45 protein-coding genes, 1 tRNA gene and 1 pseudogene (1 of these 47 cut by a window edge) are annotated in these 57671 nt (G+C 66.9%); 18 read left to right on the forward strand and 29 right to left on the reverse strand.

What is annotated here, in order from left to right; genetic code table 11:
* From C1I89_RS17905 to C1I89_RS17930, 6 genes are all read left to right on the forward strand, one after another.
* A partial coding sequence (locus C1I89_RS17905; RefSeq protein ID WP_102773984.1) for an anti-phage-associated DUF499 domain-containing protein occupies positions 1-2717 on the forward strand: 2717 nt, incomplete at its 5' end.
* A gap of 2 nt (positions 2718-2719) precedes the next feature.
* Positions 2720-3346 (forward strand): anti-phage-associated DUF3780 domain-containing protein, encoded by a 627-nt coding sequence (locus tag C1I89_RS17910; RefSeq protein WP_258231470.1) that lies wholly within the window; start codon positions 2720-2722, stop codon positions 3344-3346.
* Positions 3343-3993: a type II toxin-antitoxin system toxin DNA ADP-ribosyl transferase DarT gene (gene darT, locus C1I89_RS17915; RefSeq protein WP_102773986.1), complete on the forward strand. Its 651-nt coding sequence runs from the start codon at positions 3343-3345 to the stop codon at positions 3991-3993. Before C1I89_RS17910 ends, darT begins: the two co-directional genes overlap by 4 nt.
* An 18-nt stretch (positions 3994-4011) precedes the next feature.
* A complete protein-coding gene (gene darG, locus C1I89_RS17920; RefSeq protein WP_102773987.1) occupies positions 4012-5070 on the forward strand; it encodes a type II toxin-antitoxin system antitoxin DNA ADP-ribosyl glycohydrolase DarG in 1059 nt (352 codons plus the stop codon).
* Positions 5071-5084: 14 nt separating this feature from the next.
* The gene (locus C1I89_RS17925; protein ID WP_102773988.1) at positions 5085-8015 is read left to right on the forward strand and encodes an anti-phage-associated DUF1156 domain-containing protein; all 2931 of its coding nucleotides are present in this window, start codon (positions 5085-5087) and stop codon (positions 8013-8015) included.
* A gap of 11 nt (positions 8016-8026) precedes the next feature.
* Positions 8027-10762, forward strand: coding sequence for a phospholipase D-like domain-containing anti-phage protein (locus C1I89_RS17930; protein ID WP_102773989.1), 2736 nt, complete (start codon positions 8027-8029; stop codon positions 10760-10762).
* A gap of 287 nt (positions 10763-11049) precedes the next feature.
* On the opposite strand, the gene C1I89_RS17935 is transcribed toward C1I89_RS17930, so the two are convergent.
* The 10 genes from C1I89_RS17935 to C1I89_RS17980 form a co-directional block, all read right to left on the reverse strand.
* Positions 11050-12261, reverse strand: coding sequence for a tyrosine-type recombinase/integrase (locus tag C1I89_RS17935; protein WP_102773990.1), 1212 nt, complete (start codon positions 12259-12261; stop codon positions 11050-11052).
* 196 nt (positions 12262-12457) lie between these two features.
* The gene (gene ychF, locus C1I89_RS17940; protein ID WP_102773991.1) at positions 12458-13549 is read right to left on the reverse strand and encodes a redox-regulated ATPase YchF; all 1092 of its coding nucleotides are present in this window, start codon (positions 13547-13549) and stop codon (positions 12458-12460) included.
* Positions 13550-13600: 51 nt separating this feature from the next.
* Positions 13601-14377: a CPBP family glutamic-type intramembrane protease gene (locus tag C1I89_RS17945; protein ID WP_102773992.1), complete on the reverse strand. Its 777-nt coding sequence runs from the start codon at positions 14375-14377 to the stop codon at positions 13601-13603.
* Positions 14377-14973: an aminoacyl-tRNA hydrolase gene (gene pth / locus C1I89_RS17950; RefSeq protein WP_102773993.1), complete on the reverse strand. Its 597-nt coding sequence runs from the start codon at positions 14971-14973 to the stop codon at positions 14377-14379. Before pth ends, C1I89_RS17945 begins: the two co-directional genes overlap by 1 nt.
* A 96-nt stretch (positions 14974-15069) precedes the next feature.
* The gene (locus tag C1I89_RS17955) at positions 15070-15690 is read right to left on the reverse strand and encodes a 50S ribosomal protein L25/general stress protein Ctc (RefSeq protein ID WP_102773994.1); all 621 of its coding nucleotides are present in this window, start codon (positions 15688-15690) and stop codon (positions 15070-15072) included.
* A 118-nt stretch (positions 15691-15808) separates the two neighbouring features.
* A complete protein-coding gene (locus C1I89_RS17960; RefSeq protein WP_006227587.1) occupies positions 15809-16759 on the reverse strand; it encodes a ribose-phosphate pyrophosphokinase in 951 nt (316 codons plus the stop codon).
* Positions 16760-16902: 143 nt separating this feature from the next.
* A tRNA-Gln gene (locus tag C1I89_RS17965) sits at positions 16903-16979 on the reverse strand.
* Between the two features lies 1 nt (position 16980).
* Positions 16981-17910: a 4-(cytidine 5'-diphospho)-2-C-methyl-D-erythritol kinase gene (gene ispE, locus C1I89_RS17970; protein ID WP_102773995.1), complete on the reverse strand. Its 930-nt coding sequence runs from the start codon at positions 17908-17910 to the stop codon at positions 16981-16983.
* 22 nt (positions 17911-17932) lie between these two features.
* Positions 17933-18478, reverse strand: a complete 546-nt coding sequence (lolB, locus tag C1I89_RS17975) for a lipoprotein insertase outer membrane protein LolB (RefSeq protein WP_102774177.1) — start codon at positions 18476-18478, stop codon at positions 17933-17935.
* A gap of 53 nt (positions 18479-18531) precedes the next feature.
* Positions 18532-20418, reverse strand: coding sequence for a tetratricopeptide repeat protein (locus C1I89_RS17980; protein ID WP_102773996.1), 1887 nt, complete (start codon positions 20416-20418; stop codon positions 18532-18534).
* Between C1I89_RS17980 and mutM the strand changes: the two genes are divergently transcribed.
* The 4 genes from mutM (at position 20417) to C1I89_RS18000 (ending at position 24342) form a co-directional block, all read left to right on the forward strand.
* On the forward strand, positions 20417-21244 hold the full coding sequence (mutM, locus tag C1I89_RS17985; protein WP_102773997.1) for a bifunctional DNA-formamidopyrimidine glycosylase/DNA-(apurinic or apyrimidinic site) lyase: 828 nt from the start codon (positions 20417-20419) through the stop codon (positions 21242-21244). The two genes, C1I89_RS17980 and mutM, sit on opposite strands and share 2 nt — an antisense overlap.
* Before the next feature lie 138 nt (positions 21245-21382).
* Positions 21383-22336, forward strand: coding sequence for an MBL fold metallo-hydrolase (locus C1I89_RS17990; protein WP_102773998.1), 954 nt, complete (start codon positions 21383-21385; stop codon positions 22334-22336).
* A gap of 112 nt (positions 22337-22448) precedes the next feature.
* On the forward strand, positions 22449-24128 hold the full coding sequence (locus C1I89_RS17995; RefSeq protein WP_102773999.1) for an FAD-dependent oxidoreductase: 1680 nt from the start codon (positions 22449-22451) through the stop codon (positions 24126-24128).
* Positions 24129-24147: 19 nt separating this feature from the next.
* The gene (locus C1I89_RS18000; RefSeq protein ID WP_168202182.1) at positions 24148-24342 is read left to right on the forward strand and encodes a DUF2783 domain-containing protein; all 195 of its coding nucleotides are present in this window, start codon (positions 24148-24150) and stop codon (positions 24340-24342) included.
* Positions 24343-24446: 104 nt separating this feature from the next.
* Here C1I89_RS18000 and C1I89_RS18005 read toward each other — a convergent pair whose 3' ends face one another.
* Entirely contained in the window at positions 24447-25355 is a 909-nt protein-coding gene (locus C1I89_RS18005) for a LysR family transcriptional regulator (RefSeq protein WP_102774000.1), read from the reverse strand.
* 166 nt (positions 25356-25521) lie between these two features.
* On the opposite strand from C1I89_RS18005, the gene hmgA reads away from it, so the two are divergent.
* The gene (gene hmgA, locus C1I89_RS18010) at positions 25522-26820 is read left to right on the forward strand and encodes a homogentisate 1,2-dioxygenase (protein WP_102774179.1); all 1299 of its coding nucleotides are present in this window, start codon (positions 25522-25524) and stop codon (positions 26818-26820) included.
* Between the two features lie 108 nt (positions 26821-26928).
* Positions 26929-28248 (forward strand): fumarylacetoacetase, encoded by a 1320-nt coding sequence (gene fahA, locus C1I89_RS18015; protein ID WP_102774001.1) that lies wholly within the window; start codon positions 26929-26931, stop codon positions 28246-28248.
* 22 nt (positions 28249-28270) lie between these two features.
* Here the strand turns inward: fahA and C1I89_RS18020 are convergent, their stop codons facing one another.
* The 8 genes from C1I89_RS18020 to C1I89_RS18055 all read right to left on the reverse strand — a co-directional run bounded on the left by C1I89_RS18020 (position 28271) and on the right by C1I89_RS18055 (position 37238).
* Positions 28271-29173, reverse strand: coding sequence for an acyltransferase (locus tag C1I89_RS18020; protein ID WP_102774180.1), 903 nt, complete (start codon positions 29171-29173; stop codon positions 28271-28273).
* Between the two features lie 200 nt (positions 29174-29373).
* Positions 29374-31269: an LTA synthase family protein gene (locus C1I89_RS18025; protein WP_102774002.1), complete on the reverse strand. Its 1896-nt coding sequence runs from the start codon at positions 31267-31269 to the stop codon at positions 29374-29376.
* Positions 31270-31396: 127 nt separating this feature from the next.
* Positions 31397-32125, reverse strand: coding sequence for a FadR/GntR family transcriptional regulator (locus C1I89_RS18030; protein ID WP_102774003.1), 729 nt, complete (start codon positions 32123-32125; stop codon positions 31397-31399).
* A 95-nt stretch (positions 32126-32220) separates the two neighbouring features.
* Positions 32221-32949 carry a phosphatase PAP2 family protein gene (locus C1I89_RS18035; protein ID WP_102774004.1) on the reverse strand — a complete coding sequence of 243 codons (729 nt, stop codon included), beginning with the start codon at positions 32947-32949 and terminating at the stop codon, positions 32221-32223.
* 63 nt (positions 32950-33012) lie between these two features.
* Entirely contained in the window at positions 33013-34359 is a 1347-nt protein-coding gene (locus C1I89_RS18040) for a sensor histidine kinase (protein WP_102774005.1), read from the reverse strand.
* Complete coding sequence (locus C1I89_RS18045; RefSeq protein ID WP_102774006.1) at positions 34356-35072, reverse strand: response regulator transcription factor; 717 nt, start codon at positions 35070-35072, stop codon at positions 34356-34358. Before C1I89_RS18045 ends, C1I89_RS18040 begins: the two co-directional genes overlap by 4 nt.
* Positions 35073-35087: 15 nt before the next feature.
* Positions 35088-36503: an FAD-binding oxidoreductase gene (locus C1I89_RS18050; protein WP_102774181.1), complete on the reverse strand. Its 1416-nt coding sequence runs from the start codon at positions 36501-36503 to the stop codon at positions 35088-35090.
* A gap of 105 nt (positions 36504-36608) precedes the next feature.
* A complete protein-coding gene (locus C1I89_RS18055; protein ID WP_102774007.1) occupies positions 36609-37238 on the reverse strand; it encodes a BPTD_3102 family carboxylase-like protein in 630 nt (209 codons plus the stop codon).
* Between the two features lie 212 nt (positions 37239-37450).
* Here C1I89_RS18055 and C1I89_RS18060 point away from each other — a divergent pair, with 212 nt between their 5' ends.
* Both C1I89_RS18060 and pgi read left to right on the forward strand, forming a co-directional pair.
* On the forward strand, positions 37451-38857 hold the full coding sequence (locus C1I89_RS18060; protein WP_102774008.1) for a phosphomannomutase/phosphoglucomutase: 1407 nt from the start codon (positions 37451-37453) through the stop codon (positions 38855-38857).
* Position 38858: 1 nt separating this feature from the next.
* Positions 38859-40518: pseudogene (gene pgi, locus C1I89_RS18065) on the forward strand (glucose-6-phosphate isomerase).
* A gap of 13 nt (positions 40519-40531) precedes the next feature.
* Here pgi and C1I89_RS18070 read toward each other — a convergent pair.
* The 10 genes from C1I89_RS18070 to coq7 form a co-directional block, all read right to left on the reverse strand.
* Positions 40532-41665 (reverse strand): glycosyltransferase family 4 protein, encoded by a 1134-nt coding sequence (locus C1I89_RS18070; protein ID WP_102774009.1) that lies wholly within the window; start codon positions 41663-41665, stop codon positions 40532-40534.
* Positions 41662-42819: a glycosyltransferase family 4 protein gene (locus C1I89_RS18075; protein ID WP_181390982.1), complete on the reverse strand. Its 1158-nt coding sequence runs from the start codon at positions 42817-42819 to the stop codon at positions 41662-41664. Before C1I89_RS18075 ends, C1I89_RS18070 begins: the two co-directional genes overlap by 4 nt.
* Positions 42816-43928: a glycosyltransferase family 4 protein gene (locus C1I89_RS18080; protein WP_102774010.1), complete on the reverse strand. Its 1113-nt coding sequence runs from the start codon at positions 43926-43928 to the stop codon at positions 42816-42818. Before C1I89_RS18080 ends, C1I89_RS18075 begins: the two co-directional genes overlap by 4 nt.
* Before the next feature lie 3 nt (positions 43929-43931).
* Positions 43932-45863: an asparagine synthase (glutamine-hydrolyzing) gene (gene asnB / locus C1I89_RS18085; protein WP_102774011.1), complete on the reverse strand. Its 1932-nt coding sequence runs from the start codon at positions 45861-45863 to the stop codon at positions 43932-43934.
* Between the two features lie 48 nt (positions 45864-45911).
* Positions 45912-47054 (reverse strand): glycosyltransferase family 4 protein, encoded by a 1143-nt coding sequence (locus C1I89_RS18090; protein ID WP_102774012.1) that lies wholly within the window; start codon positions 47052-47054, stop codon positions 45912-45914.
* A complete protein-coding gene (murJ, locus tag C1I89_RS18095) occupies positions 47055-48404 on the reverse strand; it encodes a murein biosynthesis integral membrane protein MurJ (protein WP_102774013.1) in 1350 nt (449 codons plus the stop codon). It lies immediately after the preceding gene.
* 1 nt (position 48405) lies between these two features.
* A complete protein-coding gene (locus tag C1I89_RS18100) occupies positions 48406-49431 on the reverse strand; it encodes an SDR family oxidoreductase (protein ID WP_102774014.1) in 1026 nt (341 codons plus the stop codon).
* A gap of 9 nt (positions 49432-49440) precedes the next feature.
* A complete protein-coding gene (gene tviB, locus C1I89_RS18105; protein ID WP_102774015.1) occupies positions 49441-50718 on the reverse strand; it encodes a Vi polysaccharide biosynthesis UDP-N-acetylglucosamine C-6 dehydrogenase TviB in 1278 nt (425 codons plus the stop codon).
* 97 nt (positions 50719-50815) lie between these two features.
* Positions 50816-51922, reverse strand: a complete 1107-nt coding sequence (locus tag C1I89_RS18110) for an MraY family glycosyltransferase (RefSeq protein ID WP_043546295.1) — start codon at positions 51920-51922, stop codon at positions 50816-50818.
* A 700-nt stretch (positions 51923-52622) separates the two neighbouring features.
* A complete protein-coding gene (gene coq7 / locus C1I89_RS18115) occupies positions 52623-53297 on the reverse strand; it encodes a 2-polyprenyl-3-methyl-6-methoxy-1,4-benzoquinone monooxygenase (protein WP_102774016.1) in 675 nt (224 codons plus the stop codon).
* 123 nt (positions 53298-53420) lie between these two features.
* On the opposite strand from coq7, the gene C1I89_RS18120 reads away from it, so the two are divergent.
* The 4 genes from C1I89_RS18120 to C1I89_RS18135 form a co-directional block, all read left to right on the forward strand.
* Entirely contained in the window at positions 53421-53864 is a 444-nt protein-coding gene (locus C1I89_RS18120) for an OsmC family protein (protein ID WP_102774017.1), read from the forward strand.
* An 87-nt stretch (positions 53865-53951) separates the two neighbouring features.
* Positions 53952-54923 carry a thymidylate synthase gene (locus tag C1I89_RS18125; protein ID WP_102774018.1) on the forward strand — a complete coding sequence of 324 codons (972 nt, stop codon included), beginning with the start codon at positions 53952-53954 and terminating at the stop codon, positions 54921-54923.
* A 310-nt stretch (positions 54924-55233) separates the two neighbouring features.
* Positions 55234-57297: a putative bifunctional diguanylate cyclase/phosphodiesterase gene (locus C1I89_RS18130; protein WP_102774019.1), complete on the forward strand. Its 2064-nt coding sequence runs from the start codon at positions 55234-55236 to the stop codon at positions 57295-57297.
* Positions 57298-57340: 43 nt separating this feature from the next.
* Positions 57341-57671, forward strand: partial view of a dihydrofolate reductase gene (locus C1I89_RS18135; RefSeq protein WP_102774020.1) — the 5' portion only. The gene runs 158 nt beyond the window's last position; only the first 331 of its 489 coding nucleotides appear in the window; it begins with the start codon at positions 57341-57343; the stop codon falls past the right edge of the window.

Genomic DNA, 57671 nt, shown 5'->3' on the forward strand with positions numbered 1-57671 from the left:
TCGGGGCGGCGGAAGCCATCAAGCCGTATTGGGCGAACGGCCCCAAAGCCGTCGATCAGCGCCAATGGAAGGAGATCATTGGCGACGAGCCAACCCTGATCCTGCTCGACGAACTGCCGCCTTATCTCGACAACGCCAGCACGCAGGTGTTCGGCCAAGGCACGTTAGCGAATATGGCGGTCTACAGCCTTTCCAGCCTGATGAGCGCTGCGTTGGAACTGCCCAACTGCGCCATCGTGGTCGCCAACCTCTCGGGCAGCTACAAAGCCCAGACCAAGGCACTGGCCGACGCTATCTCCAATCTACAGCAGGAAACCCGCCGTCAAGCGATGACCATCACGCCAGTGCAACTGGCGGGCAACGAAATCTACGAAATTCTCAAGAAGCGCCTCATCGACGAACTGCCGGACGAGCGTGTCATCGCTGACATTGCCGAGGAGTACGCACAGCAGATCAAGAAGGCCGAGGACGGCGGCTATATCGTAGCCAGCAGCATCGAGCAGATTTCCGAGCAAGTGCGGGAAACCTATCCCTTCCATCCCTCCTTCAAGCACCTTGTCGCGCTATTCAAAGAGAACGAAGGCTTCCGACAAACCCGTGGTTTGATGCAGTTCACCGCACGCTTGCTCAAAAGTGTGGACGAGCGCGAAGCCGACGACGTCTTCCTCATCGGCACGCAGCATCTGAACTTGAACGACGAACAAGTCAAGGATGAGATCGAGCGCATTGCACCCAAGCTGATGCCCGCCGTGACGCGCGACATAGCCGACGCGGGCAACGCCATCGCCGAGCACATCGACGTTGAACTGGCAGGCGATGCCGCGCAACAGCTCATGACCTTGCTGCTGTCATCCAGCCTGTCGCGCGCTGTGGGTGGGCGGATCGGCCTGTCCGAAAGCGAGCTGATCGAGTTCCTGGCCGCGCCACAACGCAAACCCGATGAGTTCCTTCAGGCCTTGCAGCGTCTGCGTGAATCGGCGTGGTATCTGCACCGTGAAGAGCAGCGTTTCTTCATCAAGGAAACCGAGAACCTGTCGCGCCAAATCGAGCGCAATGCCAAGGAAGTTCCGCAACCCAAGGTCGATCAGGCACTCATCAATCGACTCGCAGGCATCCTTGCGCCGATCAGCAAGATCGCCTATCAGGACGTGCAGGTACTGCCCCGGCTGGATGAACTCAAGCTCGGTGGCCCGCGCACGTTGATCGTCATCAAGCCGGATGGCAAGGTGCCGCCCAGCGAGTTGCAGAATTTCTTCGACTACCAGCAGGAAAAGAACAACCTTCTCGTGCTGAGCGGTCAGGACAGCCTGCTGGCCGACGCGGTCGAAGAGCGCTTGCGCGAGCTGTACGCCATCGAGCAGATCCACAAGCGTCTCAAATCGGGCGACACCTTGTTCGAGGAAGCCCGCGACCGCTTCGAAGAATCGGAAGATCGCTTCAGTAAGGCGCTGTCGGCCGCCTACAACCGCCTGTACTTCCCGGCCAACGACCCGGTGGACGGGCGCGATGTGCTGGCTGGGGTCACCATCGACCAAGGGCTGAAGCTCGGCCAGGGCGATCAGTCGGCCGAGACGCAGATCGAAAGACTACTGGCCAGCCCGCGCGCTGATTACAAGCTCGTGGCTGAGCTGAACAAAGACAACTTCGACGAATGCTTCGCGCAAGCCGAGGAATACCTGTGGCCTTCTGGCAAGGACAACCGTCGCACCCCTTGGAAAGACGTCGCCACCCGAGCCAAGTGCTCGCCAATCTGGCCGTGGATGCCAGGAGCCAGTGGTTTGGATGCGCTCAAGACAGAGGCCTTGAAACAAGGTCGTTGGCGCTTGGGCGAAGACGGCTACATCGAGAAGGGGCCATTCCCCAAGGACAAGACCACCGTCAACGTCTCGGTCATCAACGTCAAGCCAGACACCGGCGAAACGATTCTGAGCCTCACGCCACGGCACGCGGGTGATAGCCCCATCGTCTATTGGTCGAACAAACCCGACGTGTCCGACAAGGACAACAAGGTCGACGACTTGGAGAACTTTGCCACCGGCGAGGGCACGGTCTACTTCGTGGTGAGGGAGCCCACCGGGCGCTATGAAACCGGCCCTGCCACCCGCTGGCTCGCCGACCTCAAGATCCGCCATCAAGTCGAGCCCGCCGCTGACAAGCGCCGTGTCACCCTCGCTGCTACGCCGAACGCCGACATCTTCTACACCCTAGACGGCTCCAACCCCAAAGACGGTACCCGCTACGACGCACCGTTCGAGATCGGTTCCGCAAGCTGCCGCCTGCTGGTGTTCGCCCGCGCGGGCGAGGCAAACAAGACAGCGGACTTCCAGATCCCGGCCAGCGGCGACAAGACCGTGCAGATCATCGACAGCAAGCCCGCGCGCCTGCAAAGCAAGCGTGTTGCCCTCGACACGACCGACCGCGTCTTCAGCGTCATCAACCGTTTCCGCGATCAGCCGGGCACGCGCTTCAAGGGTGTGCGCGTCGAAATCGGTGAGGGTGAGAACACCGTAACCGTGCGTTTCCAGGAGCGCGAAGTCACCGCTGCCATCATCGAAGGCGTCGTCAACAGCCTACGCGATGTGCTCAAGGAGCCCGACGCCCCACTCAACATTGCAATTGCCGACGGCATCTCCTTCGATACCGGCTTTGCACTCAAAGAGTTCGCCAAGCTTGCCGGGATAGAGCTGAAGCCGGGCGACATCAATCAGGAGGAATGAGGATGGCCAAAGTTGCAGGTAACACACCACCGTCCAAGGCGCGTGCGCAAGTGCTGCACACGCTGGGGTTTGGCATGCCTGCGACTTCTGATCCTCATCACTTCAATGTCGTCATTCCCAAGGCCAGCACGGGCAAAGTTCAGATCAGTGAACACCTCGGCTTGCAGTCTGCAAGCAACGACAACGCGGTGATTGACCGCGTTCTGCTGGACCGCCCGCGCTGGACCGCCATCCGCGCCGAGGTTCAACGAGCCTTCAACGCTCGTCTGGCTGCGCATGGCATCAAGCCGGGTGCGTGGAAGGTCGGCGACAACCCAGTGGATCGCTTGCTCGGCAAGGAATTGTGCATACTGGCCTGGGCCGTCGAGCAGATGGAGATGGAGAAAACTCCGGTGGCTGTGCGCAACTGGCTGGCGTTGCGCCCGGAAGAGCGCTGGTGGCTGTTCGGCATGACTGCCATGAGCACCGGCGGCGTGATGGACGGGGGCAAGGGCTGGCGCGCAGCGCTCAAGCATGCCTTGGGCGATGTCGCGCAGAGCGAACTGCTTGCTCCTCGTGCTCGACGTGGCAAGTCTGAGCAGGAAGCCACACAGGCCTCATTGGGCCTGTTTGGAGACGAAGCACTATGAACGCCGTGCTCGTGCCGCCGCAGCCCAAGATTTACCACATTGCCCATGTGGATCGTCTGCCCTCCATCGTCGCGGCAGGCGGGCTGTTGTCGGACGCCTTGGTTCAAGCACAGGCACTGGGCGGAACGATGGTTGGCATGAACCACATCAAACAGCGCCGTTTGACCGAGCTTCAGCTCGCAAGCCACCCAGGCTTGTTCGTCGGTGCCTGCGTGCCGTTTTATTTTTGCCCACGGTCGGTGATGCTTTATTTGATCCATCGGCGCAATGCAGAGCTGACCTATCAAGGCGGGCAAACGCCCATCATCCACTTACAGGCGGATTTGGGCGCAGTTGTGGCCTGGGCCAACGCACAACCTGCGCGTTGGGCGTTCACGCTATCCAACGCCGGATCGTATTTTTTTGAAGACCGCAATGATCTGGCGCGTCTTGGTGAAATCAACTGGACGGCGGTGCAGGCAAGCAACTGGGGTGGCGGTCTGAAAGAAGGCAAGCAAGCCGAGTTCCTGCTGGAGCAGCGCTTTCCGTGGCACTTGGTCGAACGCATCGGCGTTCAATCCGCCAACGTCTATCGGCAAGTCGTCAACGCCCTTCCGGCACACGGACACCGGCCCACGGTCGAAGTCTTGCCGAATTGGTATTACTGAAATGAGAGGAGCACAGCCATGATCGAGTACACCTCAGGCGACATCCTCAAGTGCGAGGCAGATGCGCTGGTCAACACCGTCAACTGCGTCGGCGTGATGGGGCGCGGCATCGCCTTGCAGTTCAAGAACGTCTTTCCGGAGAACTTCAAAGCCTACGAGGCCGCCTGCAAGCGTGAAGCTGTGCAGCCTGGTCGTATGTTCGTTTTTGAGACGGGGCAGCTCACCTTGCCGCGCTTCATCATCAACTTCCCGACCAAGCGCCACTGGCGCGGCAAAAGCCGTATTGAGGACATCGATGCGGGCCTGGTCGATCTGGTCAATGTCATCCGCGACAAGGGCATCCGCTCCATCGCCATCCCGCCGCTGGGCGCAGGCCTGGGCGGGCTGGACTGGAACGAGGTGCGCCCACGCATCGAGCGCACCCTGGCAGAGCTTGCCGACGTACGCGTGCTGGTGTTTGAGCCCAAGGGCGCACCGACCAACGACAAGATGGCGCATGTGCGCGAGGTGCCCAAAATGACGGCGGGTCGCGCCGCCTTGGTGGAACTGATGCAGCGCTATCTTGGCGGCCTGCTTGACCCCTTTGTCACCCTGTTGGAAGTCCACAAGCTGATGTACTTCATGCAGGAAGCAGGCGAGCCGCTGCGTCTCCAATACGTCAAGCATCACTACGGCCCTTACGCCGAGAACCTGCGCCATGTGCTGAAGGCGGTGGAAGGCCATTTGATCGCGGGCTATGCCGATGGCGGCGATGCGCCGGACAAGCCGCTCACGCTGGTGCCCGGTGCAGTGGAAGACGCCAAGGATTATCTGGATCAACACGACATCAGCCGAGCCCGTTTCGAGCGCGTCACCAAGCTGGTCGAGGGCTTTGAGTCACCTTACGGGCTAGAACTCCTGGCCACAGTGCATTGGGTGATGAGCCGCGAGGGTGCCACACAGCACGAGAGCGTAGAGCGTCAGGTCTATGGCTGGAACGCACGCAAGCAGCAGTTCACCGCGCGCCAGCTGGCTATTGCCGAAGAGCGGCTGCGCTCCCACGGCTGGCTGTCACCGGACGCGGCTTTGGCCCATTGAGGATTCATCAGGGAATGCAAAAAACAACAATCACTCTCACGCCCTTGGCCCTGAAAGATGCGCCCGCGCTGATAGAAACAGTTTTCCCCGCCCAGAAGGTGTCGTTCGAGGCACAAAAGGAGCGCAAGGCAAATCTTGGCCAAACCCTGACCGGGCTCGGCTCCTACTGGAAGGGGCGCAAGCCACTGATCTTGGTGCGCGCCATCGTGCTTGGCAGCCTGTTGCCACCCACTGACGACGCGGAAGCGGATCTCGCCATCTTCGAAAAGCTTATGGCCTTCGACGATGAAGGATTGGCCCGACGGGCACTGGCTGCCAATGCGTTCTCAGTGTCCAAGCTCCAGGAGATGATCCCTATCACCGACCCGGAACGCTACTTTGGAGGACGCGGTTGGCGACGCGACGTCACCGATGACGACAAACTGGTTCTGTACCGCCAGGCACTGGCCACCCTGTCCGGTTACGAAGAAAAAGCCACCATAAGCAAACGCCCGGAAGAACTGGATCAAGACTGGCTCTTTGCCCCGGTGTGGGCGGAGGTCAACCGTCACTATGCTCATCTGGGTGTAAGCGTGCAGTCGTTCCCAGATTTGGTGGAGCAGCTAGGCGTCTTGCGTTACGGCCACCGCGCCCGCGTGGGTGACACCTTTAGTGGCGGCGGCTCCATCCCTTTTGAGGCTGCGCGCATCGGCTGCGACGTGTATGCCTCCGACCTCAACCCCATCGCCTGCATGTTGACTTGGGGCGCATTGAACATCATTGGCTCAAGCCCGGAGCGACGCGTAGAAATCGAGAAGTCGCAGGAACGTGTTGCCAAGTCGGTGGATGCGGAGATCACGAAGCTGGGCATTGAGCACGACAAGCAGGGCAATCGCGCCAAGTCTTATCTTTATTGCGTAGAAGCCCGTTGCCCGGAAACGGGATGGATGGTTCCTCTGTCCCCCTCGTGGGTGATCTCCAAGGGCCGGAACATCATCGCTCGCCTGAAGCCGGATCACGGCAAGAAGCGATTCGACATCGAGATTGTCAGTGGCGTTTCGGATAAGGAAGCAGCGGCTGCTGATCAGGGTACGGTACAAGACGGCGACATGGTCTACACGCTGGACGGAAAGACCTATCGCACGCCCATAAAGACGCTACGCGGCGACTATCGAAACGCCGATGGCAGCACGGGCAATCGCCTGCGTCGTTGGGAGAAGAACGATTTCAAGCCGCGCCCTGATGATATTTTTCAGGAGCGGCTCTACGCCATTCACTGGATCGCCAAGGACTCGCTCACCAAGTCCCGGCAGGAAACCTGGTTTGCTGCCCCGACCGAGGCCGATTGGGAATGTGAGCGCCGCGTGGAAACGCTCGTCGCCGAGAACCTGAGCCGCTGGCAGGACGAAGGACTGGTTCCGGATATGACCATCGAGCACGGGGACGAAACGACCCGTCTATTCCGTGAACGCGGCTGGACACACTGGCACCACTTGTTCAATGCCCGCCAGCTTCTCTTGATCTCACGCTACTTCCAGCACCGCACGCCGGAAGACTACGTTTTCAACGCCAAATCGCTGGACTGGAACTCCCGGATCGCCAACTGGATGAATCATTGGGAGAAGACCAATAACGTCTTCTACAACCAAGCGCTGAACACGTTTTACAACTACGGCATCCGTTGCTTTTTCAGCCACGAAGCAGGCCGCTCGTTCGGCTTTGCCAACAGTCCGCTTCCAGAGACTCGCCGGTCGATCAAGTGCCGTGATGCGACCAAGCTTGAAGACGACGCCGATATTTGGATCACCGATCCACCGTACGCCGACGCGGTGAACTACCACGAGATCACCGAATACTTCATCGCATGGCTACGTAAGAACCCACCCAAACCTTTCGATGACTGGGTGTGGGATTCGCGCCGCGCGTTGGCGATCAAGGGGTCAGACGACGAGTTTCGGCGTGGCATGGCTGCCGCCTACAAAGCAATGGCCGATCACATGCCTGACAACGGTATGCAGTGCGTGATGTTTACCCATCAGGACACCGCCGTCTGGGGCGACCTGATCGGCATCTTCTGGGCTGCGGGCCTACAAGTTGTGGCGGCGTGGTACATCGCAACGGAAACCAATGCAGCCATCAAGAAGGGAAGCTTTGTCCAAGGCACCGTCATCCTGATGCTCAAGAAGCGCGCGGCTGGCGAGCGCACTGGCTTCAAACAGCGCCTGCTACCCGCTGTGCGGCAGGAAGTGGCGCGGCAGATCGAAACCATGATGCATCTGAACGACACTGTGGCCGCCCACCACGGTGAGCCGGTGTGGGGCGACTCCGATTTGCAGATGGCCGGTTATGCGGCAGCGCTCAAGGTGCTGACCGCCTACACACGCATCGGCGACGAGGACGTCACCACCTTCGCCCTGCGCCCGCGCGCACGGGGTGAAATCACGGTGGTGGATGAAATCGTCCAGCAGGCAGCGGAAACCGCATCCAGCCTGCTCGTTCCCGAGGGCCTCACCGCTGACGCGTGGGGGCGCCTCACTGGCATCGAACGCTTTGTACTGCGGATGATGGACATGGAAACCGCAGGCACGTCCAAGCTGGACAACTATCAGAACTTCGCCAAGGCGTTCCGCGTGACGGACTACAGCCGTGTGATGGGCGACATGCGCCCCAACAACGCACGCCTCAAGCGCGTCAGCGAATACGCTTCGCGCGATCTGACAGATGCCACCGAGATCGGCGTGACGCGGCTGGGACAGCTCATCATTGCCTTGCAACAACTGCTCAAGGACACCGAGGCGCAAATCATCGTCGAACAACTGCGAGCCGAGATGGCGGACTTCCTGGAAGTCCGCTCCCTGCTGGTGGACATGCTGGCCTTCATCGAGCGCAAAGCGCCCGAATCTGAGGTGCGCTCTGCCGCCGAGGTACTGGGTGCGCGTCTCAAGAATCTGCGCTTCGGCGACTGAGGTCTTGGGCCATGAGCATCCGGCGCTTCTCTTCGCGTACCCATCGGCTGGATGCCAGTTTCCTGATGCAGCATCTGGCCGGTGCGCGGAGCTACAAGCGCATTGCGGGCTACTTCACCAGCTCGCTGTTCGAAGTGGCTGGCGAGGCGCTGGAGCACATCCCCGAGGTCAAGATCGTCTGCAATGTGGACATTCACCCGGACGACCTGAAAGTGGCGCAACTGCGCGAGAGCAAGATGCTCGGCCGCTGGAACGAGCGCGCCCTGGAGGCCGAGGCTCTGCTGAACCGCGAACGCTATCGGCGGCTGGACGCGTTCCTCGCCAAGCATGGGCAGGCGGTGCGCATCGCGCCTGACGACATCTGCGGTTTCGTGCATGGCAAGGCAGGTGTGATTACCCTCGCTGATGGCCGTAAGCTAGGGTTCATCGGGTCGATGAACGAGACGCGAAACGGCTGGCAGCGCCACTACGAAATCCTGTGGGAGGACGAATCGCCAGAAGGCGTGGCGTGGATCGAGGAAGAATTCGACTTCCTCTGGAACGCCGCCAAGCCCCTTCCGCAGGCCGTGATCCGCGAGGTACATCGGCGCGGCTATCGGCGAGAGATCGAGTTCGTCGAAATCGACGATGACGAAAATCTTGCCCCTGCGGCGCTGATTGAGTCGCCTCTCTACCGAGAGGGCCAGCAGTTACAGCCGTGGCAGCAAGGGTTTCTGACCGAATGTCTGCGTCATCAGCGGCTACACGGTACGGTGCGCCTGCTGTTAGCCGACGAAGTAGGGCTGGGCAAAACGCTGTCGCTGGCGACAGCTGCACTGACGCTCTGCCTGTTATCTGACAAAGACAATGGGCCACGCCGCCCAGTCGTTATCTTTGCCCCGGCCACATTGACCGAACAATGGCAGACCGAGATGCTGGACAAGCTGGGCATCCCGACCGCCCGTTGGGATACCGTTGGCAAAGTCTGGCTGGATGCTGACGAGCGAGTACTGTCGCCCGCCGGGCGCGAGCAAATAGCGCATTGCCCGTTGCGCATCGGCATTGTCTCCACCGGCTTGATGATGCGCGACTCGCTGGAGAAGCAGCACCTGCTTGGAATGCGCTTCGGTGTCGTGATCTTGGACGAAGCGCACAAAGCCAGAACCCGCCAGGGCTTTGGCAAGGAAGCCGGAACGCCGAACGAACTGCTGGCTTTTATGCGTGAGATAGCCGCGCGTGCCGATCATGTGCTGCTGGGCACGGCCACGCCGATCCAGACCAACCCGGCCGATCTATGGGACTTGCTGGGCATCTTGCACCAAGGCCCAGGCCGTTTCGTGCTCGGCCACGACTTAGCGCCGTGGCACCGACCCGACGAAGTGCTCGACATTCTTGCGGGCCGCATGGAGGTGGAATCGCTCACCCATGCGTGGGAACTGTTGCGCTCGCCACTTCCGCGCATGGAATCAACCAGTGAGCCTCGTGCCCGACGTTTGTTCTCCGCTATCCGGCAAGACTTGGGATTGCAGAACGGGGAGTGGCAAACCAACCGTTCGCTGGCCGATCTGACGGAAGAAACGCGGGAGATTCTGGAGGAGGAACTGGAACGCCGTATCACCGGGGCAACACTGTTCCAGCGCGAGAACCCGCTGGTACGTCATGTCGTGCTACGCAAACGCCAGCAGCTTGAAGATGCGGGGCTGCTGGCGCGTGTGGCCGTGGACGTTCACCCCGAACGCGAGCAAGTCTCGGAACAACGCGCCTTCGACGCCTTGTTTGAAGGCAAGGCGCTGCGCACGTCGGAAGACTTCCGGCAGGCTTATGGCGAAGCCCGTGCCTTTGGCAAAGCGCTGGCCAAGCGCGGCAAGGGCAGCGGCTTCATGAAGAACTTGATGGAGCAACGCATTTGCTCCAGCATCCACGCGGGCTTGGCGACAGCGCGGCGCTTACTGCAAGGCGGTGCCGAGCACGAGGAAGACGAAGAGCAGGAAGCCGACATCAAGGTCGAGACAAGCGAGGAAATCGAAGTCCTGCAACGGCTGATTGTCCGGCTGGAGCGGCTGCAAGTCGATCCGAAGATGGAGGCTGTCGTACACTTTCTCGACAAGGAGAAGTGGCTGGAATTGGGTGTCATCATCTTCAGCCAGTACTACGACACGGCGAAGTGGCTGGCAGATTCGCTGGCGGCGCGCTACCCGGAAGAAGCGGTCGGCCTGTACGCAGGCGCGGGCCGTAGCCGCCTGTACCAGCGTGGCGACAGCGTGAGCGTCGAGCGCGAAACCTTGAAGCGCATGGTGGCCGAGCACCAGATTCGTGTGATGGTGGCCACCGATGCCGCGTGCGAGGGTTTGAATTTGCAGACCTTGGGCACGCTGATCAACGTCGATCTGCCGTGGAACCCCACGCGGCTCGAACAGCGCATTGGGCGCATCAAACGCTTCGGCCAGCGACGCGAAACCGTGGACATGCTGAACCTGGTGTTCGAGCAGACCGTGGACGAAAAAATCTACGAGCGCCTGTCCGAGCGCATGAAGAACCGCTACGACCTCTTTGGTTCGCTGCCGGACACCATCAAGGACGAGTGGATCGACGACATCGAAACACTCGGCGAGCGCTTGGATGAGTACATCAACGCCCAGAAAACCGCGACTGGCTTCGACTTGCGCTATACCGGCACGATGATGCCGCCGGAAAAGGATTGGCGCGAATTCACCGAAGTGCTATCGCGGCGTGATCTGGTAACGCTCATGAGTGCCGCATGGGGATAGCTCTCATCGTCAAGCATTGAGCTTCAAACGCTTACAGAGATTCGCCTCAGAGGCCCCGGCTGTCTACCGTACTGGGGGAAGTCCACACTGGGAGTCTGTTAGGTACGGGAAAACAGGGTAACCAGCGAACAATTACCCTATTTATCCCATCATTTACCCCATTTCCAGGTCCAGCCTTCGGCAAAAGGCAAACGGCAAGGGAACGGCACTCAAGGGACAACGGCCCTATCCAGAAAAGGAAAAGGCCGCCCTGTCCATTGGTTCTGCAACACCCAGCCAACTCTTCCCTATGCCGTGCCGCTGCCCTCCGCAGCACTCAGGTAGTCCGCCCAGTCCTGCAACAGCGTCCTTCTCTGATCCAGCAGCAACGCCTTGTTGTACGTCGCCCGCACCTTGTTGCTTTCCACGTGGGCAAGTTGCCGTTCAATCGCATCGGGCCTGTACCCGTTCTCATTGGCCCAAGTCGAAAAGGTCGTCCGCCAGCAATGCGGCGTCGTGCCCCGGCCCAGGTTCATGTCGCGCATCGCGTAGGTCAGCCGGTTGGGCGTAGTGAAGCCCTTGCCACTACGGTGTGGGAACAGATAGCGGCCACCGCCCGTGATGCACTGCAAATCCTTCAGCACTGCTACGGCCTGCGTGGACAACGGGCTGACATGGTCACGCCGCGCTTTCATCTTCGCCGCAGGCCGACGCCACAGAGCATCCTCAAAGTCGAACTCGTCCCACTCGGCATCCGCCGCTTCCCCTGGACGGCAAGCCGTCAGAGCAATCAACCGCAGACACAGCGAGGTTTCCGGATAGCCCCGGTAGCCGCGCAACTCCTGATAGAACTTCTGGATTTGCTCTCGCGTCATCGCCGCCTTGCTCTCGCTGAACGGCACGCGTAGCAGCCCGCGCAGGCTGGGAATTGGATTTGCCTCGACCAGACCCCGCACCACCGCGAATTCGAAGATGGCTGAAAGATCGCCTTTGACATGGATGGCCGCCCACGCGCCGTGGGCCTTGCACTCCTCCAGCAGCGGGCGGATTTGCTTCACGCCTATGTCGCTCATCGGCATCCCATCGAACTTGGGCGACAGGTACTTCCTGATGCGGGATTCTTTCGTGCGGTAGGAGCTGAGCGCGAAGACCGGTCTGATCTCCGCCAAGTAAGCCTTCGCCACCTTGGCGAACGAGCTTTCACGAGCGCGCTTGCGCTCCTCCAGCGCCTCCAGGTTGCGCTGCTTGGCCTGCCGCCGCTCATGGGCAGGATGGATGCCTTGCTTGACCAAGGCGCGCGCCTTCTCGCGGGCTGCACGCGCCTCCGCAAGGCTTACTTGAGGAAAGCCGCCAATGGCAAAGAGGTTCTCCTTGCCTTGCAGGCGGTACTTCCACCGCCAGAGCTTGCCGCCGGTAGGTTTGACCAGCAGGAACAAGCCCCCGCCGTCTGATAGTTTCCAATCTCGATCAGTCGATTTGGCCGACCTGACCTTGAGGTCGGTGAGTAGGTTTTCGGGCATCGTTGGACTCCACTGCGGGGAGATGTACCCCCACGGTTGAACACGAGTACCCCCAACGCTACCCCCGAATTTCCTGGACTTCGATGAACAATAGGAACGCTCAATAGACCGTATTGTTTACGCAACCCATTGATTTCAAATGGAGCAACCTGTCCACCAAGCGCTACTGAGCGCCATCGAGATCCAGCGAAATTCGTCAGACGTTAAACAAGAAATTCATCACATCCCCATCCTGGACGATGTATTCCTTGCCTTCCGCGCGCATCTTGCCCGCTTCCTTGGCGCCCTGCTCGCCCTTGTAGGCGATGTAGTCTTCATACGAAATCGTCTGGGCGCGGATGAAGCCGCGTTCGAAGTCCGTGTGGATGACGCCGGCGGCCTGGGGCGCGGTGGCGCCGATCGGCACGGTCCAGGCGCGCACTTCCTTCACGCCGGCGGTGAAGTAGGTTTGCAGGCCCAGCAGCTTGAAGGCGGCGCGGATGAGGCGGTTCAGGCCCGGTTCTTCCATGCCCATGTCGGACAGGAAGGCCTGGCGATCGGCGTCGTCGAGGTCGACGATTTCGGACTCGATGGCGGCGCAGATGGCGACCACGGGCGCGTTGCGCGCGGCGGCGAATTCGGTCAGGCGGTCGAGCAGCGGGTTGTTCTCGAAGCCGTCGTCGGCGACGTTGCCCACGTACATGGCGCGCTTGGCGGTGATGAAGCAGAGCTGGGCGATGTCGGCCTTTTCTTCGGTGGACAGGTCGAGCGCGCGGATGGGCTTGGCTTCGTTCAGCTGGGCCACGCACTTTTCCAGCACGGCGACGATGCGCTGCGATTCCTTGTCGCCGGAGCGGGCGGTCTTCTGGTGGCGCTGCAGGGCCTTTTCGGCGGTCTGCAGGTCGGCCAGGGCCAGTTCGGTTTCGATGACTTCGATGTCGGCGATGGGGTCGACCTTGCCGGCGACGTGGATCACGTTGGGATCTTCGAAGCAGCGCACGACGTTGACGATGGCGTCGGTTTCGCGGATGTGCGAGAGGAACTGGTTGCCCAGGCCTTCGCCCTTGCTGGCGCCGGCGACCAGGCCGGCGATGTCGACGAATTCGACGGTGGCCGACAGGATGCGCTCGGGCTTGACGATTTCAGCCAGCTTCTGCAGGCGCGGATCCGGCACTTCCACCACGCCGACGTTGGGCTCGATGGTGCAGAACGGGTAGTTCTCGGCGGCGATGCCGGCGCGGGTCAGAGCGTTGAAGAGTGTCGATTTGCCGACGTTGGGCAGGCCGACGATGCCGCATTGCAGAGCCATGGGAATCCTGTGTGAGTACGGTATTGATCGTTAACGTTCTAGTTTACCCCGTCAGCTTGCCGCCGCCGGGAGCCAGCGCATGATGAGCCAGATCATCAAAATGGGGCCGGCATTGAAGACCGAGTGCAGCAGGATGGCCGCGCCGATGCCGCGGCGCACGCGCATCCAGCCCAGCACCAGGCCGGTCAGCCATTGCGGCAGCACCAGCAGGGGCAGCAGCCAGTACGGCGTCTTGGCGTAGACGAAGTTGGTCAGGTGCACGGCCGCGAAGCTCAGCGCGACCAGGTGGAACACCAGGCCGAAGTGCTTCAGGTAGTAGCGCCGCCAGGTGGTGTCCCAGCCCGCGATCAGCCCGGGCCGGCGCCGCAGGCTCCAGGCCGCCAGGATCAGGAAGGCGGCGCACAAGAGGCCGGTCCAGACCTTGGGGCCCCACAGCACGACGGGCAGCATGGCGGGAACCAGCCACAAGGCCTGTTTCGGGCGGCGCAGGCCGTAGCGGAACAGCATTTCCTCGACCAGCGGCGCCCACAGGATGGCGGTGAGCCAGGGGATGTTGGCCGGGTCGAGGCGATGGGTCACGCCGCCCAGGCCGGCCGCCGTGACGGCCAGCGGCCCCAGCGCGAAGAGGTTCACGGCCCACAGCAGCGCGGCCCAGGCCAGCAGCCTGCCGGGCGTGATGCCAGGCAGCCAGTCCGCCGCCAGCCCGCTGGCCGCCGCGCGCCCGGGCAGGCGCGACACCGGCTGCGGATGGCGCAGGAAGCGCCAGAAGTCCGCGACTTCGCTGCGAAAGCGCATGCTTTTTGCGCGCGGCGCGCCAGAGCGGGCCATCAGGCGTCGTTGCCGCTGTGAAGCTGGCGCGTGGCCAGCGGGAAGTCGCCGGCCAGCATGGCCGGCACCACGGCGCGGCAGCGGTCGATGACGGCTTCGATCTGTGTCTGTTCTTCGCGGCGCGGAGGATGCAGGACGAAGTCCGCGACCTGCTGCGCCAGGCCGAGCGTGCGCGGATGGCCGATGCCGATGCGCAGGCGCCAGAAATTGGGGCTGCCCAGCGCGGCCTGGATGTCTTTCAGGCCGTTGTGGCCGGCGTGGCCGCCTCCCTGCTTCAGTTTCACCTGGCCGGGCATGAGGTCGAGTTCGTCGTGCAGCACCAGCACCTGTTCCGGCGTCAGCTTGTAGAAGCGGGCCAGCGCGCCCACGGCCTGGCCGGAGCGGTTCATGTAGGTGTTGGGCTTGAGCAGCAGCACGTTGTCGGCGCCCAGCCTGGCCTTGGCCACCATGCCGAAGAAGGACTTCTCCAGCGCGAAGCTCGCGCGCAGATCGTCCGCCAGATGGTCGGCGAGCCAGAAGCCGGCGTTGTGCCGGGTGGTTTCGTATTCGGGACCGGGATTACCCAATCCCACGATGAGGCGTATGGGAGTAGACATGATGGGGGTGTTTAAACCAAAAAACCCTGCGCATGCAAATGCACACGCAGGGTTTCGCACGCAAACCGGCTGCGGGCCTGTGGGCCCGCGGCGGGCTTAGGCGGCCGGGGCTTCGGCTTCGCCGCCTTCTTCGGCAGCGGCAGCGCCGCCGGCCTTGACCACGGCCGAGGCGATCAGCGGGTTGGCGTCGCCGCCGTGGGCGACGTAGGTCACGCCCTTGGGCAGCTTGATGTCGGCCAGGTGGACCGACGCGCCGGGCAGCAGGTCCTTCAGGTCGACTTCGATGAACTGGGGCAGCGCGGCCGGCAGGCAGGTCACTTCCAGTTCGGTCAGGACGTGGCTGACGATGGCGCCGCCCAGCTTCACGGCCGGCGAGACTTCAGCGTTGATGAAGTGGAACGGGACCTTGGTGTGCAGGGCCTGGTTGGCGTCCACGCGCTGGAAGTCCACGTGCAGGACTTGCGGCTTGTAGGCGTGCCATTGAACCGAACGCAGCAGGACTTGTTCTTCCTTGGCCGCGCCTTCCAGCGCCATTTGCAGGATCGACGCGTGGAATTCTTCCTTGCGCAGGGCGTGGTAGATCTCGTTGTGGTCGAGTTCGATGTTCAGCGGGGCAGCCGTACCGCCATAAACGATGGCGGGAACGCGGCCCGCGCGGCGCAGGCGGCGGCTCGCACTCGAACCCTGGACGCTACGCGCAGTGGCATTGAATTTCATGGAAAACTCCAAAAACAATAAATGGCGAAGAGGCTTCGCCGTTAAATTCACGGCGCGCAAAACGCGCGCCGTGTCGATTGCGTCTTGCCGCGACCAGCAAGACGCAAAAAAGGGGTGCTTAGTCGACGAACAGCGAGCTGACCGATTCCGCGTTGGAAATGCGCAGGATGGTCTCGCCCAGCAGCGCGGCGCACGACAGCTGGCGGATCTTGCCGCTGGCCTGGCCTTGTTCGGACAGCGGGATGGTGTCGGTGACGACCAGTTCGTCCAGTTCCGACGCTTCGATGCGGTCGATGGCGCCGCCCGACAGCACGGGGTGCGTGCAATAGGCGTAGACGGCGCCGGCGCCGCGGTCCTTCAGGGCCTGGGCCGCCTTGCACAGCGTGCCGGCGGTGTCGACCATGTCGTCCATGATGATGCAGGTGCGGCCGTCGACTTCACCGATGATGTTCATCACTTCGGACACGTTGGCGCGCGGACGGCGCTTGTCGATGATGGCCAGGTCGGCTTCGAGCTGCTTGGCCAGCGCGCGGGCCCGCACCACGCCGCCGATGTCCGGGGACACGACGACCAGGTTCGAGAAGTTGCGGCGCCAGATGTCGCCCAGCAGGATCGGGCCCGCGTAGATGTTGTCCACGGGGATGTCGAAGAAGCCCTGGATCTGGTCGGCGTGCAGGTCCATGGTCAGCACGCGGTCGACGCCGGCCACTTGCAGCATGTTGGCCACGACCTTGGCCGAGATGGCCACGCGCGCCGAGCGCGGGCGGCGGTCCTGGCGGGCATAGCCGAAATAGGGAATCGCGGCGGTGATGCGGCCGGCGGAAGCGCGGCGCAGCGCATCGACCATCACCATGATTTCCATCAGGTTGTCATTGGTAGGGGCACAGGTGGGCTGCAGGACGAAGACGTCCTTGCCGCGCACGTTCTCGTTGATCTCGACCATCACCTCGCCGTCCGAGAAGCGACCGACGGTCATCTTGCCCAGGGACATATCGAGATGGTTGACTACGTCCACGGCCAGCCGCGTATTGGCGGTGCCCGTGAAAATCATGAAGCTATCGTTTGCCATGATGGATGATGCGATGGTCGTTTAAGACACTGACGAGTGATGCGGGGTGATATGGAACACCAGCCGATCCGGAAAATAAAAAAGCTGCTGAACCAGGGCCAGTGTCTTACGGGCTTGTTCAACAGCTTTGTTATGTATTCGGTTGGCTGGGGAGGAAGGATTCGAACCTTCGCATGCCGGAATCAAAATCCGGTGCCTTAACCAGCTTGGCGACTCCCCAACTATCTTGCAATCCAATTCCGCAACGGATGTTCAGCCAATCCAGTACATGCCTGCACTAACCGAAACCGTGGATGCGTTTGACTGATTTTTTTATCAGCGCCGCGCATTATAGCGGTGATTTCTGTTTTCGCCAAAACGGCCTGCGGTAGTTCGGAAAACTCGGCGTATAAACACGCGCCAGATCCCGACATGCGAACCGTTGAACCCTTCAACTGTTCGCTTAGCCACCGCGATGCCCCAAGCACTTCAGGGTAAAGGCGGAAGACCACCGGCTCCAAGTCGTTTCTGCCAAAAGCCTTGCCGAAGCTGTTGCCAGGGCAGAAAGTTGGCGAAGCAAGAAAGTCCGCTATTGTGATGTAAGAAGAATCTCTTGTCAAATCCGGCGCGGAAAAAATTTCAGCGGTCGGCACGCTGGCGTCCGGCTGCGCCACCAGATAGGCGCGTTCCGGCAGTTCGACGGCGCTGAGTTCGTCGCCCACGCCCTGCGCGAACGCGGACTGGCCGAACACGAAGACCGGCACGTCGGCGCCCAGCGGCAAGGCCAGCTTCATCAGTTCCTCGCGCGACAGGCCCGTATTCCACAGGCGGTTCAGCGCGATCAGCACGCTGGCGGCGTCGCTCGAACCGCCGCCCAGGCCGCCGCCTTGCGGTATGCGCTTCTCCAGCGCGATCTGCGCGCCCATGCGGGTGCCGGTCGCCCGTTGCAGCGCATGCGCGGCGCGCAGGGTCAGGTCCTGTTCCGGCGGCACGCCGGGCAGGTCCGCGGCGCGGCTGATGACGCCGTCTGCGCGCACGTCGAAATGCAGCGTGTCGCACAGGTCGATGAAGCGGAAGACGGTCTGCAGCAGGTGATAGCCGTCGGCCCGCCGGCCCACGACATGCAGGAACAGATTGAGCTTGGCGGGTGCGGGTACGTCGTAAAGCGTCACGGCGAAACGGGGCCGTCGGCCCCTACGAGGATTGGTTGACGACCAGCCGCAGCATGATGCGGCGGCCCGGCTCCTGGCGTTCCAGGACCAGCAGTTGCGGGCCGAGCGCGTCGTAGCGCGACAGGCGCGCGCGCCAGCCGCCCTGTTCGAAGGCCACGGGGCGGCCCAGCTCGTCGCTGGAGACGTCGGAGGCCTGCGGTTGCGCGGCCAGCTTGCCGCGCAGCCAGTCGCGCAGGCCCGATACCGGCACGCTGCTGCCCAGGACTTCCGCGGCCAGGCCGTCGGGATTGTCGGCCACGTAGCGCGTGCCGTCGGCCTTGGTGAGCGTGGCCGCGCCGGGGCGGCCTTCGACGCGGGCTTCGGTGGAGCCCAGCGGATTGGTCAGGTCGAGCACGTAGCGGCGGCCGTCGTCGGACCACGAGAAACCGCCCTGCACCGCGTTCTGCTGGCCGCCGGCCTCGTTGACCGTGAGCGCGAAACGGCCGACGCGGGAAAACGCGTCGGCGCCGGCGCCTTCGATGGGCTTGGGCGTGGTGCAGGCGGCAAGCAGGGCCGCCAGCAGCGCCATCAAGGCCCAGCGCAACAGCGCCGCGGCCCGGCGCGCATGCAGGATCGCCGGCGTCACAGTCCGACCCCCAGGCGCTTGATCACGTCCTGGACGGTCTTGTTCTTCGGGTCCTTCTGCTTGGCGGCGCGCAGCAGTTCCACGGCCTGGTCGCGCTTGCCCTGGCTCCAGAGCACTTCGGCCAGGTGGGCCGCGATATCGGCCTCGGGACGCACGCTGTAGGCGCGGCGCAGGTAGTCGGCGGCGGCGGTGGAGTCGCCCATCCGGTACTTGACCCAGCCCATGCTGTCCAGGATGAAAGGATCGTTGGGCGCCAGCTCCAGCGCCTGGGTGATCAGGTCCAGGGCCTCGGACAGGCGCTGGTTGTGGTCGGCCAGCGTGTAGCCCAGCGCGTTGTAGGCGTGCGCGTGGTCGGGGTCCAGCGCGATGACCTGGCGCAGCATGCGCTCCAGGTCGGCGAGGCGGTTCTGGCGCTCGTAGAGCATGGCCAGTTCGTATTTGATCTCGACCGTGTCCGGCATGGCCTGGTCGGCCTCTTCGAGCACCGAGACGGCCTGCGATACGCGATCGGCGTCGCGCAGGATCTGGGCCTTGGTCAGCACGCCCAGCGTGCGTTCCTCGTCGTCCTGGGGGCCGGCGGCGTCGATCATGGAGAGCGCGCCGTCGACGTTGCCGCTCTTGGCGCGCAGCACCGCCTGGCGCATGCGCACGGAATAGCGCAGGGTCGGATCGTCGATGCGGCCGAGTTCGGCGATGGCGTCGTCGTACTGGCCCTGGTCCTCGGCGATGCGGGCCAGCAGCACGTGGGCGTCGGCGGCGGCCGCGCCGGCGTCGGTGGCGCCCGGCACGGTAGCGCGCTGGCGCTGGTTCTGCACGTCCAGGTACTGCTGCAGCAGCGATTTGGCCTGCGGCAGCTGGCCGGCCTTGTAGGCGAGCTGGGCCTGCATGAAGAGCAGGTCGAAATCTTCCGGGGCGCGGCGCGACATGGCCTGCAGTTCGGCCAGCGCGCCGTTGTAGTCGCCGCCGTCGGCCAGTTGGCCGGCCAGCATCAGGCGCACCTTGCGGGCGTTGGGATTGCGGGCGATGTAGGCGCGGGCCTCGGCCTGCGCGCGCTGCGGATCGATCTTGGCGCCGTATTCCAGCACGCGCAGCGCGGCCGCCTCGGAGCGGGGCTCGCCGGCCAGCGCGGCGCGCGCCTCCTGGGCGGCGCGCGGGTAGTCGCCGGCGGCGGAGGCCACGTCGGCCAGCGCCAGGTGCGCGGCGGGCAGCTTGCGCACGCTGTCGCTGAAGGATTCGTCGAGAATGCGCAGGGCCAGGCGGCGGTCGTTGAGGCGGCTGAGCACGGCCAGGGCCTGGCCGATGGCGGCGGTCTTGTCGCGCGAGGCGTCGATGCGGTTGCGCAGCGCCTGCGACAGGCCTTTGGTCTGGCCATTGGCCGCGGCCAGCGCCAGCTCGGTCGAACTGGCCTCCACGTCGTTGGGCGACAGGCGCGCCCAGACCCGCGCGGCTTCAAGCGCGCCGGGCAGGTTGCCGCCGGCGAGCTGGAACTCCAGGGCGCGGCGCGCCAGGCGTGGATCGCTGGTGTCTCGGGCCAGGGACAGCATGGTGGCGGCCGCCGAACCGTACATGCCGCGCTGCGCGGCGATCTCGGAGGCCAGCACGCGATAAAAGATGTCGGCGGTCAGCGATACATAGGGTAACTGGCCTGGACGCAGGCGGATCACCTCGGTTTCAGGCTGACGGCTCTGGGGCGCCATGCGGGGGCCGGTCGCATCGCGGGTCCGGCTGTCGGCGGCCTGCGCCGGCGGGGTCAGTATTGCTGCCAGCGCAACGGCCAGCGCGGCAATCCCGAGGTTCATTGGTTTGAAAGACGACTTCACGCGGCCCGTCCGGTTGATGGCACAATCTTCGTACACGCAATTGATGATCTTACACTGGCTCATGCCGGAACTGCCTGAAGTCGAAACCACGCGTCGGGGAATCGACGCCGTCATCACCGGCCGCACCCTGCAGCGGCTGGTCATCCATGAATCCCGCATGCGCTGGCCGATACCGCCCGATTTGCCGGCGCTGGTCGGCGGGCGCGCGGTGCTGGAATGCGCGCGCCGCGGCAAGTATCTGCTGCTGCGCTTCGAGCATGGCACCCAGATAGTGCATCTGGGCATGTCGGGGTCGCTGCGCAGCGTGCCCCCGGGGGAATTCCTGCGCAAGCACGACCACGTCGAGTGGGTTTTCGACCAGGCGGTGCTGCGGCTGCACGATCCGCGGCGCTTCGGCGCGGTGCTGTGGCATCCGCAGGCCGACGGCCCCATCGAAGCCCATCCGCTGCTGGCCAAGCTGGGCATCGAACCCTTCGATCCGCGTTTCGACGGCGCCTGGCTGCACCGCCACTTCAAGAACCACGGCGCGGCCGTCAAGCAGGTGCTGCTGGCCGGCATGGCGGTGGTGGGCGTGGGCAATATCTATGCGTCGGAAAGCCTGTTCCGCGCCCGCATCAACCCCAAGACGCCGGCCAACAAGCTGTCGGCGGCCCGCTGCGAGCGGCTGGCCGACATGGTGCGCGCCACCCTGGCCGACGCCCTGACCTCGGGCGGCAGCACGCTGCGCGACTATGTCGGGGCCACCGGCGAGCCGGGCGCCTACTTCCAGATCCACGCCGCGGTCTACGAACGCGAGGGCCAGCCGTGCCGGGTCTGCGCCACGCCGATCCGGCGCTTCGTGCAGGGCCAGCGCGCCACGTACTACTGTCCGAAATGCCAGAGAAACTGAGCCGGCGCCGCCACGCAATCCACGGGAAATCCCTGTAAAAACAGGGGTATTTGTTTATAGCAAACGTATTGCACAAACACTAACGCCGGGCTATATTCCTTCCACACCCCTATTCCTATAAAAGCGGAAGGAGCCTCCATGAGCAAGCAATTCGCCTCGCACGCCGACCTGGCAGACAAGGTCGTCTCGTTCGAAAAACTGTCCGACAACGCCTATGCCTACACCGCCGAAGGCGACCCCAACACGGGCGTGATCATCGGCGACGAGGCCGTCATGGTGGTCGACACCCAGGCCACGCCGGTCATGGCCCAGGACGTGATCCGCCGCATCCGCGAAGTCACCGACAAGCCCATCAAGTACATCCTGCTGTCGCACTACCACGCGGTGCGCGTGTTCGGCGCGTCGGCCTACAACGCCCAGGAAATCCTGGCCAGCCGCGACACCTACGACCTGATCGCCGAGCGCGGCGAGCAGGACAAGGCCAGCGAGATCGGCCGCTTCCCGCGCCTGTTCCGCAACGCCGAATCGATTCCGCCCGGCCTGGTCTGGCCGACCATGACGTTCAAGGGCGAAATGACCGTCAACCTGGGCAATCTGGAAGTCAAGCTGCTGCAGGTGGGCCGCGGCCACACCAAGGGCGACACCATTGCCTGGCTGCCCGAGCAGAAGATCCTGTTCGCCGGCGACCTGGTCGAATACCAGTCCACGCCCTACTGCGGCGACGCCTATTTCCGCGACTGGCCGACCACGCTGGACACGCTGGCCGGCTTCGAGGCCGAAAAGATGGTGCCCGGCCGCGGCCCGGCGCTGAAGAACGCCACCGAGGTCCGCCAGGGCCTGGCCGGCACGCGCGCCTTCCTGACCGACCTGTACGGCGCGGTCAATCGCGGCGTGGCCGAGGGCAAGGACCTGAAGACGATCTACCGCGAGGTCTACGACTTCATGAAGCCGCGCTACAGCGACTGGGTGATCTTCGACCACTGCATGCCGTTCGACGTGTCGCGCGCCTACGACGAGGCCACCGGCTACAACGATCCGCGCATCTGGACCGACAAGCGCGACCTGGAGATGTGGGCGCAGCTGGAGGGCTGAGCCCGCGGGCCGCGAGCCGCGGCCCCGCCATCGCAGGAACCGGTACAGCGCGCCGCAGCGCGGCGCGCCGATGCCGCGCATAAAAGCAAAACGACCCACACAGGAGACAACCGTGGGAGACATCGATTTCCAGGCGATGGAGTTCGCCTATGAAAAGCACGCCGACCAGGAAGCCAGCGAATTGGCGCGGCACCGGGTCGTCATCGTGGGCGCCGGCCCGGTCGGGCTGACCACGGCGCTGGACCTGGCCCGCCAGGGCGTGCGCGTGGTGCTGCTGGACGACGACTACCGCCTGTCCACCGGCTCGCGCGCCATCTGTTTTTCCAAGCGCACACTGGAGATCTGGGACCGCCTGGGCGTGGGCCAGCGCATGATGGACAAAGGCGTGTCGTGGAACGTGGGCAAGGTCTTCTTCCGCGAGCAGGAAGTCTGGCGCTTCGACCTGCTGCCCGAACCCGGCCACCGCCGCCCGGCCTTCATCAACCTGCAGCAGTATTACGCCGAAGGCTATCTGTACGAGCAGGCGAGCCAGGAACCGAACATCGAGCTGCGCTGGAAAAACAAGGTCGTGGCCGTGGAACACGGCGAGGACGGCGTGACGCTGAGCGTGGAGACGCCCGACGGCGCCTACCGGCTGCACGCGGACTGGCTGGTGGCCTGCGACGGCGCGCGTTCGCCGGTGCGCAAGCTGATCGGCCAGGAAAGCCACGGCCGCATCTTCCGCGACCGCTTCCTGATCGCCGACGTCAAGATGCAGGCCGACTTCCCGACCGAACGCTGGTTCTGGTTCGACCCGCCCTTCCATCCCAACCAGTCCGTGCTGCTGCACCGCCAGCCCGACAACGTCTGGCGCATCGACTTCCAGCTGGGCTGGAACGCCGACCCGGTCGAGGCCGTCAAGCCGGAGAACGTGCTGCCGCGCATCCGCGCCCTGCTCGGCCCGGACACGGGTTTCGAGCTGGAATGGGTCAGCGTCTACACCTTCGCCTGTGAGCGCATGGACAAGTTCCGCCACGGCCGCATCGTGTTCGCCGGCGACTCGGCGCACCGCGTTTCGCCGTTCGGCGCGCGCGGCGCCAACAGCGGCGTGCAGGACGCGGAAAACCTGGCGTGGAAGCTGAAGCTGGTGCTGGCCGGCCGGGCGCCCGAAACGCTGATCGACAGCTACGCCGTCGAACGCGAATACGCCGCCGACGAGAACATCCTGAACTCCTCGCGCGCCACCGATTTCATCACGCCCAAGAGCGACGTCAGCCGCAGCTTCCGCAACGCCGTGCTGAACCTGGCCAAGACCCATCCCTTCGCGCGCTCGCTGGTCAACAGCGGCCGCCTGTCGCTGCCGGCCACGTACGCCGGCTCGCCGCTGAACACGCCGGACGCCGACGCCTTCTCCGGCCGCATGGTGCCGGGCGCGGTGGCGCTGGACGCGCCGGTCGAGTCGCGCGGCGCGCCGGACTGGTGGCTGGGACAACTGGACGGCGAGTTCGTGCTGGCGCTCTTCTGCGGCGAGGCCCTGCCCGGCCGCGACACGCTGCAGGCCCTGCAGGCGCTGCGCCTGGCGCCGGTGCCGGTCAAGGCCGTGCTGGTGGCCGGCCCGCAATGCGACCTGTCGGCGCTGCCCGGCGAGCTGCCGGCGGTGATCGACCGCGAGGGTTGCCTGGGCCAGCGCTACGACGCGCAGCCCGGCACCGCCTACCTGATCCGACCCGACCAGCACATCGCGGCGCGCTGGCGCGCCTTCGATGCCGCCGCCGTCGCCGCGGCCGTCAACCGCGCCACCGGCCGCGCCTGAACTCCTGGGGCCACACATCATGCTGATTACCGAAACCAACCTGCCCGCGCCGGACGACTTCTACGAAGCGCTGATCGACACGCACCGCGACCTCAGCAACGAGCAAAGCCAGGAACTGAACGCCGCGCTGATCCTGCTGCTGGCCAACCACCTGGGCGACATGGCCGTGCTGCGCGAAGCGCTACAACACGCCCGCGCATCCGTCGCCCCGTAGGATGGGTGCAGCGCGAGAATCCATAGCCAAGAACCCAATCATCGAACGCGCGAAACCCATCAGGCGGCGCCAGCCGCCGCCTTTCGTGGCAAGAGACACCCCCCTCACCGCCCCACCGCGAACGTATCCACGATCACCCCCCTCAGCCACTGGTTCCCGCTGTCCCGGTCCACCCTGCGCTGCCAGTACATATTGGTCTGCAGCGCGGGCACTTTTATCGGCGGCGTCATGAAGCGCAACCCGAAAGGCGGCGCGGCGCTGGCGGCGAGTTTTTCGGGCACGGTGGCCAGCAGGTCGGTGGCGCTGACGATGTACGGCACCGCGGAAAAGTGCGGGACGCTGAAATGCTCGGCCAGGTCCACGCCCGCGCGCTCCATGGACTGGTTGACCTGCCCATAGGGCGCGGCGCGCGAGACGATCAGGTGGCGCTCGGCGCGGAACGCCTTGATGCCCATGCCGGCGTGCGCGGTCGGGTGCGCCTGGCGGAACAGCGTGGCGTAGCCCTGGCGAAACAGCATGCGCTGCAGCGTGCCGGCGCCCATTTCGTCGAAGGCGCCGATTGCCAGGTCGACGCGGCCGGATTCCATTTCGCGCGGCAGGTCCGGACCCTGCACGCGCACCGAGTCGATGCGCACGTGCGGCGCGACCTGCACGCAGACCTCCATCAGCCTGGGCATGAAATGGATCTCGCCCACGTCCGTCATCGCGACCCGGAAGCGGCGCGTGCTGGTGGCGGCGTCGAACACTTCCTGGTCGCGCAGCGCCTGCGACAGCACGGTCAGCGCCTCGCTGACCGGCCCGGCCAGGCGCTGCGCGCGCGGCGTGGGCAGCATGCCCTGTCCGGTACGCACGAACAGGTCGTCGCCAAAGGCTTCGCGCAGGCGCCGCAGGCCGTTGCTGACCGCCGGCTGCGACAGGTCCATGCGGCGCGCCACGGCCGACAGGTTGCGGTCCTCCAGCAGGTGCTGGAACAGCAGCAGCAGGTTCAGATCGACGTCGCGCAGCTCGGCCATGAGGGTTCCTGTTATTCACAAAATTTATAGTCTCTATTTTTACATTCCCGTAGCCGCAAGAGGGTTTTTTTCCGACAATAAGGTATCGCCCCTCGGCCGCGCCGCGGGGCTTGTCTCTGAAACAGGCCGCGCGGCCATGCACCGCGCCGCCGCCCAGGAGGATTCAATGGAACTGCAATACCAGACCGGCTTCGGCAACGATTGCGCCACCGAGGCCCTGCCCGGCGCGCTGCCGCTGGGCCGCAATTCGCCCCAGCAATGCCCTTACGGCCTGTACGCCGAGCAGCTGTCGGGCACCGCCTTCACCGCGCCGCGCAGCGAGAACCGCCGCTCCTGGCTCTACCGCATCCGTCCTGGCGCGCAGCACAAACCCTTCGAGCCCTACGCCGGCGCCGCGGGCTGGCTCAGCGCCTTCGGCCACGGTCCGGTGACGCCGAACCAGCTGCGCTGGAGCCCGATGCCCATTCCCGAAGCCCCCACCGACTTCCTGGAAGGCATCAAGACCTGGGGCGGCAACGGCGGCCCCGACGAACAGGGCGGCGTGGGCATTCACCTATACGCGGCCAACCGCTCTATGCAGGGCCGCTATTTCTACGACGCCGACGGCGAGCTGCTGCTGGTGCCGCAGCAGGGCCGCCTGCGCCTGGCCACGGAACTCGGCCTGATCGACCTGGAGCCGCTGGAAATCGCGGTCATCCCGCGCGGCGTGCGCTTCCGCGTCGAACTGCTGGACGGCTCGGCGCGCGGCTACATGCTGGAGAACTTCGGCGCGGCGCTGCGCCTGCCCGAACTGGGCCCCATCGGTTCGAACTGCCTGGCCAACTCGCGCGACTTCAAGACGCCGGTGGCCTGGTACGAGGACGTGGAAGGCGATTTCGAGCTGATCGCCAAGTTCACCGGCGGCTTCTGGCGCGCCGCCATCGACCATTCGCCCCTGAACGTGGTGGCCTGGCACGGCACGCATGCGCCGTACAAGTACGACCTGCGCAACTTCAACACCATCGGCTCGATCAGCTACGACCATCCGGACCCGTCGATCTTCACGGTGCTGACCGCGCCCTCGGACACCCCGGGCACGGCCAACATGGACTTCGCGATCTTCCCGCCGCGCATCCTGGCCATGGAGAACACCTTCCGGCCGCCCTGGTTCCACCGCAACGTCGCCAGCGAATTCATGGGCCTGATCCAGGGCGTCTACGACGCCAAGGCCGACGGCTTCGCCCCCGGCGGCGCCAGCCTGCACAATTGCATGAGCGGCCACGGGCCGGACGCGGAAACCTTCGAGAAGGCCTCGCACGCCGACACCGGCAAGGCGCACTACATCCGCGACACGATGGCGTTCATGTTCGAGACGCGCCGCGTGATCCGCCCGACGGAACAGGCGCTGGCCTCGGTAGAATTGCAGGGCGACTATTACCGCTGCTGGCAGGGCCTGGCCAAGCACTTCGACCCCAGCAAGGCGTGACGGGAAAGCTCCGGTTTTCCCCGTATGCGGCGATGCGCGCAAGCGCATCGCCGTTTGGCATTTGTCCGGCCACGGCCACCCCATCACTACACAGAGAGACACGCAGCCATGACTACCCCCATCAATGAAACCCACGACCCGTCCTTGAAGAGCTGGGTCGCCAGCGCCAACACGGGCGTCTCGGATTTCCCGGTGCAGAACCTGCCCTACGCGTCGTTCCGCCGCAAGGGCTCGGCCGAGCCGTTCCGCGTGGGCGTCGCCATCGGCGACCAGATCCTGGACCTGTCGGCGCTGGCCGCCAAGCAGCCCTTCGAAGGCCAGGCCGCGCAAGCGCTGGCCGCCTGCGCCTGCGACAGCCTGAACGGGCTGATGGCGCTGGGCCAGGCCCACTGGAGCGCGCTGCGCCTGGCGCTGTCGCGCGCGCTGCGCGAAGGCGCGGCGCTGCGCGCCACCGTCGAGCCGCTGCTGGTGGCCCAGGCCGACGCGGAATACGCCACGCCGGCGCGCATCGGCGACTACACCGACTTCTACATCTCGGTGCACCACGCCACCGCGGTGGGCAAGCAGTTCCGCCCCGACAATCCCCTGCTGCCGAACTACAAGTGGGTGCCCATCGGCTACCACGGCCGCGCCTCCAGCATCGGCGTGGACCAGAAGTTCCCGCGCCCGGTCGGCCAGACCCGCCCGGCCAACGAAGGCGAAACGCCGCAGTTCGGCCCCTGCGCCCGCCTGGACTACGAGCTGGAGCTGGGCATCTTCGTGGGCACCGGCAATCCCCAGGGCGAGCGTATCGGCCTGGCCGACGCCGAATCGCACGTGTTCGGCCTGTGCATCCTGAACGACTGGTCGGCGCGCGACATCCAGGCCTGGGAATACCAGCCGCTGGGGCCCTTCCTGTCCAAGAACTTCGCCTCCACGATTTCGCCCTGGGTCGTCACCATGGAAGCGCTGGAGCCGTTCCGCACCCAATGGGTGCGCGGCCCGTCCGAACCGCAGCCGCTGCCCTACCTGTCGTCCGACGCCAACCGCGCCAAGGGCGCTTTCGACGTGCAGATGCACGTGCTGATGGCCACCGACAAGTCGCGCGCCGAACAACTGCCGCCCGCCGAACTGTCGAGCAGCAACTTCCGCGACGCCTACTGGAACGTGGCGCAGCTGGTCACGCACCACACGGTCAACGGCTGCAACCTGCAGCCGGGCGACCTGCTGGGCACGGGCACCCTGTCGGGTCCGCAGCCGTCCGAGGCCGGTTCGCTGCTGGAGCTGAGCAACGGCGGCAAGACGCCGATCGAGCTGCCCTGGGGCGAAAAGCGCACCTTCCTGCAGGACGGCGACCAGATCATCATCCGCGCCGAATGCGTGAAGGCGGGCTATCCGCGCATCGGCTTCGGCGAAAGCTCGGGCACCGTGCTGCCGGCGCGCATGTAATCGAAGGCGGCGGCGCGCGCGCTCAGTCGGGGCGGCGCGCCATCAGCCGCTCGATCTCGTCGTCCTTGGCCTGCCACTGCTCCCCCAGCCAATGGTGGAAGGTGGCGCGAAAGGCCTTGTCGCGGGAATAGTCGGCCTCGCAGAAGGCCGGCGGCACCGGCAGCTGCCTCATGCGCACGGCCACGGGGCCCGCGCGGCCGCAGGCAAAATCCCAGAAGCTGGGTATGCCCTCGGGATAAACGATGGTGGCGTCTATCATCGAGCGGAAGCGCGCGCCCATGGCGTTCAGCGCCACCGCCAGCCCGCCCGCCTTGGGCTTGAGCAGATGGCGGTACGGCGAGGACTGCGCGACGCGCTTGGCTTCGCTGAAGCGCGTGCCTTCGGCAAATACCATCACGCTGGTCGGCACCAGCGAAAACTTGGCGCAGGCGCGCCTCGCGGCTTCCTGGTCCTCGCGCCCCAGCGCCGGATTGCGGCGTAGTTCGGCCTTGCCGTGGCGCTTCATGAACGGAAAATCCAGCGCCCACCACGCCAGCCCGATCACCGGCACGTAGATCAGCTGCTGCTTGAGAAAGAACTTCAGAAGCGGAATGCGCCGGTTCAGCGTGCGCTGCAGGACGAAGATGTCGACCCAGGACTGGTGGTTGCAATTGACCAAGTACCAGTCGGCATAGCGCAGCCCGGCGTTGCCGCGCACGTCCCAGGGCGCGTGCTGTATCCAGGCCAGCCAGCCCGCGTTGCACGACACCCAGGCGGTGGCGATGGCGTTGAGCACCGGATCGACCAGCCGCCTGACCGCGGCGAACGGCAGCAGCAGCTTGAGCAGCGCCACCGGAAACAGCAGCAGGCACCAGAACAGCGTGCTGGCGGCCAGCAGCGCCACGCTGACCACGCCGGTCAGCCAGGCCAGCCGGCCGCGCGGCACGGGCAAGGGACGGCGCCGGGACGTGCGCCGCGGCAGCGCGTCGGCGAGATCGGCCGCGCGGGCCGGGTCCGCGGAGCGGTCCGCTGAGGAATGGTCTGGAATATGCATGGACGCCAGTGTGCGGCCGGCGCGCGAAAAACGGCTTGCGCGCGATCAAGCCGGCCGGCATGGGGCAGCGCCCCGTCCCGGCCGACCCGGCCTCAGGGCAGGCGGTATTTCTCTTCGCGATAGGCCCAGCTGGCCCACAGCGCGTGCGCCAGGGCTTCCCGCGTGAGCTGCGGGTCCGCCGGCAGCACCGGCTCGTAGACCTCGTCGCGGCCCACCGGCGCGGCCTCGTAGCGGAATTCCTTGGGCGATTTGGACGGCTCCAGCACCAGCAGCTTGTCGCCCTGGAGGTAACCGAAGTTGTCCGCGTACTGCATGATGGCCCGGTTCGGATCGCGCTGCGTCAGGTCCGCCCCCAGCATCGGGTTGACGTTGTCCAGCCCGATCAGCGAGAGCAGCGTGGGCGCCATGTCGATCTGGCTGACCAGGCGCTGGTCCTGGCGCGGCGCGATGCCCGCCCCCAGGATCAGCGCCGGGATCTGGAAATGCCGCACCGGCACCGGAATCGAGCCATAGACGCGCGAATCGTGGTCGGCGATCACCAGGAACACGGTGTTGTTCCAGTACGGCGCCTGCCTGGCCTTGTCGAAGAACTGCCCCAGCGCCCAGTCCGCGTAGCGCACCGTGTTGTCCACCGTGGCGGGATCGCCCACCGGCGTGATGCGCCCGGGGGGGTATTCCCAGGGCGAGTGGTTGGTGACCGAGAACGCCAGCGTGAACACCGGCTTGTCGCCGTCGGCGCGCAGCAGGCGGTCGACCTGGTTGAACATGTCTTCGTCGGACGCGCCCCACGAGCCTTCGAACACCGGATCCACGAACTTGGAGCGGTCCACGATTTCATCGAAGCCGTTGCCCAGGAAGAAGGCGCGCATGTTGTCGAAGTGCGATTCGCCGCCGTACACGAAGCGCGAGCGGTAGCCGTGCTTGCCCAGCAGCTGCGCCAGCGTGAAGAAGCCGGTCTGCGAACGCGGCAGCTTCACCACCGCGTCGGCCACGCTGGGCGGAAAGCCCGTGGTCACCGCCTCGATCCCGCGCACCGAGCGCGTGCCGGTGGCGTAGGCGCGGTGGAACATCCAGCCCTCCTTGCCCAGCCGGTCGAGGTTCGGCGTCAGGTCGCGCCCGCCCAGGCTGCCCACGTACTGCGCGCCCAGGCTTTCCTGCAGGATGATGACCACGTTCAGAGGTTTGTCGCGGCGCACCGTGGCCTTTTGTTCGTGCAGGCTGGGATAGCGCGGGTCCAGCGGCGCGCCGGCCATGCCGGCCTTCTCGCGCACGATGGCGTTCATTTCGTCGACCGCCATCCTGGGATACATGGCGGCCGACGAGCGTTCGTCGCGCATGCGGTAGGCGGCGTCGAACACGCTGTAAAGCGAATTCAGCGCCAGCGCGTTGACCATCGCGTCGGAGCTGAACGCGACCTTGGCGGGGTTGATCGGCCGGTGCTCCAGCGTGCCGCGCGCGCCCAGGAACACCAGCGCCAGGATCACGAACGAAGCCAGCGGCCGCTTCCACCACGCCATGAAAGGATCGCGGGCGCGGGTCGGGAACAGCCTGACCGCGATCCACGCGGCCAGCACCAGCACCACCAGCGCGGTGAACAGCACGCCCTTGTAGCCCTGCCAAAGCATGGACCCGACTTCCTTCGGGTTGAGCAGGTAGATGAAGTACAGCCGGTTCGGCCGCGTGTCGTATTCGGCGATGAACTGTGGCGTGGAGACTTCCAGCAGCACGTACAGCATCCACCAGACGCGGAACCACCAGGCCGTGATGCGCGCGGCCAGCGGCCGGTGCCCGAACCAGGGCGACAGCACCGCGGGCAGCGCGATCACCATCGACATCAGGCACACGTCGATGCGCAGGCCGCCCAGCAGCAGGGGGCCGAGTCCGCCGGCGGCCTGCACCCGGTCCCACATCCAGAAGGCCAGGCCCAGGCGCGACAGCGTCAGCAGCGCCAGGATGGCAATGATGAAACGTAGCGTCAGGCGGCGCATGCAACCGCCTCCCGGCCCTGGAGAGCCTGCCCGATGAAAACGAACTTGATTGATATGCCGAGCAGCACCATGCGGCCTCGTGGTCGAAAAAAGAAGACGGGCAAGATTAACGCGGTTTGGCGCCGCCCTACTGCGCGCGCCGCAGCCGTTCGCGGCTGTTGCTCAGGTGCGTGCGCATCGCCGCGCGCGCGCCTTCGGCGTCCTGGCGCAGGACGGCGTTGTAGATGTCCTCGTGCTCGAGGTTCACCCGCGCCAGGTAGGCGGCCCGGTCCTCGTGCGCGAATTTCGCCGAATTGATGCGGGTGCGCGGGATGATGGCCGCCCCCAGGTGGGACATGAGGTCGGCGAAATAGCGGTTGTCGGTGGCCTGCGCGATCAGCAGGTGGAACTGGAAATCCGGCGTGACCGTGTCGCCGCCGCCGTCGAGCGCGCCCTTGAACGCATCGAGCGCGCGCCGCATCTCCTGCAGCTGGGCGTCGCTGCGTCGCAGCGCGGCCAGGCTGGCGGCCTCGCTTTCCAGGCAGATGCGCAATTCCAGCAGCACCAGCACGTCGCGCACGGTGGCGATGTCGGCCGGGTCCACCCGGAAATCGCCGCCGCCGCTGGGCTCCAGCGCGTAGGTGCCCACGCCATGATGGGTCTCGACCAGGCCCGAGGCCTGGAGCCGCGACAGAGCTTCGCGCACCACGGTGCGGCTGACGCCGAATTCGCGCATGATTTCGGCTTCGGTCGGCAGCTTGTCGCCCGGCCGGATCTGGCCGCCGCGGATGCGCTGCCCAATGCTTTCGACCAGGCCCTGGGCCAGGTTGCGCGGGCGGCGCCGCGGCAGGACGGGAGGTTCGACGGGAGCGTTCATCAGAGGAATCCGGAAGCGGTTGCACAACGCGAGGCGCTGAAAAAACCGCGCCTGTCGATTATACGGTCGGGGAAATAGTTGTACGACAACCGGGGTCAGGCCTGGCCGCCACCGCGCCGGCCCACGATCAGCGGATAGAAGAACAGCGCCGCCAGCAGCCACAGCAGCGCCGCCGACCAGAGCGTCTGGCTCAGGAAATGGGCGCCCTGCAGGATGCGCACCGCGGAAAACCCCAGCCCGGCGGCGATGCCGACGGCCAGCCCCCACCAGCGCAGGGCCGGCCGGCCCAGCGACCAGCCGGCGAAATACAGCACCAGCATCGAATAGCCCGCGCCCGCATGGCCGCTGGGCAGCGCGCCGCCGGCCTTGGCGCGGGCCCAGGTCCACCAGTGCTGCGGATAGGGGGTGTAGCCGCCCAGCGTGTCCAGGTCGTAGGGACGCGGCAGCGTGGTGTGGTGCTTCAGCGCCTGCACCAACATCTGCCCCGCCAGGCAGGTGGCGGCCACGGCCAGCGCCGGCGCGCGCCAGCGCCGCCATGCCGGGATGCGGTAGCTGGCCGCCGCGACCGCCACCGCGGCCAGCGCCACGCCGATCGGCAGGGCCAGCACCATGCGGTGCCCGATCAGTTCCAGCCAGCGGTTGGCGCGCAGCGGGAAGTCGTCCAGCGCCGGATCGAACAGCGCGGCGGCGATGCGCAGGTCCAGCCCCGAGGCGTTGGCCCACCAGGCCAGGCCGGCCAGCGCCAGCGTCACGGCGATGACGTGGGTAAACAGGTATGAGGAGGCCGTCGGCGCGCGCAGCGCGGGCAACGTCAGGGGCGGCATGGTCGAGGACGGAAGGAGCTTCGGGCAAACGAAAAGCGTAAGCCGCCGAAAGTCGAAATTTCGTCAAATTCGGGGCTGCGCGGCCCCCTGGCCCTCGCCGGTGTCCTCGAAGCGCAACATGAAGCGGGTGCCGCGCGCCTGGCCCTCGCGGGCGGACTCGACGCCGAGCGACCAGCCCTGCATGTCACAGACGCGCTTGGCGATCGCCAGGCCCAGCCCGCGCGCCGTCTCCTCGGCCGCGCCCCCGCCCGCATCCCGCATGCGGCCGCTGTAGTAGCGGCGGAACAGGAACGGCAGGTCGTCGGCGGCGATGCCCTTGCCGTCGTCGGCCAATTCCAGCCCGCCGTCGTCGGCCAGGCGCGCGGTCAGCGTGGCCGGCGCGGCATGCTCCATCGCGTTGCGCACCAGGTTGCGCAGCACCGTCAGCAGCGCGTAGCGGTCCAGCGTGCGGACGTGCCCGGCCGCGATCCGGTTGTCGAACCGCAGCCCAGCCTGCGCCGCCTGGGCCTCGTAGCCGCGCCAGGCGTCCTCCATGCAGGCGGCCAGGTCCACGGGCTCCGGCTCGCGCAGCTGGTCGCGCGCCATCGCGCGGGCGCTTTCCAGGCTGACGATGACGTCGTCCACGTTGTTCACCACGCGCGCCAGGCGCTCGCGCTGGTCCGGGGTCAGTGTCTGGGTCAGCAGCATCAGCTCGCTGTCCGAGCGGATCGCGGCCAGCGGCGTGCGCACTTCGTGGCTCAGGTTGCCGGCGAATTCGCGCTCGCGGGCGATGGAGCGGTCGACCTGGTTCTGCACCCGGTTGAAGGCTTCGATCAGGCGGCCGGCCTCGTCGTCGCGCGTGACGGCCATGTCGGGCGCGCCCGGCGCCCAGGTCGCCAGCCGGTCGGTCAGGTCCAGCAGCGGGCTGACCGCGACCGCGGCCACGCGCCGCGACAGCGCATAGGCGCCCACCACGCAGATGGCGCCCACACCCAGCACGATCAGGCCGAAGTCGTGGACCCGCTCTTCGTTGTCGGTGGCGTCGTACAGCAGGTAGACCTTGCCGCGGCCGGTGTCGGCCACCATGACGTGCCAGGTGTAGGGGCCGGGCTCGATCAGGTGCAGGCCGCTGTCCAGCGCCAGGATTTCCTCGGGAATGCCTTCGGGGCGGTTGCCGTCCACGCTCATCCAGGCGCGCATGGCGCCGCCCAGCTCGCGCACGCCCGTGCGCGGCAGAAAGCCGTCGCTGACCCGCGCATGCTGGACCAGCCGGTCCATTTCGGTGTTGAGGATGTCGTTGACCAGATCGTCTTCCATCTGGTCGAAGGTCAGGTAGGCCAGCAGCGCCAGCGCGGTCACGAACAGCGCCACCGTGCCGGTCAGCGCCCATACCACCCGCTGGGTCAGGGTGCCGCCGGCGGCCGGCGTCATGGCGCCGCCCCGTTGTCCAGCGACAGGCGCCAGCCGGTGCCGTGTATGGTCTCGATGCCGTCGAAGCCCGCGTCGGCCAGCGCCCGGCGCAGCAGGTGCACCTGGCTGCGCAGCGCGTCGGAGGACGGCGGCTCGTTGCCCCACAGCACCGATTCCAGTTCCTCGCGCGAGACCACCCTGCCCGGATCGCGCAGCAATGCTTCGATGATGAGGCCGGCCTTGCGCGTCAGGTGCACCGGCTGGCCATGGACCGACACCTCGCGGCTGCGGGTGTCGTATTGCAGCGGGCCGAAGGTGCGCACCGAATCCACGGTCGAGCCCTGGGCGCGCTGGATCAGCGCAAGCAGGCGCGCCTCGACCTCCAGCAGCGCGAAGGGCTTGGTGAGGTAGTCGTCGGCGCCGTGCGAGAAGCCGGCCAGCTTGTCTTCCAGGCTGTCGCGCGCGGTCAGCATCAGCACCGGCAGGGCCAGGCGCCGCTCGTTACGCAGCGTGTGCAGCACGGCGTTGCCGTCCATGCCGGGCAGGCCGATGTCCAGGATCAGCGCGTCGAAACGCTGTTCCGCCAGCCGCTGCAGCGCCGCCGGCCCGGAATAGGCCGTGTCCGGCAGAAAGCCTCGGGCTTCCAGGAAGGTGTACAGATTGCCGGCGATGACGGGGTCGTCCTCGACGATCAGGACTCTGCAATTCGCGCCCGCTGCGGGACTGGCTGCCATGGTCGGGGTTCTCTTCTAGGCCTGCAGGACCTTGCCTGGATTCATGAGGCCCTGCGGGTCCAGCGCCTGCTTGATCCTGCGCATCAGGGCCAGCTCCACCGGGCTCTTGTAGCGGGGCAGTTCGTCGCGCTTGAGCTGGCCCACGCCGTGCTCGGCGCTGATCGAACCGTGGTGGGCGTGCACGCTGTCGTGCACCACCTCGTAGATCTCTCCCTGCAGGGCCAGCAGTTCGGCTTCGGTCTGGCCCGGCGCATGAGCCACGTTGTAGTGCAGGTTGCCGTCGCCCAGGTGGCCGAAGACCACGTGGCGCACGCCGGGAAAGCGCGCCTGCAGCAGGCCGTTGGTCTTGTGCACGAAGCCGGCGATGGCGGAGATGGGGATGGACACGTCGTGCTTGACCGACTTGCCCAGTTCGGCCTCGGCCAGCGGAATGCTTTCGCGCAGGTGCCACAGCGCCCTGCTCTGCGCCACGTTGGCGGCGATGGCCGCGTCCTTGACCAGCCCGTCCTCGATGGCCGCGCCCAGCACCGCCTCGAAGCGTTCGCGCGCATGCGCCTCGCTTTCGCTGTCGGACAGTTCGAGCAGGGCGAACCACGGCGAGGCCGCGGAATCGCCCTCGAACGGCAGGCGCTGCTGCGGGAACAGGCGCACCACCGCCTGCAGGCAGGCGCCGCTCATGAGCTCGAAGCCGGTCAGCGCGGCGCCGAAGCCGGCGCGGGCGCGCGACAGCAGCTCCACGGCGCCGTCTAGGGTGTCCAGCGTCAGCAGCGCGGTGCACGAGGCCACCGGCCGGGGATACAGCTTGAGCGTGGCCGCGGTGATGATGCCCAGCGTGCCCTCGCTGCCGATGTACAGGTCGCGCAGGTCGTAGCCGGTGTTGTCCTTGCGCAGGCCGCGCAGGCCGTTCCAGATCTCGCCGTCCGGCGTCACGACTTCCAGGCCCAGCGTGAGCTCGCGCGTGTTGCCGTAACGCAGCACCTGCGTGCCGCCGGCGTTGGTGGCGAGATTGCCCCCGATGGTGCAGCTGCCTTCGGCGGCCAGGCTCAGCGGAAACAGCCGGTCGGCCGCGGCCGCGGCCTCTTGCACGGCCTGCAGCACGCAGCCGGCCTCCACGGTGATGGTGTCGTTGTCGGTGTCCAGCGCGCGCACGGCGGTCAGGCGGGCGGTGGAAAGGACGATGGCCGTGCCGGAGGCGTCGGGCGTGGCGCCGCCGCACAGCCCGGTATTGCCGCCCTGCGGCACCAGCGGCACGCCATGCCTGGCGCACAGCTTCACCGCCGCCGCCACTTCCCCGGTGGAACCCGGGCGGATCACCGCCAGCGCCGCGCCCTTGTAGCGGCGGCGCCAGTCCAGCACGTAGGAATCGGCGTCGGCGCCGGTCAGGACGTGGGCAGGGCCCAGCAGGGACTGTAGATCGCTCAGCAAAGTCATACGCGCCGCATGAATGGAATGCGCCATGGAATGCGCCGGCACGGTCCGCCGGTCGCGGGATACGGAAATCTGCGGACTATTGTAGGGGCTGACGCGCCGCGCGACCTAGCCTACCGCCTGGTCCAGCCGCGTGCCCGTGAGGCCGGAGCAGAAGGCGCGCGAGGCGATGCGGTTCATCAGAAAGGCGCGGTCCACGCCCGCGGGGCCGGGCATCTCGGACAGGGCGCGGTAGGCGCGGCGCAGGGCCTCGCCGCGGGTCGCCCCGCAGACCAGCAGCCGCGTGCACGGAAGGCGCCGGTCGACGCAGCCGTCGATGCGCACTTCCAGCGCGTGGGCGGCGACCGGCTCGCAGTCCGCGACCGCCGCGCCGGCATGCGCCCGGGCTTCGGCGTCGATCACGCGGAACACGCCGCTGCGGTCGTCCAGCGCGAAAGCCACCGTGCCCATGCCCTGCCAGCCGCGGTCGCGCGCCACGTCGGCGGCGACCGCGCGCAAGGCGTTCTCGACCGATACGGGCAGGTGCGGCGCGGGGCACTCGGCGATCAGGACGCGGGCCTCGCGCCAGACGCAGCGCTCCCAGGCGCGGCCCGTGGCCAGGGCGCCCGAATCGGCGATGTAGACGTGGACGTCGAGGCGACGCTCGCGGCCGGGGGCCGGTCCGGCCTGATCCGTGGGAGGGCCCCGCCGGCTGCTGGCGCCTCCCGATGACATGACAGTAGAAACTTTGGCAGCCATGGCCCCTCCCGGTCTTTCTGCTTGCATAGCAAGCGTATCACCTTCGGGCGTCCGGCAATTTCCGCCCCGGACGAACCGGGGGCAAACGCCCTACGGCATTCGTCCGATGAAGGCCGACCTCCAATGGGGGATAATTCGCCCTGGCCAGTCGCCAAGCGCATCTTGCTATACGGGTTTACCATTAACCCATTGAGACTTTGCGCTGTAACCCTATGAAAGGAATCGCCGTGGGCAACAACACGCAATTTCCCGCCGCCGTCTTCAAAGCCTATGACATCCGCGGCACCGTGCCGGACCTGATCGACGCCGGCTTCGCCCGCGCGCTGGGCGCGGCGCTGGCCGCGCGCGCCCGCGAGCAAGGCGTGCAGACCCTGGTTGTCGGCCGCGACGGCCGCCTGAGCAGCGAAATGCTGTCGGTGGCGCTGCAGGAAGGCATGCTGGAAGGCGGCGTGGATACGCTGGATATCGGCATGGTGCCCACGCCGCTGGTGTATTTCGCCGCCAACGTCATGCAGACCGGCTCGGGCGTGGCCATCACCGGCAGCCACAATCCGCCCAAGTACAACGGCTTCAAGATGATGATGGGCGGACGCGCCCTGTACGGCGAAGACGTGCAGGCGCTGGCGGCCAGCATGAACGCCGGCGCGGCCGCGCCCGCCGCGCGCCCCGGCACGCGCCGCCAGCTCGACCTGGTGGCCGCCTACGTCGCGCGCGTGGCCTCGGGCGTCAAGCTCGCCCGCCCCATGAAGATCGCCATCGACTGCGGCAACGGCGTGGCCGGCGCGGTCGCGCCGGCGCTGTTCCGCGCGCTGGGCTGCGAGGTCACCGAGCTGTTCTGCGAGGTCGATGGCAACTTCCCCAACCACCACCCCGACCCGGCCGAACCCAAGAACCTGCAGGACCTGATCAAGTGCGTGGCCGAGACCGACTGCGAACTGGGCCTGGCCTTCGACGGCGACGGCGACCGCCTGGGCGTGGTCACCAAGTCCGGCCAGATCGTCTGGCCCGACCGCCAGCTGGTGCTGTTCGCGCGCGACGTGCTGGAACGCAATCCCGGCGCCACCATCATCTACGACGTGAAGTGCAGCCGCCACGTCGGCCTGTCGGTCGAGGCGGCCGGCGGCGTGCCGCTCATGTGGAAGACCGGCCATTCGCTGGTCAAGGCCAAGCTGGCCGAAACCGGCGCGCCGCTGGCCGGCGAAATGAGCGGCCACATCTTCTTCAAGGAACGCTGGTACGGCTTCGACGACGGGCTCTACACCGGCGCGCGCCTGCTGGAGATCGTGTCGCGCGCCGCCGATCCCTGCGCCATGCTGGAAGCCCTGCCCCAGGACGTCTCCACGCCCGAGCTCAAGCTCGAAATGGAAGAAGGACAGCCTTTCGCGCTGGTCCAGGCGCTGCAGGACCAGGGCCAGTTCCCGGGCGCCAAGCGCGTCATCACCATCGACGGCGTGCGCGCCGAGTATCCGGACGGTTTCGGCCTGGCGCGTCCGTCGAACACCACGCCGGTCGTCGTGCTGCGGTTCGAAGCGCAGACGGCCGAGGCGCTGCAACGCATCCAAGCCGACTTCCGCCGCGAATTGAGCAAGCTCGCGCCGCAAGCCCATCTGCCTTTCTAGACTGCTTATGCCGTTATCCCACAGCCCTGCGTGGCAACAGTTCATCGCCGCAACCCGTGCCGCCCCGAAAAGGGGGGAACAGCTGCGGGTGATCAGCGCCCCGGGGCTGCGCCTGGACCTCAGCGCGCAGGCCTATTCGCCGGCGCTGCAGCAGGCCGAGGCCGCGCTGCTGGCGCAGCAGGGCTTCGAGGCCGCGCGCGCGCGCCTGTTCGACGGCGGCAACGCCAACTGGACCGAAGAGCGCGCCGCCTGGCATACCGCGCTGCGCGNTGGCGCAGCAGGGCTTCGAGGCCGCGCGCGCGCGCCTGTTCGACGGCGGCAACGCCAACTGGACCGAAGAGCGCGCCGCCTGGCATACCGCGCTGCGCGCCGCCGAGCCGCCGGCCATGGTGGCCAAGGCCGTGCTGGCCGAGCGCGAACGCATGCGCGAATTCGTGCGCAAGGCCGACGCCGCCGACCGCTACGGCTGTGTGCTGCACCTGGGCATAGGCGGCAGCGACTGGGGCCCGCGCATGGTGACGCGGGCCTTGCGCCACGGCGGGGTGCGCCGCGAGGTGCGCTTCGCCTCCAACGTGGACTCGCATTCGGTCGCCGAAGCCATGAGCCACCTGGACCCGCATGACACCCTGGTCATCGTCGCGTCCAAGTCGTTCACCACCACCGAACCGCTGGCCAACGCCGAAGTGGCGATGAACTGGCTGCGCGACGCCGGCGTGGCCGATCCCATCCGGCAGGTCGTGGCCATCACGGCCAACGTCGAGGCCGCGCTCAACCTCGGCATCCTGCCCGACCACATCTTCCAGATCTGGGACTGGGTGGGCGGACGCTATTCGCTGTGGTCGGCCATCGGCCTGCCGATAGCGCTGGCGCTGGGCAACGAGGTGTTCGAACAGTTGTTGGCCGGCGCGGCCGCCATGGACGAGCATTTCCGCAACGCGCCCATCGAGGAAAACGCGCCGGTGCAGCTGGCGTTGGCCGGCGTGGTCAATCGCAGCGTGCTGGGGTACGACTCGCTGGTGATCGCGCCGTACGACTCGCGCCTCTACCACCTGGTGCCCTGGGCCCAGCAGCTGGAAATGGAATCGCTGGGCAAGGTCGCCACCGCCGACGGCAGCCCCGCCGGCGTGCCCACCGGCCCGGCCGTGTGGGGCATGCCGGGCACCGACTGCCAGCACACGTTCTTCCAATGGCTGCACCAGGACACCGCCGGCGCGCCGGTCGATTTCATCCTGTGCGAGCAGCCCGCCCACGCCTATGCGCGACACCACGAACTGCTGATCGCCAACTGCCTGGCGCAGCGCTCGGCGCTGCTGCGCGGCAAGACCTACGAGGAAGCGCTGGCCGAAACCTCGGCGACCGAGCGCGACCCGGCGCGCGCGCGGCGCCTGGCGCGCCATCGCGTGCATCCGGGCGGGCGCCCGTCGTCGCTCATCGTGCTGCCGCGCCTGGAGGCCTACACGCTGGGCGCGCTGCTGGCCCTGTACGAGCACAAGGTGTTCACGCAGGGCGTGATCTGGGGCATCAATCCCTTCGATCAGTGGGGGGTCGAGTTCGGCAAGGTCCTGGCCAAGGGCATCATGCACGAGCTGGACGCGCCGCAGGCGATCGAGCAGGACCCTTCCACCCGCTACTGGATCGACGCCATCGCGCGCCGCCACTGAGGCGGCAAAGGCCTCAGCCGCCCAGCGCGTCGTAGATGCCGACGTGGATGCGGGCGACCCGCTCGATATCGAATTCGCGTTCGGCCAGCGCCCTGCCCGCCGCGCCCATGGACTGGCGCAGCGCCGCGTCGCCGGCCAGGCGGGCAATGGCGTCGGCCAGCCCCCGGGCGTCGCGCACCGGCACCAGCACGCCGGTCTCGCCCGGCTCGATGGCGTCGCGGCAGCCCGGCACGTCGGTGGTCACCACCGCGCGCCCGCAGGCCGCGGCTTCCAGCAGGGACTTGGGCAGCCCCTCGCGGTACGAGGGCAGCACGGCGATGTGCGAGGCCGCGTACAGCCCGGCCACGTCGCTGCGTTCGCCCAGCGCGCGCACGCAGCCTTCGCGCTCCCAGGCCTGCACCTCTTCGGGGGTGGCGGAAGTCGGGTTGCCGGCGTCCACGCCGCCCACCAGCTGCATCGTCACCGGCACGCCGCGCTCGCGCAGCAGCCGCGCCGCCTGCACGAATTCCTGCACGCCCTTGTCGCGCAGCAGGCGCGCCACCATCGTCACAACCACGGGCGGGGCCGGCGGCTCGGGCACGGCGCGGTAGGCCTGCAGGTCCACGCCCGCGCCGCGGATCAGCACCACCTGGCCGTCGCGCACCGCGCCCAGCGACTTGAGCAGGTCGCGGTCGCTGGCGTTCTGGAAGATCACGCGGCTGTTCGGATGGCCCAGCGCCAGCCGGTACAGGCGCTCCACCACGGCGCGCACCAGCCGCATCTTGAGCGAATTGGACAGGAACACGAAACCCAGCCCCGAGATCGCCGCGACCATGCCCGGCACGCGGGTCAGGCGCGCGGCGATGCCGCCGTAGAGCACCGGCTTGATGGTGACCAGGTGCACGATGTCCGGACGCAGGCGCCGGAACAGGCGCACCAGCGCCAGCAGCGTGCCCAGCTCCTGCAAGGGGTGCTTGCCGCTGCGCGTCATGGGGATGGCGTGGTGCGTCATGCCCAGCGCCTCGATCTCGGCCACGGCCGGGCCGTCCATGGTGGCGACATGGATCTCGTAGCCGGCGCGCTGCGCCGCCAGCGCCACCGGCACGCGATGCGACATGAAGAAGGCCGGATTGTTGACGACGAACAGCAGGCGGCGCGGCGCGCTCATTCTTGCACTCCAGAAATGCGGCGCCATACGGCGATGTAGCTTTGCACCATGCGGGCGAGATCGAACCGTTCCAGCACCCGGGCGCGGGCCGGCTGGCCGGCGCGCTCGCGGCCGCGCGCGGCCACCTCGCGCAGCGCGGTCTCGATGCCGCGCGCCAGCGCCTCGGGCTGCTCGGGCGGCACCACCACGCCGGTGTCGCCGACGATATAGGCCGCGTCGCCGACGTCGGTCACCACGCAATAGACGCCGCAGGCCATGGCCTCGGCGACCACGTTGGGAAATCCTTCGGCGCAGCTCGACAGCACGTGCAGATCCAGACCGTTCATGGCCGCGGGCACGTCGTCGCTGGGGCCGGCCAGCACCAGCCGCTCGCGCAGCCCGAGCCGGTCTATCAAAGCGCCCAGCTCGGGGTTGTCGGCCGCCATGCCACGGCCGATCAGCACGCAGCGCAGGCCGCCGTCGCGGCCGTCGCGCACCAGCGCGGCGATGGCGCGCAGCAGGTTGGCGTGATCCTTGAGCGGGTCCCAGCGCGCCACGCAGCCGATCACCGGCGCGTCGTCGGCCAGCCCCCATTGCGCGCGCACGCGGGCGCGCGCGGCCTCGTCGGGCGTATAACGCGACAGGTCGTAGCCGTTGGAGACGACCACCAGCCGGTCGCGCCGGTAGCCTTTGTCGGCGTGGCGCTCGGCCGCTTTCTGGGCGGCGCACACGATGGCCCGGGGCACCCAGCCCGACAGCAGCGCGCAGGCGCGCAGCACCAGCCGCGCCGAGCGGCTGCTGCGCTCCAGGTGCTCGCCCGAGTTGCGGATGCCCCAGGCGATGGCGCGCACGCCGGCCAGGCGCGCGGCCAGACCGCCGATCAGGTCGGCGTGGTACATCCAGGTCTGCACCGCGTCCGGACGCGTGCGCGCGATCAGCGCGCGCAGGGCGAGAAAACCGCCCAGGCTGACCCGCCCGCGCTTCATGCCCAGCGCATGCACGGCCACGCCGGCGGCGCGCAGGCGCTCGCCGTATATGCCCTCATCGGTGAGCGAGACCACGGTGTGCTCCACCGCCGCCTCCGGATAGGTGGCCAGGCGCAGCAGCACGGACTCCGCGCCGCCCTGCCCCAGGCCGGTGATCACGTGCATGACACGCAGCTTGCGGGCGCTCATCGCCCCTCCCTGACCGCGTCGAACAGCTCGTCCCAATGCGCCAGCACGTTGGCGAGCGCGTAGCGCTGGCGCACCGCGGCCGAGGCGCGCAGGCCCAGCTGCTCGCGCAGCCCGGCATCGCTCATGATCCGGCGCAGCGCTTCACGCAGCGCATCGCGGTCGCCGGCCGGCACCAGCAGCGCGTCCTGGCCGTCGCGCGTCATTTCGCGCGGACCGCTGGAGCAGTCGAACGCCACGCAGGGCAGGCCCAGCGACATGGCTTCCAGCAGCACGTTGGGAAAGCCCTCGACCAGCGAACTCAGCACGAAGGCCTGTCCGCGCGCCAGCTCCTCCCATGGCGCCTCGGTACGGCCGGGCAGGCTGACGCGCGACTGCAGGCCCAGGCGGGCGACGCGTTCTTCCAGGGCGCCGCGCTCCGGCCCCTCGCCCCAGATGCGCAGGTTCCAGTCCGGGAAATCGGGCGCCAGCTGCGCATAGACGTCGATCAGCAGGTCGAACTGCTTGTCGCTCACCAGCCGTCCCATCGCCAGCAGTTCGCGCGGGCCGGCGTCGCGCTGGCGCACCAGCGGCGCGTCCAGCAGCGGCGCGGGCAAGGGATTGGGAATGACCGCCAGGCGCTTGATGCCGGGCACCTGGCGCGCGAACGGACCCGCGGTGTCTTCGGCCTGCACCGTCACCATGTCGGCGCGCGGATACAGCAGGCGGCGCAGCCTGCGCCACACCTTGCCGGTGGTGGTTTCGGCCACGGGATTGGTGCGCTCGCAGACGATGAGCGGCACACCCAGGCCTCGCGTGGCCAGGATGGCGGCCACGTTGACGTTGGTCAGGAATGAAACCACGACGTCCGGCCGGGTGTCGCGGATATGCCGGCGCAGCGCCAGCAGGCGCGCGAACGCGGCCTTGGCGCCCCCGGCGCGGGTGCCCGCCAGGTCCGCCAGCCAGGCCAGTTTCACCTTGTCCGACAGCGGATAGAAGCAGCTGCCCTTGGAGGAGAAGGTCGGCGTCAGCGTGACGCTGTCGCCCCGCTCGGCCCAGGCGTTGACCAGCGTCGCGGCGACGCGCTCGGCGCCGCCGGCGTGCATGGAACTGACCAGCATCAGTATTTTCATGCGTCAAAGACTCCCAACCGATCCTCCCTGGTTCCTGCCGTTGCGATAGCGGTCCAGCCAGGCCTGCATCATCAGCACGCCCCACAGATGGCTGTCCCAGTTGCGATGGCCCGAGGTGTGTTCGCGCCACTTGCGCAGAATGGGCTCGGGCTCGAACCAGCCTTCCTGGCGCAGGCGCGCCGGGTCCAGCAGCGTGTCGGCCCATTCGCGCAAGGGGCCGCGCAGCCACGCGGCCAGCGGCACGGCGAAGCCGCGCTTGGGCCGGTCGACCAGTGCCTGCGGAACGTGGCGGTACAGGACCTGGCGCAGCAGCCATTTGCCGGTGGCGCCGCGCACCTTGTAGCGGTGCGGCAGGCTCCAGGCGAATTCGTAGACGCGATGGTCGATCAGCGGCACGCGCGTCTCCAGGCTGACGGCCATCGCGGCGCGGTCCACCTTGACCAGGATGTCGTCGGGCAGGTAGGTGACCGTGTCCAGCTTCATCATGGATTCGAAGGTCGAGCCCTGCATGGCGCGCGCGAATTCCGACACCGGCTCCACGCCGCCCTTGACCACGCTGGACGGGTCGGCCCAGTACGAAACGAAATGGCGGTAGAACTCGCCGCGCGTGTCGGCGCGCAGCAGCTCGCCCAGCTTGCCGACCTTGCCGCGCCAGGCGCCGCGCCCGGGCAGCAGCGCCGAGGCGCTCAGCAGCGCGCCGGCGGGCTTGCGCAGCACCGCGGGCACGCGCTCGCACTTCTGCCACCAGTTGTTCACGCGGAAATAACGCGAATAGCCGCCGAACAGCTCGTCGCCGCCATCGCCCGACAGCGCCACCGTGACGTGCTGGCGCGCCATGCGCGTGACCAGCGACGTCGGGATCTGCGAGGAATCCGCGAACGGTTCGTCGTACATGTCGGCCAGCGTGGGCACCACGGCCAGCGCGTCTTCCGCCGTCACGTACAGCTCGGTGTGGTCGGTGCCGAGGTGCGCGGCCACGGCCTTGGCGTGCTGCGCCTCGTCGTAGCCTTTCTCATGAAAGCCGATGGCGAAGGTGCGCACCGGCTGCGAGCTCTGCGCCTGCATCAGCGCGACGATGGTGGACGAATCGATGCCGCCCGACAGGAACGCGCCCAGGCTCACGTCAGCCAACATCTGGCCGCCCACCGCCTTGGACAGCACGCCTTCGAGCGCCTGCGCGGCCTGCGCGTCGTTGTCGAACGACAGTGGCGACTGCGCGGCGACGTCGGCCGCCTCGCGCGCCGACCAGTACACGCGCGGCTGCGGCATGCGGCGGCTGCGGGTGTCGTCGGCGGTGAATTCGACCCAGGTGCCCGGCGGCAGCTTGGCGATGCCCTGGAAGATCGATTGCGGCGCCGGGATGTAGTTGTGGCGCATGAACGAGGCCAGGGCATTGCGGTTCAGTTCGCCGCCGAAGCCGGGGATCGGCATCAGGCCCTTGAGTTCGGAGGCGAACACCAGTTCCGCGCCCGAATAGCCGTAGTACAGGGGCTTTTCGCCCATGCGGTCGCGCGCCAGCACCAGCTTGCGCGAGGCGCGGTCCCACAGCGCGATGGCGAACATGCCCACCGCGGCCTGCAAGGTGGCCTCGATGCCCAGCGCGGTGAAGCCCGCCAGCAGGGTCTCGGTGTCGGAATGGCCGCGCCAGGACGGCGCCAGCGCCGATTGCTCCAGCTGCTTGCGGATGTCCAGGTGGTTGTAGATCTCGCCGTTGAACACCATGACGTAGCGGCCGCAGGCCGAGGTCATGGGCTGGTGGCCCGCTTCGGTCAGGTCCAGGATCGCCAGGCGCACGTGCGCCAGCGCCAGCTCGGCCTCGGGATCTTCCCAGAAGCCATTGCTGTCGGGCCCGCGGTGGCGGATGCGGCGGCAGCTTTCCGCCAGCACTTGCGCCTTGTTCCCGATGGGGCCCCAGATACCGACTATTCCACACATGATGTTGTTCTCGTGGTCACCGTAGCAACGGCATGACGCGCCCGGACCCTAGCGGCCCGGCGCGCGCACGCCGTCAAAAAGTTCTTGCCATTTCTGCAGCACGCGCGCGGCCGAAAACCGCTCGCGCACATCGATCGCCGCCTGCGCCATGCGGGCGCGCCCGGCGTCGTCGCGCATGAGCGCGTCCAGCGCCGCCACCAGCGCGGGCACGTCGCCGTTGGGCCGCACCAGCACGCCGTCCACCCCGTCGCGCACGATTTCGCGCGGGCCGGTGTCGCAATCGAAGGCGACGGCGGCCAGGCCGCTGGCCATGGATTCGAGCAGGGTGTTGGACAGGCCCTCGAAGCGCGAGGTCAGCACGTACAGGTCGGCGCTTTCGTACCAGTCGCCCACATTGCCCGCGCGTCCCGGCATGAAGACGCGCTCCTGTAATCCGGCTTCGCGCACCTGCGCCTCCAGCGCGCGCCGCTCGTCGCCCTCGCCCAGGATAACCAGATCCCATCCGGGATGCGAGGACGCCAGCCGGGCATAGGCCTGGATCAGCAGGTCGAAACCCTTGTCGGCATGCAGCCGGCCCACGGCCAGCAGGCGCTTGCGGCCCGCGCCGGCAACCGGCGCCAGCACGGGTTCCGCGCGCGGCAGCGGGAAATGCACCGGATTGGGGATGACGGCCAGCCGGCAGCCCGGCACATACCTGTCCAGCCAGTCCGCGGTGCCGCGGGTCAGCGCCACCACGCGCGCGGCGCGCGGATAGGTCAGGCGCCGCAGGCGCTGCCAGAAGCCCGACAGGGTCTGCGACGGCGGATGCGTGTGCTCGGTCGCGATCACCCGGCACGACAGGCCGGCGCAGGCCAGCACCGACAGCACCGAGGCCGTGGTCATCATGCCCAGCACGATGTCGGGCCGAAACGACCGGACCACGCGGCGCAGCGCGCGCACGCGCTGCACGTTGCTCCAGATCCCACGCAGTCCGCCGCCCTCGCCCGCGGTGTCCAGCACCTCGCGGCGCACCTTGGGATGCAGCGCATAGACGTCGCCCGCGGCGCCGGCCTGGGTCACCACCATGACCTCGCGGCCCATCTCGGCCCAGTGCGCGCTCAGGTCGGCGGCGACCCGCTCGGCCCCGCCGCCGCCCAGCGAATGGATGAACAGCAGGACGCGCAGGGGCCGGCCGGAATCAGTCTCGGACATTCAATCGGCCTCCTTGGTTTCGGCCTTGCGCAGCGCCACCAGCAGGTAGCAGGCGAAGGACAGCAGGTACATGAGGCTGGTGGCCAGCATGATGCCGGCCGCGCCCATGCGGGCCGCCAGCAACGGATTCAGCGCCGCCTTGAGCAGGAAGTTGCCCACGGCGATGGCCGACATGATGCGGTAGCGGTTCTGGCTGGCCAGCAACTGCACCAGGATCAGCACGCCGAAATAGAACGGCAGTTGCAGGAGCCCCCAGCGCAGCACGTGCGCCACGGCCTGGGTGTTCTCGGCCGTGAAGGCGCCGCGCTCGAACAGCACCGACACGCCCCACGGCGCCAGCACCCAGCCCAGCACTACCGCGCCGCCGCCGGCGGCCACCATCAGCACGGACCATTTCAGGGCCATGACGCGCGCGCGGCCGGTATCGCCGCGCGCCTGCACGTCGGCCAGCACGGGCAGCGCCGCGCGTCCCACCGATACCGCGCCTATGCCCAGGAGCAGCGACAGCAGCCGGCTGGCGTAGCCCAGCGTGGCGTTGGCGTTGGCGCCGAGGTTGGCGGCGGCGTACTGGTCCAGCGGGCCGACGAAGCTCATGGCCACCTGGCCGATCAGCATCACGCCGGCCGCGCTCATCAGCTCTGGCCAGTGCGGCGAACGCAGCGACAGGCGCGGCGCGCCCCAGAAACCGCCGTCGGCGCGCGCGGCCAGCCAGGCCAGCCAGACGGTCTGGATGGCGTAGCCCACCAGCGTGCCCCACAGCAGCGGCCCCACGCCGTCGGCGCTGGCCGCCAGCATGACCCAGGCCAGGGTGGCCACGGCAGGCACGCTGTCGAGCAAAGTGTTGACGTGGCGCTCCTGCGCGCGCAGACGGGCGGCGCTGATGCCGGCGACGAGCAGCAGCGCCGCCACCGGGGCGAAGGCCGCCAGCAGCTCGCCGGTCATCTCGCGGACCTGGGCCGACAGGCCCTGGCCCAGCATGCCAAGCACCTGCGGCCAGGCGAACCAGGTCAGCAGCGCCAGCGCCACGCCGGCCGCGGCGACCCAGCCTTGCAGCTCGCCGATGAACAGGCGTCTTTCGGTTTCCTCGGCGCGGCGCAGCCGCACCAGCACCGGGATCAGCACCACCGACAGCACGCCCACGATGGTCACGGGCAGCCAGGTGGCCATCGTCATGGTGAATTGATAGGCGTCCACGGCGTCGCTAACGCCGTAGCGGTACGCCACCGCCATCTCCTTGACGGCGCCGGCGGCCTTGCCCAACAGCAGAAACACCGCCACCCGGAACGCGCCCTTGAATATGCGCAGGTGGTCCGGGTGGATGTTGCCGAGTTTTCTGGCTAGTGCTTTCAAATCAACGCAGGAATTGCGTGTACCAGGGCATGGCCACTTCCAGGCCCTGCAGCACCGTGTGGGTGGGCGCGTAGCCCAGCAGGCGGCCGGCCTTGCTGACGTCGGCCTGCGAATGGCGCACGTCGCCGGCGCGGAAATCCGCATACACCGGCTGCTTGGCGTAGTCCACGCCCTGCTTGCCCAGCGCCTGCGCCAGGAAGCCGAACAGCTGGTTCAGGGTGCTGCGGCCGCTGACGGCCACGTTGTAGACCTGGTTGCGGCCTTCGGCCGGCGCCATCGCAGCCAGGATGTTGGCCTGCACCGCGTTGTCCACGAAGCAGAAGTCGCGGCTGGTCTCGCCGTCGCCGTTGATGGTGACGTCGTCGCCCTTGATCATGGCGGCGGTCCACTTGGGGATCACCGCGGCGTAGGCGCCGTCCGGGTCCTGGCGCTTGCCGAACACGTTGAAGTAGCGCAGGCCCACGCTCTCGAAGCCGTAGGAGCGGGCGAACACGTCGGCGTACAGCTCGTTGACGTACTTGGTCACGGCGTACGGCGACAGCGGATTGCCGATGTTCTCCTCGACCTTGGGCAGCGCGGGATGGTCGCCGTAGGTGGAGCTGGAGGCCGCGTACACGAAGGACTTGACCTCGGCGTCGCGCGCCGCGACCAGCATGTTCAGGAAGCCGCCGATGTTCACCTCGTTGGTGGTGATCGGGTCCTTCAGCGAGCGCGGCACCGAGCCCAGCGCCGCCTGGTGCAGCACGAAGTCCACGCCCTGCGCGGCGCGGCGGCAGGCTTCCAGGTCGCGGATGTCGCCCTCGATGAAGGTGAAGCGCGCCCATTGCTCGGGGCTGACCGAGGCGCGCACCTCGTCCAGGTTGCGCTGGTGGCCGGTGGCGAAGTTGTCCAGGCCGGTCACGGTCTGGTCCAGCTTCAGCAGGGTTTCCAGCAGGTTCGAGCCGATGAAGCCGGCGCAGCCGGTCACCAGCCACTTGCGCGGCGCGGCCGCCAGTTCTTGCTTGATGGTGTCGAAACGGGTGGTCATGGGCAATCCTCAGAGACGCAGGTCGGAGTCGGCGGGCGACAGCACGTACTTCAGGTCGTACAGGATGTGCTGCGGCTTGCCCAGCTTGCGGATGCCCTCGGCGCCCAGCGCCTTGAACTGGTTGTGCGCCACCGCCAGGATCACGGCGTCGTACTTGCCTTGCTCGGGCTGCGCCACCGGCGTCAGGCCATATTCGTGCACCGCCTCTTCGGGGTCGACCCAGGGATCGTAGACGTCCACGTCCACGTTGTAGTCGCCCAGTTCCTTGACGATGTCGACCACGCGGGTGTTGCGCAGGTCGGGGCAGTTTTCCTTGAAGGCCAGGCCCATCACCAGCACGCGCGCGCCCTGCACGTGGATGCGGCGCTTGGTCATGGCCTTGACCAGCTGCGACACCACATAGCTGCCCATCGAGTCGTTCAGGCGGCGGCCCGCCAGGATGATCTCGGGGTGGTAGCCGATGGACTGCGCCTTGTGGGTCAGGTAGTACGGGTCCACGCCGATGCAGTGGCCGCCCACCAGGCCCGGACGGAACGGCAGGAAGTTCCACTTGGTGCCGGCGGCCTGCAGCACGGCCTCGGTGTCGATGCCCATCTTGTTGAAGATCAGGGCCAGCTCGTTGATCAACGCGATGTTCACGTCGCGCTGCGTGTTCTCGATGACCTTGGCGGCCTCGGCCACGCGGATGCTGGAAGCCTTGTGCGTGCCGGCGGTGATGATCTCGCGGTACAGCTGGTCGACCAGCTCGGCCACTTCGGGCGTGGAGCCGGAGGTGACCTTCTTGATCGTGTTGACGCGGTGTTCCTTGTCGCCCGGGTTGATGCGCTCGGGGCTGTAGCCGGCGTAGAAATCGACGTTGAACTTCAGGCCCGAGACGCGCTCCAGCACCGGCACGCAGTCTTCTTCGGTGGCGCCCGGATAGACGGTGGATTCGTAGATGACGATGTCGCCGCGCTTGAGCACCGCGCCGATGGTCTCGCTGGCCTTGACCAGCGGCGTCAGGTCGGGCTGCTTGTATTCGTCGATGGGAGTCGGCACGGTCACGATGAACACGTTGGCCTTGCCCAGTTCCGCGCGGTCGGCGGTATAGCTCAGCTGGGCCGCTTCGGCCAGTTCGGCGTCGCTGACTTCCAGCGTATGGTCGTGGCCGGCCTTCAGCGCGTCGATGCGGCGCGCATTGATATCGAAGCCGATGACCGGGCGCTTCTTGCCGAACTCCACCGCCAGCGGCAGGCCCACATAGCCCAGGCCGACGACCGCGAGCTTCACATCCTGGATTTGCAACATAACTCTCCCTTCACCGTAGAACGATTACGGCATCTTAAATATGGTCGGGTGATAGATAAACCTGGCCCGGCGGCGGCCGCCGCCGGGGCGCTCCACGCTAATCGGTGGTCCGCAGGACCGACGGCAGCAGCAGCCAGCCGGGGCGGCGCCAGGACACGAGGCGCGCGTAGAGCCAGATATAGACGCTGGCGAACACCACCAGGCTGGCGCCGAGCGCCCAGGCGTTGTCCCACCAGATGGTGGCCGGCACCAGGCCGATCAGGGCCAGTACCCACATGTAGGGCGACGCCAGCGCGTTGCACAGCGCCGGCACGGCATGGCGGCGGCCGCGGCTGAACGTCACGCGGACCAGGCGGCGGAACACCAGCTGGTGCAGGTGCAGCGCGTCCGGCTGGTCCACCGGCACGCCGCGCTTGAAGCGGCGGCGCCAGATCGAGAAGCCGGTTTCGAATACGGGGTAGAACAGCACGGCCAGGGCGTAGAACGGCGACACCGAGGGGTTGCGCACCACCAGCAGCACGGCCAGCTCGGCCAGCATGAAGCCCAGGAAGTACGCGCCGCCGTCGCCCAGGAACACGCGCCCGAACGGGAAATTCCAGACCAGGAAGCCCAGCGTGGCCGAAGCCAGGGCCGCGGCCACCAGGAAGATGGGCACGTCGCCGACCTGCAGCGCCACCAGGCTGATGGAAACCGCCATCAGCGTGGCGACCATGCCGGCCAGGCCATTCATGCCGTCGACGATATTCAGCGCATGGGTACAGCCGCCCACCGCGAACATGGTGAACAGCAGCGACACCGGCCAGAACGAGAGCACGTAATCCACCGGGGCCATGCCCACGCGGCTGACGCCGCCCAGCAGCCACCACGCGATCGCGGCCGACAGGAACGCGGCCAGCAGGCGCTTGCTGGCGCCGATGTCCTTGGTGATGTCCTCGAGCAACCCGGCCACGAAAACCGGCAGCGCCGCGACGAACAGCGCGGGCCACAGCCAGGTCAGCGTCATGTTGCTGGGGCCGAGCACCAGCAGTCCGGCCAGCGTGCCGGCCAGCACCGCGAGGCCGCCCACGCGGGGCGTGGCCCGCGAATGGTTGGCCTGAGGCTTGTTGAGGTCGCTGTCGCCAGTAAAAGCGCCATGCCAGCGCTCCGACGCCACGATGAGTCCCCCCACCATGAATGCGACCACGCAAATGTACAGCCAGGTCAAAGCATCACCTTTGGTTGGTCTATCGAGACAGGCCCGCCATTATCGGAGGCAGGTGTAACGCCCATATATGGGAGGAATAAGGAAGTGCAATTCCCCGGCACAGAACGTAACGCCCAGCGCCCGGACGCGCGGAAATACGGATTTCATGCAGATGATTGTAGAACTTTCCGCCCGCGTGTACCCGAAATATCCAAGGGAAAACGCGAAGCCCCGGCGGTTGGGTGAATAAACCGGGGACGGAGCCTGCGCAGGCAAAAAAAAGCCCGAGATCGTGAGATCTCGGGCTAAATCCACCAAAGGAGGAGGGTGGAGGAGACAACCTTGGCATGTTGGGAGCTGGCTTTCCGCTCGCTGCGCTGTCGGGGTTTTGCACCGCGCCGACTGCGTTTCAACATCCGATGTATGAATAGTACCGAAGCTTTTTGTGCGATGCAAGATTTTTTTTGATCTGCCGCCACGAATCTTTTTTTCGTTGCGTTTTTGCCTCATGGCCTCGGCCCTCCCCCTGGAAAGCCGCGCCAGACAATGATCTTACCGGAAAAAGGGTTTTTGCTGAATGGGTAAACCCGTTTCGGATTAACCCTAGATCGCATCGGGTAATCCCGCCCTAGCTTTTGCACCGGAATAGTGCGTCGCGCACTGTTTTATTGCTTTTTTGCGCATCGCAACATTTCGCAGCAGGCGCCGAAGCGCCCTCGCTTCAGATCCAGTAGGCCGTGCTGGTCATCACCTTGGACATGGCTTTCATGGCGGCCCGCGCGGGCAGCGGCAGGGGCACGCCCCCGGCCTGTTCGGCGCTGGCGCGGTGCTGCGCCTCGTCGTCCTTCATCTTCTGGACAATCTGGCGCGAGCGCTCGTCCTGCACCGGCAAGGTGCGCAGATGGCCGTCGAGATGCGCCTCGACCTGTTTCTCGGTCTCGGCCATGAAACCCAGGTTGCGCGGCACGCCGGCATAGCTGGCCAGCACGCCGAGCGCGAACGAGCCGGCGTACCAGAACGGATTGAGCAGGCTGGGACGGCTGCCCAGCTCGGTCAGGCGCTGGTTGCACCAGACCAGGTGGTCCACCTCCTCGGCGGCGGCGTTGAGCAGCAGCTCGCGCGGCGCCGGCTCGCGGCACACCGAGGCCTGGCCGCGGTACAGCGCCTGGGCGCACACCTCGCCCACGTGGTTCACCCGCATCAGCCCGGCCGCATGGCGTTTTTCCTGGACCGACAGGGCCTGCGGCGCTTCCTCGGCGGTGGCGGGATAGGACCGCCCGGCGGTGGCGCTGCCGCTCAGCACCCGCAGCGCGCGGTCGGCTTCGGCCAGGAAGGCGTCCAGCGGGTTGGTGCGGCGCAGGAAGGCAGGGCCGGTTCTGGACAGGGCGGTGGACATAGGCGACTCCTAGGCAAGGCAGGCGCCCCTGCCCCTGATGCGGGGCGGGGCTCTCATGCCTCAAATTGTACGCAACAGGTATCATCGACCATTGACTGCGCTCAAGCTCAAGGACTCGACAACATGGAATGCACGATCGACTGGGGCGGCCCCAACGGCATGCTCTTTACCGCCAGCACCGGCAGCGGCCACGTGGCCGTGATGGACGGCGCGGTGGACGGCGGCGGCCACAACCTGGCGCCCCGCCCGATGGAAATGCTGCTGGCCGGCACCGGCGGCTGCACCGCCTACGACGTGGTGCTGATCCTCAAGCGCGGCCGCCATGCCGTCACCGGCTGCAGCGTCAAGCTGCAGGCCGAGCGCGCCGACGCCGATCCCAAGGTGTTCACGCGCATCCACTTCGCCTTCACGGTCACCGGCCGCAACCTGCCGCGCGCGGCCGTCGAGCGCGCGGTGCAGCTGTCGCACGAGAAATACTGCTCGGCCTCGGCCATGCTGGAAAAAACGGCCGCCCTGACCTTCTCGGTCGACATTGTCGACACCCACGAAGCCCCCGCCGCCGCCTGAACCACGCCCCCGTGGTGTAATCCCGATATTGCCCATCTTCATCCGCGCCGCCGCGATCCGATCGCGGCGGCCAGTCTGCGTCCCGCCATGAAACAATACCTGGACCTCGTTCAAACCATCCTGGACACCGGCGCGTGGCAGGAAAACCGCACCGGAATCCGCACGCTCAGCATGCCGGGCGCCGCGCTGCGCTTCGACCTGCAGCAGGGCTTTCCGGCGGTCACCACCAAGAAACTGGCGTTCAAGTCCGCCATCGGCGAAATGGTGGGCTTCCTGCGCGCCTCGCGCAGCGCCGCCGAATTCCGCGAGCTGGGCTGCAAGGTCTGGGACCAGAACGCCAACGAAAACAGCCAGTGGCTGGCCAACCCGTACCGCGAAGGCCCCGACGACCTGGGCCCGGTGTACGGCGTGCAATGGCGCCAGTGGCCCGCCTACAAGGTGCTGGACGCAGCCCGGGACAGCCAGATCGCCGACGCGCTGGCGCGCGGCTACGCCAAGGTGGCCGACCTGAACGAGGACGGCCGGCCCAAGGTGCTGCTGTACAAGGCGGTGGACCAGCTGCGGCAATGCCTGGACACCATCCACGAGCGCCCGGGCGACCGCCGCATCCTGTTCCACGGCTGGAACTGGGCGCAGATCGAGGAAATGGCGCTGCCGCCCTGCCACCTGCTCTACCAGTTCCTGCCGAACGCGACCACCCGCGAGATCTCGCTGTGCCTGTACATCCGGTCCAACGACGTCGGCCTGGGCACGCCGTTCAACCTGACCGAAGGCGCGGCCCTGCTGCATCTGGTCGGCCGGCTGACCGGCTACACGCCGCGCTGGTTCTCGTACTTCATCGGCGACGCCCACATCTACGAAAACCACCTGCCCATGCTGCGCGAGCAGCTCACGCGCGAGCCTTACGAAGCGCCGCGGCTGGTGCTGTCGGACCGCATCCCCGACTTCGCGGTCACCGGGCGCTACGAACCCGAATGGCTGGAAAAAGTGGAGCCGGGCGACTTTTCCCTGGCCGGCTACCGCCACCATGCTCCCCTGACCGCGGCCATGGCCGTGTAGCCCGTCGCCGCGCCGGGTGCCGGTGAGGATTGGTGAGCATCTGGCAGCGCGATTTCGGTATAACCCAACCCTTGGCCATGGACGCGCGCCAGCGCCCTTGCGCGTCCAACCCTGACCAACCCTGACCCGCCGCCCGGCGGCGCCTGCCGCCGGCCTGGCCCGGCCGTCTTCCCTATCCCGACCTGAGAACACGCGCAGCGCCCGAACGGCAGCCAGGGCCAGCCTGCGATCGAATTGCAACCATTGACTACCAATTGATTTGAGTTGAAGCCCGCGCGGCCGCTGTATGCGCTAAGGACAGGACCCACACATGCTCGTTGGAACGTATAACCCTTCGCTCGTCCTCGTATCCCTGGGAGTCGCCATCCTGGCTTCGTATACGGCGTTGGGAATGGCCAACCGGGTGCGGGCCGCCTGCGGCCAGCCGGCGGCCCGCTACTGGCTGGCGGGCGGGGCCTTCGCGATGGGCGTGGGTATCTGGTCCATGCATTTCATCGGCATGCTGGCGTTCAGCCTGCCGATCCCGATGGGCTACGACCTGCCGCTGACGCTGCTGTCGCTGGCCATCGCGATCGGCTGCTCGGCGTTCGCGCTGCGCACCGTCAGCCGCGACGAGCTGCCCGGCCGCCGGCTGGCGGCCGGCGCGCTGCTGATGGGCGCCGGCATCGCGGCGATGCACTACCTCGGCATGGCCGCGATGCGCATGACGCCGGGCATTATCTACGACGCGAAATGGTTCGCGCTGTCCATCCTGATCGCGGTGGGCGCCTCCGGCGCCGCGCTGTGGATCACGTACCGGCTGCGCCACGGCGGGCCGCGGATGCTGTGGTCGCGCCCGCTGGCGGCCGTGGTCATGGGCATCGCCATCGTGGGCATGCACTACACCGGCATGGCCGCCGCCGGTTTTCCCGAAGGCAGCATCTGCATGGCCGCCAACAGCGGCATCTCGGCCGGCTGGCTGGCCATCGCCGTGACCGCGGTGACCCTGAGCGTGCTGGTCATCGCGCTGCTGGTCGCGGTGCTGGACAACCGGATGGAAGAGCGCACCTCGGCGCTGGCCTCGTCGCTGGCCGAGGCCAACGAGGAACTGGTGCAGCTGGCGCTGCACGACACGCTGACCAAGCTGCCCAACCGCATCCTGCTGGAAGACCGGCTGGAGCAGGCCATGGAAAGCGCCAGCCGGCGCAAGGGCTATTTCGCGGTGCTGTTCTTCGACCTGGACGGCTTCAAGGCGGTCAACGACGCCTATGGCCACCACACGGGCGACGCGCTGCTGATCGACCTGGCCCAGCGCATCCGCCAGACGCTGCGCACGCAGGACACCGTGGCGCGGCTGGGCGGCGACGAATTCATCGTGCTCAGCGAAGTGGTCGAACCCACCGACGCCGCCAACGTGGCCGACCGCCTGATCGACGCCATCGCGCGCCCGGTCACGGTCTACGGGCACGAAGTGCTGGTGACCTCCAGCGTCGGCATCGCCATCTATCCGAACGACGGCGAGGACATCCACGCGCTCCTGACCAACGCCGACGCCGCGATGTACCACGCCAAGCGCCTGGGCGGCACCGGCTACAGCTTCTTCGAGCCGTCCATGAACGCCGACGCCCACCAGCAGATCGAACTGCTGCACGACCTGCGCATGGCCCTGGAGCGCAACCAGTTCGTGCTGCACTATCAGCCCAAGTACCAGGCCCCGTCCGGTCCGCTGGTCGGCGCCGAGGCGCTGCTGCGCTGGAACCACCCCACGCGCGGGCTGGTCGGTCCGGACCAGTTCATCCCCATCGCGGAAAAGACCGGCCTGATCCTGCCCATCGGCGAATGGGTCATCGACGAGGCCTGCCGCCAGATGCGCGCCTGGATCGACGCCGGCCAGCGCCACTGGAGCATCGCCGTCAACATCTCGGCCCTGCAGTTCGCCCATGCCGGCCTGGTCGAGACGGTGCGCGCGGCCCTGCAGCGGCACGGCGTGCCGCCGGCCTGCCTGACGCTGGAAGTGACCGAATCCACCGCCATGCGCGACGCCGAGGCCAGCCTGGCCGTGCTCAAGCGCCTGTCGGCGCTGGGCGTGGCGATTTCCATCGACGATTTCGGCACGGGCTATTCCAGCCTGCTCTACCTGAAGCGCCTGCCGGCGACCGAGCTGAAGATCGACCGCGGCTTCGTCAACCAGCTGGAGAACGACGACGAGGACGCCGCCATCGTGTCGGCCATCGTCGCCCTGGCCCAGCAGCTCAACCTGCGCATCGTGGCCGAGGGCGTGGAAACGGCCGCGCAGCAGAACTTCCTGACCGGGCTGGGCTGCGATTCGCTGCAAGGCTTTCTGCTGGGCAAGCCCATGCCGGCCGAGGATTTCCTGGAGCACGCCGCCGACTAGTGGAATTTGCTACGCTAGGGCATCCATCCGAACCCGTCTTCCCATGTCCGCCAGCCTCACCCTGATCGTCGCCTATTCCACCAATCGCGCCATCGGCCGCGACAACGCCCTGCCCTGGAAACTGCCGGGCGACCTGGCGCACTTCAAGCGCAGCACCCTGGGCCACCCCATCATCATGGGCCGCAAGACCTGGGACTCGCTGGGCCGCCCCCTGCCCGGCCGCAGCAACATCGTGATCAGCCGCAATCCCGACCTGCGCGCCGAGGGCGCCATCGTGGTCGCCACGCTGCAGGCCGCCATCGAAGCCTGCGGCGACGCGGCGCAGGCCTACGTCATCGGCGGCGCCCAGATCTACGCGCAGGCCCTGCCGCTGG

Origin of the sequence: Achromobacter pulmonis, assembly GCF_002885955.2 — a bacterium.
Lineage (GTDB): Bacteria > Pseudomonadota > Gammaproteobacteria > Burkholderiales > Burkholderiaceae_B > Achromobacter > Achromobacter pulmonis_A.

Coding starts and splice junctions, on each gene's coding strand:
- C1I89_RS17925 (WP_102773988.1), top strand. CDS start 5,085: ATGCAAAAAACAACAATCACTCTCACGCCCTTGGCCCTGAAAGATGCG.
- tviB (WP_102774015.1), bottom strand. CDS start 50,718: ATGTTGCAAATCCAGGATGTGAAGCTCGCGGTCGTCGGCCTGGGCTAT.
- C1I89_RS18045 (WP_102774006.1), bottom strand. CDS start 35,072: ATGGCAGCCAGTCCCGCAGCGGGCGCGAATTGCAGAGTCCTGATCGTC.
- C1I89_RS17930 (WP_102773989.1), top strand. CDS start 8,027: ATGAGCATCCGGCGCTTCTCTTCGCGTACCCATCGGCTGGATGCCAGT.
- mutM (WP_102773997.1), top strand. CDS start 20,417: ATGCCGGAACTGCCTGAAGTCGAAACCACGCGTCGGGGAATCGACGCC.
- darG (WP_102773987.1), top strand. CDS start 4,012: ATGATCGAGTACACCTCAGGCGACATCCTCAAGTGCGAGGCAGATGCG.
- C1I89_RS17910 (WP_258231470.1), top strand. CDS start 2,720: ATGGCCAAAGTTGCAGGTAACACACCACCGTCCAAGGCGCGTGCGCAA.
- asnB (WP_102774011.1), bottom strand. CDS start 45,863: ATGTGTGGAATAGTCGGTATCTGGGGCCCCATCGGGAACAAGGCGCAA.
- pth (WP_102773993.1), bottom strand. CDS start 14,973: ATGTCTACTCCCATACGCCTCATCGTGGGATTGGGTAATCCCGGTCCC.
- C1I89_RS18080 (WP_102774010.1), bottom strand. CDS start 43,928: ATGAAAATACTGATGCTGGTCAGTTCCATGCACGCCGGCGGCGCCGAG.
- C1I89_RS18030 (WP_102774003.1), bottom strand. CDS start 32,125: ATGAACGCTCCCGTCGAACCTCCCGTCCTGCCGCGGCGCCGCCCGCGC.
- C1I89_RS18000 (WP_168202182.1), top strand. CDS start 24,148: ATGCTGATTACCGAAACCAACCTGCCCGCGCCGGACGACTTCTACGAA.
- darT (WP_102773986.1), top strand. CDS start 3,343: ATGAACGCCGTGCTCGTGCCGCCGCAGCCCAAGATTTACCACATTGCC.
- C1I89_RS18125 (WP_102774018.1), top strand. CDS start 53,952: ATGAAACAATACCTGGACCTCGTTCAAACCATCCTGGACACCGGCGCG.
- C1I89_RS18040 (WP_102774005.1), bottom strand. CDS start 34,359: ATGACGCCGGCCGCCGGCGGCACCCTGACCCAGCGGGTGGTATGGGCG.
- C1I89_RS18005 (WP_102774000.1), bottom strand. CDS start 25,355: ATGGCCGAGCTGCGCGACGTCGATCTGAACCTGCTGCTGCTGTTCCAG.
- C1I89_RS17990 (WP_102773998.1), top strand. CDS start 21,383: ATGAGCAAGCAATTCGCCTCGCACGCCGACCTGGCAGACAAGGTCGTC.
- C1I89_RS18090 (WP_102774012.1), bottom strand. CDS start 47,054: ATGTCCGAGACTGATTCCGGCCGGCCCCTGCGCGTCCTGCTGTTCATC.
- C1I89_RS17935 (WP_102773990.1), bottom strand. CDS start 12,261: ATGCCCGAAAACCTACTCACCGACCTCAAGGTCAGGTCGGCCAAATCG.
- fahA (WP_102774001.1), top strand. CDS start 26,929: ATGACTACCCCCATCAATGAAACCCACGACCCGTCCTTGAAGAGCTGG.
- C1I89_RS18130 (WP_102774019.1), top strand. CDS start 55,234: ATGCTCGTTGGAACGTATAACCCTTCGCTCGTCCTCGTATCCCTGGGA.
- C1I89_RS18035 (WP_102774004.1), bottom strand. CDS start 32,949: ATGCCGCCCCTGACGTTGCCCGCGCTGCGCGCGCCGACGGCCTCCTCA.
- C1I89_RS18050 (WP_102774181.1), bottom strand. CDS start 36,503: ATGACTTTGCTGAGCGATCTACAGTCCCTGCTGGGCCCTGCCCACGTC.
- C1I89_RS18060 (WP_102774008.1), top strand. CDS start 37,451: ATGAAAGGAATCGCCGTGGGCAACAACACGCAATTTCCCGCCGCCGTC.
- C1I89_RS18025 (WP_102774002.1), bottom strand. CDS start 31,269: ATGCGCCGCCTGACGCTACGTTTCATCATTGCCATCCTGGCGCTGCTG.
- C1I89_RS18055 (WP_102774007.1), bottom strand. CDS start 37,238: ATGGCTGCCAAAGTTTCTACTGTCATGTCATCGGGAGGCGCCAGCAGC.
- C1I89_RS18075 (WP_181390982.1), bottom strand. CDS start 42,819: ATGAGCGCCCGCAAGCTGCGTGTCATGCACGTGATCACCGGCCTGGGG.
- lolB (WP_102774177.1), bottom strand. CDS start 18,478: ATGGCGCTGCTGGCGGCCCTGCTTGCCGCCTGCACCACGCCCAAGCCC.
- C1I89_RS18070 (WP_102774009.1), bottom strand. CDS start 41,665: ATGAGCGCGCCGCGCCGCCTGCTGTTCGTCGTCAACAATCCGGCCTTC.
- ychF (WP_102773991.1), bottom strand. CDS start 13,549: ATGGCTCTGCAATGCGGCATCGTCGGCCTGCCCAACGTCGGCAAATCG.
- C1I89_RS18120 (WP_102774017.1), top strand. CDS start 53,421: ATGGAATGCACGATCGACTGGGGCGGCCCCAACGGCATGCTCTTTACC.
- C1I89_RS17945 (WP_102773992.1), bottom strand. CDS start 14,377: ATGGCCCGCTCTGGCGCGCCGCGCGCAAAAAGCATGCGCTTTCGCAGC.
- coq7 (WP_102774016.1), bottom strand. CDS start 53,297: ATGTCCACCGCCCTGTCCAGAACCGGCCCTGCCTTCCTGCGCCGCACC.
- hmgA (WP_102774179.1), top strand. CDS start 25,522: ATGGAACTGCAATACCAGACCGGCTTCGGCAACGATTGCGCCACCGAG.
- C1I89_RS17955 (WP_102773994.1), bottom strand. CDS start 15,690: ATGAAATTCAATGCCACTGCGCGTAGCGTCCAGGGTTCGAGTGCGAGC.
- C1I89_RS17960 (WP_006227587.1), bottom strand. CDS start 16,759: ATGGCAAACGATAGCTTCATGATTTTCACGGGCACCGCCAATACGCGG.
- C1I89_RS17980 (WP_102773996.1), bottom strand. CDS start 20,418: ATGAGCCAGTGTAAGATCATCAATTGCGTGTACGAAGATTGTGCCATC.
- C1I89_RS18100 (WP_102774014.1), bottom strand. CDS start 49,431: ATGACCACCCGTTTCGACACCATCAAGCAAGAACTGGCGGCCGCGCCG.